Source organism: Streptomyces sp. NPDC005017, from assembly GCF_042873115.1.
In the GTDB taxonomy this organism is placed as follows: Bacteria; Actinomycetota; Actinomycetes; order Streptomycetales; family Streptomycetaceae; genus Streptomyces.
The window spans coordinates 1-56,291 of record NZ_JBIALD010000035.1 but is presented as its reverse complement, the minus strand read 5'-3'; the positions used below and the strand labels follow the sequence as shown (position 1 = coordinate 56,291).

General features: G+C 71.9%; 54 protein-coding genes (1 of these 54 running past the window's edge). 35 read left to right on the top strand and 19 right to left on the bottom strand.

Annotated elements, in window-relative coordinates; translation table 11 throughout:
• The 5 genes from ACFYR0_RS34640 to ACFYR0_RS34620 form a co-directional block, all read left to right on the top strand.
• Positions 1-223, top strand: the 3' portion of a protein-coding gene (locus tag ACFYR0_RS34640; RefSeq protein WP_389337263.1) for an ABC transporter permease. Its footprint begins 824 nt before the window's first position; 223 of the gene's 1,047 nt are visible here — the last part of the coding sequence; the start codon falls outside the window, past its left edge; the stop codon is at positions 221-223.
• A 102-nt stretch (positions 224-325) separates the two neighbouring features.
• Complete coding sequence (locus ACFYR0_RS34635) at positions 326-2,116, top strand: ABC transporter substrate-binding protein (protein WP_389337260.1); 1,791 nt, start codon at positions 326-328, stop codon at positions 2,114-2,116.
• A gap of 99 nt (positions 2,117-2,215) precedes the next feature.
• On the top strand, positions 2,216-3,193 hold the full coding sequence (locus tag ACFYR0_RS34630) for an ABC transporter permease (protein WP_389337257.1): 978 nt from the start codon (positions 2,216-2,218) through the stop codon (positions 3,191-3,193).
• 15 nt (positions 3,194-3,208) lie between these two features.
• Positions 3,209-4,270, top strand: coding sequence for an ABC transporter ATP-binding protein (locus ACFYR0_RS34625; RefSeq protein ID WP_389337254.1), 1,062 nt, complete (start codon positions 3,209-3,211; stop codon positions 4,268-4,270).
• Positions 4,271-4,283: 13 nt separating this feature from the next.
• Entirely contained in the window at positions 4,284-5,411 is a 1,128-nt protein-coding gene (locus tag ACFYR0_RS34620; protein ID WP_389337251.1) for an ABC transporter ATP-binding protein, read from the top strand.
• A 388-nt stretch (positions 5,412-5,799) separates the two neighbouring features.
• Here the strand turns inward: ACFYR0_RS34620 and ACFYR0_RS34615 are convergent, their stop codons facing one another.
• Positions 5,800-6,540, bottom strand: coding sequence for a class I SAM-dependent methyltransferase (locus ACFYR0_RS34615; protein ID WP_389337248.1), 741 nt, complete (start codon positions 6,538-6,540; stop codon positions 5,800-5,802).
• A 215-nt stretch (positions 6,541-6,755) separates the two neighbouring features.
• Between ACFYR0_RS34615 and ACFYR0_RS34610 the strand changes: the two genes are divergently transcribed.
• From ACFYR0_RS34610 to ACFYR0_RS34590, 5 genes are read left to right on the top strand one after another with little or no spacing between them, the layout of a single operon-like run.
• Positions 6,756-8,390 (top strand): ABC transporter substrate-binding protein, encoded by a 1,635-nt coding sequence (locus tag ACFYR0_RS34610; RefSeq protein ID WP_389337245.1) that lies wholly within the window; start codon positions 6,756-6,758, stop codon positions 8,388-8,390.
• 6 nt (positions 8,391-8,396) lie between these two features.
• A complete protein-coding gene (locus ACFYR0_RS34605; RefSeq protein ID WP_389337242.1) occupies positions 8,397-9,320 on the top strand; it encodes an ABC transporter permease in 924 nt (307 codons plus the stop codon).
• Positions 9,313-10,290 carry an ABC transporter permease gene (locus ACFYR0_RS34600; RefSeq protein WP_389337239.1) on the top strand — a complete coding sequence of 326 codons (978 nt, stop codon included), beginning with the start codon at positions 9,313-9,315 and terminating at the stop codon, positions 10,288-10,290. Before ACFYR0_RS34605 ends, ACFYR0_RS34600 begins: the two co-directional genes overlap by 8 nt.
• A gap of 7 nt (positions 10,291-10,297) precedes the next feature.
• On the top strand, positions 10,298-11,272 hold the full coding sequence (locus ACFYR0_RS34595) for an ABC transporter ATP-binding protein (protein ID WP_389337235.1): 975 nt from the start codon (positions 10,298-10,300) through the stop codon (positions 11,270-11,272).
• Complete coding sequence (locus tag ACFYR0_RS34590; RefSeq protein WP_389337232.1) at positions 11,265-12,413, top strand: ABC transporter ATP-binding protein; 1,149 nt, start codon at positions 11,265-11,267, stop codon at positions 12,411-12,413. The genes ACFYR0_RS34595 and ACFYR0_RS34590 overlap by 8 nt, the downstream gene beginning before the upstream one ends.
• 386 nt (positions 12,414-12,799) lie before the next feature.
• Here ACFYR0_RS34590 and ACFYR0_RS34585 read toward each other — a convergent pair whose 3' ends face one another.
• Positions 12,800-14,920, bottom strand: a complete 2,121-nt coding sequence (locus ACFYR0_RS34585; RefSeq protein WP_389337228.1) for a prolyl oligopeptidase family serine peptidase — start codon at positions 14,918-14,920, stop codon at positions 12,800-12,802.
• A 179-nt stretch (positions 14,921-15,099) separates the two neighbouring features.
• Between ACFYR0_RS34585 and ACFYR0_RS34580 the strand changes: the two genes are divergently transcribed.
• From ACFYR0_RS34580 to ACFYR0_RS34565, 4 genes are all read left to right on the top strand, one after another.
• Positions 15,100-15,294 (top strand): hypothetical protein, encoded by a 195-nt coding sequence (locus tag ACFYR0_RS34580; RefSeq protein ID WP_389337225.1) that lies wholly within the window; start codon positions 15,100-15,102, stop codon positions 15,292-15,294.
• Positions 15,295-15,325: 31 nt separating this feature from the next.
• Positions 15,326-16,183: an N-acetyl-1-D-myo-inositol-2-amino-2-deoxy-alpha-D-glucopyranoside deacetylase gene (mshB, locus tag ACFYR0_RS34575; protein WP_389337222.1), complete on the top strand. Its 858-nt coding sequence runs from the start codon at positions 15,326-15,328 to the stop codon at positions 16,181-16,183.
• Complete coding sequence (locus tag ACFYR0_RS34570) at positions 16,180-16,590, top strand: DUF6113 family protein (protein ID WP_389337219.1); 411 nt, start codon at positions 16,180-16,182, stop codon at positions 16,588-16,590. The genes mshB and ACFYR0_RS34570 overlap by 4 nt, the downstream gene beginning before the upstream one ends.
• Positions 16,591-16,788: 198 nt before the next feature.
• Positions 16,789-18,996: a hypothetical protein gene (locus ACFYR0_RS34565; protein ID WP_389337216.1), complete on the top strand. Its 2,208-nt coding sequence runs from the start codon at positions 16,789-16,791 to the stop codon at positions 18,994-18,996.
• Positions 18,997-19,344: 348 nt separating this feature from the next.
• Here ACFYR0_RS34565 and ACFYR0_RS34560 read toward each other — a convergent pair whose 3' ends face one another.
• Together ACFYR0_RS34560 and ACFYR0_RS34555 are read right to left on the bottom strand one after the other, a co-directional pair.
• Positions 19,345-20,196, bottom strand: coding sequence for a tetratricopeptide repeat protein (locus ACFYR0_RS34560; protein WP_389337213.1), 852 nt, complete (start codon positions 20,194-20,196; stop codon positions 19,345-19,347).
• Positions 20,197-20,318: 122 nt separating this feature from the next.
• Positions 20,319-21,359 (bottom strand): GNAT family N-acetyltransferase, encoded by a 1,041-nt coding sequence (locus ACFYR0_RS34555; protein ID WP_389337210.1) that lies wholly within the window; start codon positions 21,357-21,359, stop codon positions 20,319-20,321.
• Between the two features lie 110 nt (positions 21,360-21,469).
• Between ACFYR0_RS34555 and fdxA the strand changes: the two genes are divergently transcribed.
• Entirely contained in the window at positions 21,470-21,790 is a 321-nt protein-coding gene (fdxA, locus tag ACFYR0_RS34550; RefSeq protein ID WP_010474859.1) for a ferredoxin, read from the top strand.
• A gap of 145 nt (positions 21,791-21,935) precedes the next feature.
• A complete protein-coding gene (locus tag ACFYR0_RS34545; protein ID WP_389337207.1) occupies positions 21,936-23,033 on the top strand; it encodes a bifunctional succinyldiaminopimelate transaminase/glutamate-prephenate aminotransferase in 1,098 nt (365 codons plus the stop codon).
• A 72-nt stretch (positions 23,034-23,105) separates the two neighbouring features.
• Here ACFYR0_RS34545 and ACFYR0_RS34540 read toward each other — a convergent pair whose 3' ends face one another.
• Together ACFYR0_RS34540 and ACFYR0_RS34535 are read right to left on the bottom strand one after the other, a co-directional pair.
• Positions 23,106-23,540 (bottom strand): ATP-binding protein, encoded by a 435-nt coding sequence (locus ACFYR0_RS34540; RefSeq protein WP_389337204.1) that lies wholly within the window; start codon positions 23,538-23,540, stop codon positions 23,106-23,108.
• A 306-nt stretch (positions 23,541-23,846) separates the two neighbouring features.
• On the bottom strand, positions 23,847-24,758 hold the full coding sequence (locus ACFYR0_RS34535) for a heavy metal transporter (RefSeq protein WP_389337201.1): 912 nt from the start codon (positions 24,756-24,758) through the stop codon (positions 23,847-23,849).
• A 99-nt stretch (positions 24,759-24,857) separates the two neighbouring features.
• On the opposite strand from ACFYR0_RS34535, the gene dapE reads away from it, so the two are divergent.
• Together dapE and ACFYR0_RS34525 are read left to right on the top strand one after the other, a co-directional pair.
• Positions 24,858-25,937, top strand: coding sequence for a succinyl-diaminopimelate desuccinylase (gene dapE, locus ACFYR0_RS34530; RefSeq protein WP_389337198.1), 1,080 nt, complete (start codon positions 24,858-24,860; stop codon positions 25,935-25,937).
• Positions 25,938-26,083: 146 nt separating this feature from the next.
• Positions 26,084-26,860, top strand: coding sequence for a TIGR00730 family Rossman fold protein (locus tag ACFYR0_RS34525; protein ID WP_389337195.1), 777 nt, complete (start codon positions 26,084-26,086; stop codon positions 26,858-26,860).
• Positions 26,861-26,866: 6 nt separating this feature from the next.
• Here the strand turns inward: ACFYR0_RS34525 and folP are convergent, their stop codons facing one another.
• On the bottom strand, positions 26,867-27,727 hold the full coding sequence (gene folP, locus ACFYR0_RS34520; protein WP_389337192.1) for a dihydropteroate synthase: 861 nt from the start codon (positions 27,725-27,727) through the stop codon (positions 26,867-26,869).
• Between the two features lie 117 nt (positions 27,728-27,844).
• Here folP and ACFYR0_RS34515 point away from each other — a divergent pair, with 117 nt between their 5' ends.
• Both ACFYR0_RS34515 and ACFYR0_RS34510 read left to right on the top strand, forming a co-directional pair.
• A complete protein-coding gene (locus tag ACFYR0_RS34515) occupies positions 27,845-28,201 on the top strand; it encodes a DivIVA domain-containing protein (RefSeq protein ID WP_389337190.1) in 357 nt (118 codons plus the stop codon).
• Complete coding sequence (locus ACFYR0_RS34510; RefSeq protein WP_389337187.1) at positions 28,198-28,785, top strand: DNA-3-methyladenine glycosylase I; 588 nt, start codon at positions 28,198-28,200, stop codon at positions 28,783-28,785. The genes ACFYR0_RS34515 and ACFYR0_RS34510 overlap by 4 nt, the downstream gene beginning before the upstream one ends.
• A 218-nt stretch (positions 28,786-29,003) precedes the next feature.
• On the opposite strand, the gene ACFYR0_RS34505 is transcribed toward ACFYR0_RS34510, so the two are convergent.
• Entirely contained in the window at positions 29,004-29,807 is an 804-nt protein-coding gene (locus ACFYR0_RS34505) for an enoyl-CoA hydratase/isomerase family protein (RefSeq protein ID WP_389337185.1), read from the bottom strand.
• Positions 29,808-30,194: 387 nt separating this feature from the next.
• Here ACFYR0_RS34505 and ACFYR0_RS34500 point away from each other — a divergent pair, with 387 nt between their 5' ends.
• Positions 30,195-30,362 (top strand): DUF3117 domain-containing protein, encoded by a 168-nt coding sequence (locus ACFYR0_RS34500; protein ID WP_003966491.1) that lies wholly within the window; start codon positions 30,195-30,197, stop codon positions 30,360-30,362.
• A 186-nt stretch (positions 30,363-30,548) separates the two neighbouring features.
• Here the strand turns inward: ACFYR0_RS34500 and ACFYR0_RS34495 are convergent, their stop codons facing one another.
• On the bottom strand, positions 30,549-31,301 hold the full coding sequence (locus tag ACFYR0_RS34495) for an O-methyltransferase (protein WP_389337318.1): 753 nt from the start codon (positions 31,299-31,301) through the stop codon (positions 30,549-30,551).
• A 180-nt stretch (positions 31,302-31,481) separates the two neighbouring features.
• Between ACFYR0_RS34495 and sigE the strand changes: the two genes are divergently transcribed.
• From sigE to ACFYR0_RS34470, 5 genes are all read left to right on the top strand, one after another.
• Positions 31,482-32,183 (top strand): RNA polymerase sigma factor SigE, encoded by a 702-nt coding sequence (sigE, locus tag ACFYR0_RS34490; protein WP_386379004.1) that lies wholly within the window; start codon positions 31,482-31,484, stop codon positions 32,181-32,183.
• A complete protein-coding gene (locus ACFYR0_RS34485) occupies positions 32,180-33,142 on the top strand; it encodes an anti-sigma factor family protein (RefSeq protein WP_389337182.1) in 963 nt (320 codons plus the stop codon). Before sigE ends, ACFYR0_RS34485 begins: the two co-directional genes overlap by 4 nt.
• A gap of 141 nt (positions 33,143-33,283) precedes the next feature.
• Entirely contained in the window at positions 33,284-35,203 is a 1,920-nt protein-coding gene (locus tag ACFYR0_RS34480) for a trypsin-like peptidase domain-containing protein (protein WP_389337314.1), read from the top strand.
• Between the two features lie 184 nt (positions 35,204-35,387).
• Positions 35,388-35,834, top strand: coding sequence for a sec-independent translocase (locus ACFYR0_RS34475; protein ID WP_389337179.1), 447 nt, complete (start codon positions 35,388-35,390; stop codon positions 35,832-35,834).
• Positions 35,835-36,028: 194 nt separating this feature from the next.
• Positions 36,029-36,682, top strand: a complete 654-nt coding sequence (locus tag ACFYR0_RS34470) for a hypothetical protein (protein WP_389337176.1) — start codon at positions 36,029-36,031, stop codon at positions 36,680-36,682.
• 360 nt (positions 36,683-37,042) lie between these two features.
• Here the strand turns inward: ACFYR0_RS34470 and ACFYR0_RS34465 are convergent, their stop codons facing one another.
• Positions 37,043-38,176, bottom strand: a complete 1,134-nt coding sequence (locus ACFYR0_RS34465) for an Mrp/NBP35 family ATP-binding protein (protein WP_389337173.1) — start codon at positions 38,174-38,176, stop codon at positions 37,043-37,045.
• Positions 38,177-38,378: 202 nt separating this feature from the next.
• On the opposite strand from ACFYR0_RS34465, the gene ACFYR0_RS34460 reads away from it, so the two are divergent.
• Entirely contained in the window at positions 38,379-39,161 is a 783-nt protein-coding gene (locus ACFYR0_RS34460; RefSeq protein WP_389337170.1) for a hypothetical protein, read from the top strand.
• Between the two features lie 25 nt (positions 39,162-39,186).
• Here the strand turns inward: ACFYR0_RS34460 and ACFYR0_RS34455 are convergent, their stop codons facing one another.
• Together ACFYR0_RS34455 and ACFYR0_RS34450 are read right to left on the bottom strand one after the other, a co-directional pair.
• On the bottom strand, positions 39,187-39,705 hold the full coding sequence (locus ACFYR0_RS34455) for a hypothetical protein (protein ID WP_389337167.1): 519 nt from the start codon (positions 39,703-39,705) through the stop codon (positions 39,187-39,189).
• A gap of 23 nt (positions 39,706-39,728) precedes the next feature.
• Positions 39,729-40,844 (bottom strand): magnesium and cobalt transport protein CorA, encoded by a 1,116-nt coding sequence (locus ACFYR0_RS34450; protein ID WP_389337164.1) that lies wholly within the window; start codon positions 40,842-40,844, stop codon positions 39,729-39,731.
• 455 nt (positions 40,845-41,299) lie between these two features.
• Here ACFYR0_RS34450 and ACFYR0_RS34445 point away from each other — a divergent pair, with 455 nt between their 5' ends.
• The 4 genes from ACFYR0_RS34445 (at position 41,300) to ACFYR0_RS34430 (ending at position 44,541) form a co-directional block, all read left to right on the top strand.
• Positions 41,300-41,884, top strand: coding sequence for a suppressor of fused domain protein (locus ACFYR0_RS34445; RefSeq protein ID WP_389337161.1), 585 nt, complete (start codon positions 41,300-41,302; stop codon positions 41,882-41,884).
• Positions 41,885-42,031: 147 nt separating this feature from the next.
• Positions 42,032-42,673, top strand: coding sequence for a DUF6758 family protein (locus ACFYR0_RS34440; protein WP_389337159.1), 642 nt, complete (start codon positions 42,032-42,034; stop codon positions 42,671-42,673).
• Positions 42,674-43,020: 347 nt separating this feature from the next.
• A complete protein-coding gene (locus ACFYR0_RS34435) occupies positions 43,021-43,878 on the top strand; it encodes a PHP domain-containing protein (protein WP_389337156.1) in 858 nt (285 codons plus the stop codon).
• A gap of 57 nt (positions 43,879-43,935) precedes the next feature.
• On the top strand, positions 43,936-44,541 hold the full coding sequence (locus ACFYR0_RS34430; RefSeq protein WP_389337153.1) for a MarC family protein: 606 nt from the start codon (positions 43,936-43,938) through the stop codon (positions 44,539-44,541).
• Between the two features lie 78 nt (positions 44,542-44,619).
• On the opposite strand, the gene ACFYR0_RS34425 is transcribed toward ACFYR0_RS34430, so the two are convergent.
• The gene (locus ACFYR0_RS34425; RefSeq protein WP_386378911.1) at positions 44,620-44,772 is read right to left on the bottom strand and encodes a hypothetical protein; all 153 of its coding nucleotides are present in this window, start codon (positions 44,770-44,772) and stop codon (positions 44,620-44,622) included.
• Positions 44,773-44,957: 185 nt separating this feature from the next.
• Between ACFYR0_RS34425 and ACFYR0_RS34420 the strand changes: the two genes are divergently transcribed.
• Positions 44,958-45,869 carry an NYN domain-containing protein gene (locus ACFYR0_RS34420; protein WP_389337311.1) on the top strand — a complete coding sequence of 304 codons (912 nt, stop codon included), beginning with the start codon at positions 44,958-44,960 and terminating at the stop codon, positions 45,867-45,869.
• 47 nt (positions 45,870-45,916) lie between these two features.
• Here ACFYR0_RS34420 and ACFYR0_RS34415 read toward each other — a convergent pair whose 3' ends face one another.
• Both ACFYR0_RS34415 and ACFYR0_RS34410 read right to left on the bottom strand, forming a co-directional pair.
• Entirely contained in the window at positions 45,917-46,786 is an 870-nt protein-coding gene (locus ACFYR0_RS34415) for an alpha/beta fold hydrolase (RefSeq protein ID WP_389337150.1), read from the bottom strand.
• Positions 46,787-46,881: 95 nt separating this feature from the next.
• On the bottom strand, positions 46,882-49,482 hold the full coding sequence (locus ACFYR0_RS34410) for a DEAD/DEAH box helicase (protein WP_389337308.1): 2,601 nt from the start codon (positions 49,480-49,482) through the stop codon (positions 46,882-46,884).
• A gap of 530 nt (positions 49,483-50,012) precedes the next feature.
• Between ACFYR0_RS34410 and ACFYR0_RS34405 the strand changes: the two genes are divergently transcribed.
• On the top strand, positions 50,013-50,768 hold the full coding sequence (locus ACFYR0_RS34405) for a ferritin-like fold-containing protein (RefSeq protein ID WP_389337147.1): 756 nt from the start codon (positions 50,013-50,015) through the stop codon (positions 50,766-50,768).
• Positions 50,769-50,859: 91 nt separating this feature from the next.
• Here the strand turns inward: ACFYR0_RS34405 and ACFYR0_RS34400 are convergent, their stop codons facing one another.
• The 4 genes from ACFYR0_RS34400 to ACFYR0_RS34385 form a co-directional block, all read right to left on the bottom strand.
• Positions 50,860-51,129 (bottom strand): hypothetical protein, encoded by a 270-nt coding sequence (locus ACFYR0_RS34400; RefSeq protein ID WP_389337144.1) that lies wholly within the window; start codon positions 51,127-51,129, stop codon positions 50,860-50,862.
• A gap of 296 nt (positions 51,130-51,425) precedes the next feature.
• Positions 51,426-51,653: a DUF3107 domain-containing protein gene (locus ACFYR0_RS34395; protein ID WP_356686285.1), complete on the bottom strand. Its 228-nt coding sequence runs from the start codon at positions 51,651-51,653 to the stop codon at positions 51,426-51,428.
• Between the two features lie 268 nt (positions 51,654-51,921).
• Entirely contained in the window at positions 51,922-52,563 is a 642-nt protein-coding gene (locus tag ACFYR0_RS34390; protein WP_386378907.1) for a TetR/AcrR family transcriptional regulator, read from the bottom strand.
• A gap of 196 nt (positions 52,564-52,759) precedes the next feature.
• Positions 52,760-52,984: a hypothetical protein gene (locus ACFYR0_RS34385; protein WP_389337141.1), complete on the bottom strand. Its 225-nt coding sequence runs from the start codon at positions 52,982-52,984 to the stop codon at positions 52,760-52,762.
• Between the two features lie 208 nt (positions 52,985-53,192).
• Between ACFYR0_RS34385 and ACFYR0_RS34380 the strand changes: the two genes are divergently transcribed.
• Both ACFYR0_RS34380 and ACFYR0_RS34375 read left to right on the top strand, forming a co-directional pair.
• Positions 53,193-54,317, top strand: coding sequence for an alpha/beta fold hydrolase (locus ACFYR0_RS34380; protein ID WP_389337138.1), 1,125 nt, complete (start codon positions 53,193-53,195; stop codon positions 54,315-54,317).
• Between the two features lie 631 nt (positions 54,318-54,948).
• Complete coding sequence (locus tag ACFYR0_RS34375) at positions 54,949-56,067, top strand: DUF3152 domain-containing protein (protein WP_389337135.1); 1,119 nt, start codon at positions 54,949-54,951, stop codon at positions 56,065-56,067.
• Positions 56,068-56,291: the final 224 nt, after the last annotated feature.

The following is a 56,291-nucleotide window of genomic DNA, read 5'->3' as shown; positions in this document are numbered from 1 at the left end:
GCCCAGCACGATCCTCACCATCGCGTTCCTGTCCTTCGCGGGCGTCGGCTTCGTCGAGCCGACCCCGGACTGGGGACGGCTGTTCGCCGCCGGCGCCCGCTACACGGAACAGGACCCCGCGTTCATGTTCTTCCCGGGTGTGGCGCTGGTGATCTTCATCCTGGCCTTCAATCTCCTCGGAGACTCGGTCCGGGATGCCTTCGACCCCAAGTCCGGGCGGTAAAGCGTCCTTTGGTGGGGGGTGGCTGCCGCCCCCGCGTCGGCCTACCAGCCGCGTCAGGCAGTACTCATGGAACACAACCGACAGGTAGGTGCATTCACCGCTATGAAGCTCACCTCGCGCAGAGCGCGTGCCATAGTCGTCGCCATCGCGGCCGGCTCCCTCGCGCTCACCGGCTGCTCGGAGAACAAGGGCTCGAGCTCCAACAAGGACTCCAAGAAGGACCAGAAGGAGGCGGCCAGCCAGTCCAACGCGGTCGTCTACGCGGACGCCACGGCCTCCACCGGTCCGGCCGCGGAGGTCCCGGGTGCCAAGCCCGGCGGCACGATCATCGCCTACCAGGAGGCGGGCCTGTCCCACCTCGACCCGGGCCAGATCTACGTCTCCGACGCCGGCCAGGTCGCCAACCTGCTCTTCCGCGGGCTGACGAACTTCAAGGAGGACGGCAAGGGCAACGTCTCGGTCGTCGGTGACCTCGCCACCGACGCCGGCAAGTCCTCCGACGGCGGCAAGACCTGGACCTACACGCTGAAGGACGGCGTCAAGGACCAGAACGGCAACGAGATCACCTCGGCCGACATCCGTCACACCGTCGAGCGCACCTACGCGAAGTTCATCTTCGACGGCCCGACGTACCTGCAGAACTGGCTGAGCGGCGCCGACTACCGTGCCGCGCTGCCCGACGGCGGCTTCGGCAAGAAGCACCTGCCGGACACCGTCCTGGAGACCCCGGACGAGAAGACGGTCGTCTTCCACTTCGACAAGGCGCGCCCCGACCTGCCGCAGACCCTGGCGATGCCGGGCTACTCCGTCGTCCCGGAGAAGACCGACACCAAGGAGCGGTACGACAAGGCCCCGGTCGCGACCGGCCCGTACAAGATCTCCGAGTACAAGATCGGCAAGGCCCTCAAGCTCGTCAAGAACGAGAACTGGGACGCCAAGACCGACGCCGTGCGCCACCAGTACGTGGACGGCTGGGACTTCCAGTTCGGTGTCACCGAGTCGACCCAGACCAAGCGTCTGATCTCCGACCAGGGCGACGCCAAGAGCGCGATCCAGTTCACCGGCTCGGTCGACTCCACCCAGATCCAGGACGTCATCTCCAACCCGGCGGTCAACAAGCGCACGATCAAGGGCTACCAGCCCTACGTCATGCAGCTGACCTTCAACCTGGACCGGGTCAAGAACAAGACCGTCCGTGACGCCGTCGCCTACGCGATGAACTCCAAGTCCCTCATCGCCGGCGAGGGTGGCGCCTACGGTGGCGACGTGGCCCCGAACCTGTTCGCCCCGACGCTGCCGGGCTACGAGGCCACGTACGACCCCTTCGGCCGTCTGAAGACGCCGCAGGGCAACATCGCCAAGGCCCAGGAGCTCCTGAAGGGTGTTCCGGCCGCCGAGAAGAAGCTCGTCTTCGCCTACTCGAACTCCGAGGCCGGCCAGAAGCGCAAGGTCGCCGTCGAGGACGCCCTGAAGAAGGTCGGCATCGACGTCGTCGCCAAGGAGATCGACGCGGCGAGCTACTACGAGCAGATCGGCAAGCTCGACAACCCGTACGACGTCTACATCACGGGCTGGGGCCAGGACTGGCCGTCCGCCGGTACGGTCGTCACCCCGATCTACGACGGTGACCAGGTCGCCGACGGTTCCTCGAACTACGCGCACATCAAGGACCCGAAGGTCCAGGAGCTGATCAACAAGGCCCTGACCCAGGAGCCGACCGAGGCCGCCAAGACCTGGGAAGAGGCGCACCACTACATCATGGAGAAGGTCAACCCGGCCGCTCCGCTGTGGTACACCAAGCAGTTCCAGCTGTTCGGTTCGAACGTCGGCGGTGCCCGCTACAGCACCGAGTCGAGCTACATCGACGTGACCCAGCTGTTCCTGAAGTCGTAACTCTCTACGGCTGATCGCGGGAGTGCGCACCAGGCGGAGCGCACTCCCGCGGATCCGTGAACCCGTCCACCGTCTGTCGCAGAGAGCAGCCACCCCGCCATGCTTCAGTTCATCATCCGGCGCTTCGTCGGTGCCGTCGTCACCTTGTTCCTCATCGGTGCCGCCACCTTCTTCCTCTTCGTCGCCGCGCCATCCGACTACGCCTCCCTGGCCTGTGGCAAGGACTGCTCCCCGGCAAGACTCGAGGACATCCGCGAGGCCCTCGGCCTCAATCTGCCGATCGCGCAGCAGTTCTGGGACTTCATGTCCGGCATCGTGACGGGCCGCGACTTCCCCACCGGCCACTGTGAGGCGCCCTGCCTCGGCCAGTCGTTCTACTCCGGCGACATGGTCTGGGACACCATCAAGGACCGCTTCCCGCTGACCCTGTCGCTGACCGTCGGCGCGATCCTGGTCTTCCTGACCATCGGTATCGGCGCGGGCATGATCTCCGCGTACAAGCGCGGATCGGCGCTCGACAAGATCGCCACCGGCACCTCCATGGTGCTCAGCTCGTTCCAGATCTACTTCCTCGGCCCGATCGTGATGCTGATCTTCGTGTACAGCACCGGCTGGGCGGAGTTCCCCAAGTACGTCCCCTTCACGGAGGACCCGTTCGGCTGGCTGGCCGGCCTGTGGATCCCCATGCTCGTGATGGCGACCATCTTCACCGCGCAGTACACGCGTATGGCGCGCGCCTCGCTCATCGAGCAGCTCGCCGAGGAGCACGTGCGCACCGCCCGCGCGAAGGGCATGTCGAGCAAGTACGTATTCTTCCGTTACGCCTGGCGCGGCTCGCTCATCCCGATCGTCACCGTGCTCGGCATCGACATCAGCGCCCTGCTCGGCGGTGGCGTGGTCACCGAGCTGACCTTCTCGCTCCAGGGAATCGGCCAGCTCGCCGTACAGGGTGCCGTCACCAAGGACCTCCCGCTCACCATGGGCGTGATGCTCGTCGGAGCCTTCTTCATCCTGCTCCTGAACATCCTCACCGACATCGCGTACGCCTGGATCGACCCGCGCGTCCGGCTCTCCTAGGAAGAACCAACCACCGTGACCACACTGACCAAGACCGAGGACGCCCCGGCCCCGACCGGGCCCGAGAGCTTCCTCTCGGTCCGTGACCTGCGGGTGCAGTTCTCCACCGAGGACGGCATCGTCAAGGCGGTCGACGGCCTGTCCTTCGACATCGCGCGCGGCAAGACCCTGGGTATCGTCGGCGAGTCCGGCTCCGGCAAGTCCGTCACCAACCTGACGATCCTCGGCCTGCATAACCCCCGCACCACCACCGTCGACGGCGAGATCGTCCTCGACGGCAAGGAGCTCGTCACCGCCACCGACCGCGAGCTGGAGAAGCTCCGCGGCAACAAGATGGCGATGATCTTCCAGGACCCGCTGACCGCGATGTCCCCGTACTACACGGTGGGCCGGCAGCTGTCCGAGCCGTACATGAAGCACATGGGCGCCTCCAAGAAGGAGGCCAAGGACCGCGCCATCCAGATGCTGGAGAAGGTCGGCATCCCGCAGCCCAAGGTGCGCTTCGACGACTACCCGCACCAGTTCTCCGGCGGTATGCGCCAGCGCGCCATGATCGCCATGGCCCTGATGTGCGACCCCGAGCTGCTGATCGCCGACGAGCCGACCACCGCGCTCGACGTGACCGTGCAGGCCCAGATCCTGGACCTGCTCAAGGACCTCCAGCAGGAGTTCGGCTCCGCGATCATCTTCATCACCCACGACCTGGGCGTCATCGCCAACATGGCCGACGACCTGCTCGTGATGTACGCCGGCCGCGCGGTGGAGCGCGGCAGCGTCAAGGAGGTGCTCGGCACGCCGAAGCACCCCTACACCTGGGGCCTGCTCAGCTCGATGCCGCGTCTCGACGGCGACATCAACACCGAGCTGACGCCGATCCCGGGCACCCCGCCGTCCCTGCTCAACCCGCCGTCCGGCTGCCGCTTCAACCCCCGCTGCGGCTTCACGGACAAGGTCGCGGGCGGTCTGTGCACCACGACCCGGCCTGCGCTGGCCGACGGCCGTGCCGCCGCGTGTCACCTGACGGCCGAGCAGAAGCAGGCCATCTTCATCGACGAGATCCAGCCCCGGCTGCGCTAGGGAGAGACGAATCATGAGCGAGAACCTCACCCTCCCCGCACAGCAGGGCCCCAAGGACGCCACCGTCCCGGAGACGCTTCTCGAGGTCAAGGGCCTCACGAAGCACTTCCCGATCTACGGTGGCTTCCCGATCAAGCGCAGGGTCGGCGCGGTCCAGGCCGTCGACGGTGTCGACCTCAGCGTCGGCGTCGGCGAGAGCCTCGGCCTGGTCGGCGAGTCCGGCTGCGGCAAGTCGACCACGGGCCGGCTGATCACCCGTCTGCTGGAGCCGACGGCCGGCCAGATCACCTACGCCGGGCGGGACATCACCCACGCCTCGCGCCGGCAGATCGCGCCGGTGCGGTCCGAGATCCAGATGATCTTCCAGGACCCGTACTCCTCGCTGAACCCGCGGCAAACCGTCGGCACGATCATCAAGTCGCCGATGGAGGTCAACGGGATCAACCCCGCGGGCGGCCGTGAGAACAAGGTCCGTGAGCTGCTGGAGCTGGTCGGTCTCAACCCCGAGCACTACAACCGCTTCCCGCACGAGTTCTCCGGCGGTCAGCGCCAGCGCATCGGCGTCGCCCGCGCGCTCGCCCTGAACCCGAAGCTGATCGTCGCCGACGAGCCGGTCTCCGCGCTCGACGTGTCGATCCAGGCGCAGGTCGTCAACCTGCTGAAGAAGGTGCAGGACGAGCTCGGCATCGCGTTCGTCTTCATCGCCCACGACCTGGCGATCGTGCGGCACTTCTCGCACCGCGTCGCGGTGATGTACCTCGGCAAGGTGGTCGAGGTCGGCGACCGGGACTCGATCTACAACCAGCCGCGTCACCCGTACACCCACGCGCTGCTCTCCGCGGTGCCCGAGGTGGACGTGTCGGACGACGCGGAGCAGCGCGAGCGCATCCGTCTCTCCGGTGACGTGCCCTCGCCGATCCACCCGCCGTCCGGCTGCCGCTTCCGCACCCGCTGCTGGAAGGCGCAGGACAAGTGCGCCACTGAGGAGCCCCCGCTGGTCCAGCTCTCCGGCAACCGCGCCGGCCACCTCACGGCCTGCCACTTCCCGGAGGACCCGACCACGGCCTCCCAGGGCGAGGACATCGTCCTCGACCCGGCCCTCAAGGCCCTCGAGTCGGACTCCGACACCGACTCCAAGTAACACCCCCGCCGCCGCGCCACCATCCCCTCGGTGGCGCGGCGCCGCGCTTTCCACCGCCCTGCTTCCAGGCCGCGGGGAACACCGCCCTGCCTGTCAGGGCCGCGGGGAACTGCGCGACAAGCCACGACGGCGCCGCACGTCCAAGGGGCACGGGGAACGCCGCCCTGTCTGTCAGGGGCGCGGGGAACTGCGCACCCAGCCACGACGCCGCCGTGCATGTCAGGGGCACGCGGGGACCGCCCTGCTTCTAGGGGCGCGGGGAACTGCGCGACAAGCCACGACGGCGCCGCACGTCCGAGGGGCGCGGGGAACTGCGCAAAAACGCACCACGGCGCCGCAGCGAGACACTCAGGCACTCAGAGCCACCGGCCCTCGGCAAGAGCTGCCCTCACAGCACCTCCGCCACCGTCACGATCTCCCGGCTGGACCCAGGCACGAACACCCCCCGCCCCCAGTCCCCGTACCGCGCCACAACCCGAAACCCCGCCGCCCCCAACAACGCGTCCACCCCCTCCACGGCAAGGAACCGCAACGTACTCCGGCTGACACGGGCCCGCTCCCACCGCGCCCCCACGAACGTCTCCGTGAACGTCACCCGGTCCCCGCGCACCGGCCCCACGACCTCGTGCCGCACCTCGACCGCCGACCCGTCCGCCCCGGCGACCCCGTGCACCCGCTCCGGCGTCCACTCCTCCCACGCCCGCGCCGCCGGATTACGCGTCTCGAAGACGAACCGTCCCCGAGGCGCCAGAGCCTGCCGCACCCCCGCGAGCACCCGCCGCACGTCCTCGTCCCCGAGCAGTTCCTGAAAGGCGTGCCCGGTCATCACGGCCAGTTCGAACTCCGCACGCCACCGGCTCGACTCGAAGTCGCCCAGCACCCACTCCACGTCCGGCGCGGCGCCACGCGCCTGCACCAGCATCGCCGCCGCCGGGTCGAGCCCGGTCAGCCGGCCCGTGTGCCCCGCCGCGCGGGCCCCGCGCAGCAGCCTCCCGGTCCCGCAGCCGACGTCCAGCACGGCCGGCGCGGTCATCACCAGGTCCAGGTAGAAGTCGTCGCAGGGCCCCCACGGATTCAGGGCGTCGTACAGCCGTGCGAGCTCCAGATCGGCGAAGGAACGATCAACCATCCGGGCAGTCTGCCTGCTGTCCCGCCAGTCAGTACAGAAATCCCGGGTTATCGCCCGGTGAACGACGCGTGTATGGCATCGGGGGGAGCCGCGTCGCCCAAAGAGCCCCTTGCGTGTGCGCTTTGTATAATTTCGTCCGATATTGGCCGATGACGGGTCAGTGCTTCGGTGCTGGCGGCACAGCGCACAACTGCGCATTCACGAGGAGGCACTCCATGCGCGGAGCCACGCACGTCAAGTGGACAGCATGCGCCGCGGCGGTAGTCCTCGCGGCGACGGCCTGCGGAGGAGACGGGGACGGCGGTGGCAGCGCCGACTCCGGCGCGGTGCTCAGCGCGTCCTGGGGCGACCCGCAGAACCCGCTGGAGCCGGCCAACACCAACGAGGTGCAGGGCGGCAAGGTGCTCGACATGATCTTCCGCAGCCTGAAGCGGTACAACCCCGAGACGGGCGCGGCCGAGGACATGCTCGCCGAGAAGATCGACACCACCGACTCGCAGACCTTCACCATCACCGTCAAGAGCGGCTGGACCTTCTCCAACGGTGAGAAGGTCACCGCCGAGTCCTTCGTCGACGCCTGGAACTACGGCGCCAGCCTGAAGAACAACCAGAAGAACGCCTACTTCTTCGGCTACATCGAGGGCTACGACAAGGTCCACCCCGAGGACGGCAGCGCGCAGAGCGCCGACACCCTGTCCGGCCTGAAGGTGGTCAACCCGCAGACCTTCACGGTCAAGCTGACCCAGAAGTTCTCCACCTTCCCCGACACCCTCGGCTACCCCGCCTTCGCCCCCCTGCCGCAGTCCTTCTTCGACGACCACGACGCCTGGCTGAGCAAGCCCGTAGGGAACGGGCCCTACGCGATCGACTCGTACCAGAAGGGCTCGCAGATGTCCCTTCGCAAGTGGGACGACTACCCGGGCGACGACAAGGCGCAGAACGGCGGCGTGGACCTGAAGGTCTACACGGACAACAACACCGCCTACACCGATCTGCTCGCGGGCAACCTGGACCTGGTCGACGACGTGCCGGCCGCCCAGCTCGCCAACGTCCAGAACGACCTGGGCGACCGCTATCTCAACACCCCGGCCGGCATCATCCAGACCCTCGCCTTCCCGTTCTACGACCCGAAGTGGAACACCTCGGGCTCGCAGAAGGTCCGTACCGGACTGTCCATGGCGATCAACCGGGACCAGATCACCAAGACGATCTTCCAGAACACCCGCACCCCCGCCACCGACTGGACCTCCCCCGTCCTCGGCAAGGACGGCGGCTTCCAGGACGGCCTGTGCGGGGACGCCTGCAAGTACAACCCGACGGAGGCGAAGAAGCTCATCCAGGAGGGCGGCGGACTGCCCGGCGGCCAGGTGAAGATCACCTACAACGCCGACACCGGCTCCCACAAGCAGTGGGTGGACGCGGTCTGCAACTCCATCAACAACGCCCTCGGCAACACCAAGGCGTGCGTGGGCAACCCGGTCGGCACCTTCGCCGACTTCCGCAGCCAGATCACCGACCAGAAGATGAGCGGACCGTTCCGGGCCGGCTGGCAGATGGACTACCCGCTGATCCAGAACTTCCTCCAGCCGCTCTACTACACCAACGCCTCGTCCAACGACGGCAAGTGGAGCAACAAGGAGTTCGACAGCCTCGTCGACCAGGCCAACGCCGAGACCGACCAGGGCAAGGCCGTCCAGACCTTCCAGCAGGCGGAGGCGGTCGTCCGCGACAACATGGCCGCCATCCCGCTCTGGTACCAGAACGGCTCGGCCGGCTTCTCGGAGCGGCTCTCGAACGTCAAACTCAACCCGTTCTCCGTGCCGGTCTACGACGAGATCAAGGTGAGCTGACCCGTCATGGGGCGCTATGTCCTGAGGCGGCTGCTCCAGATGATCCCGGTGTTCATCGGGGCCACGCTGCTGATCTTCGTGATGGTGAACGTGATGGGCGACCCCATCGCGGGCCTGTGCGGTGAGCGGCAGTGCGACCCCGCCACCGCGGCACAGCTGGAGAAGGAGTTCGGTCTCGACAAGCCCCTGTGGCAGCAATACCTGACCTACATGGGCAACATCTTCACCGGCGACTTCGGCACCGCGTTCAACGGCCAGGAGGTCACCGAGCTGATGGCGTCGGCGTTCCCCGTCACCATCCGGCTCACCGTCGTCGCGATCCTCTTCGAGATCGTCATCGGCATCTCCCTCGGCGTGATCACCGGCCTGCGCCGGGGGCGGCCCGTCGACACCGCGGTCCTGGTCGGCACGCTCGTCGTCATCTCCGTCCCCACCTTCGTCACCGGTCTGCTGCTCCAGCTGCTGCTCGGCGTCGAGTGGGGCTGGATCAGCCCGTCCGTCTCCTCCGAGGCCCCCTTCGACGAGCTGATCGTGCCCGGCCTCGTCCTGGCGTCCGTCTCACTGGCGTACGTCACCCGGCTCACCCGCACCTCGATCGCGGAGAACCGGCGCTCCGACTACGTCCGCACCGCCGTCGCCAAGGGCCTGCCCCGGCGCCGGGTCACGGTCCGGCACCTGCTGCGCAACTCCCTGATCCCGGTGATCACCTTCATCGGCGCCGACATCGGCGCCCTGATGGGCGGCGCGATCGTCACCGAGCGCATCTTCAACATCCACGGCGTCGGCTACCAGCTCTACCAGGGCATCGTCCGGCAGAACACCCAGACCGTCGTCGGCTTCGTGACGATCCTCGTCCTGGTCTTCCTGATCGCCAATCTGCTGGTCGACCTCCTGTACGCCGTACTCGACCCGAGGATCCGCTATGCCTGAGCAGTACGACGGCGGCCGGGCCATCTCCGGCGCGGGGGCGGGAGGTGGCATGGACCTCGCCGCACAAGAGGCCGAGACCCTGGAGAGGACCCCCGGCGGCCCCCTGGGCACCGGCCCCGCCGGGAAGCCCCGCAGCCTGTGGTCCGACGCCTGGCACGACCTGCGCCGCAACCCGGTCTTCATCATCGCCGGCCTGGTCATCCTCTTCCTGGTCTTCATCTCGCTGTGGCCGGGCGCCATCACCTGGATGAGCCCGCTCCAGTGCGACCTCGCCAAGGCGCAGCAGGGCTCCCAGCCCGGCCACCCCTTCGGCTTCGACGGCCAGGGCTGCGACGTCTACACCCGCACCGTCTACGGCGCCCGTACGTCCGTCTCGGTCGGCGTCCTGGCCACGCTCGGCGTCGCGATCCTCGGCTCGGTGCTCGGCGGCCTGGCGGGCTTCTTCGGCGGGGGCTGGGACTCGGTCCTGTCCCGTGTCACCGACATCTTCTTCGCCATCCCGGTCGTCCTCGGCGGTCTGGTGCTGCTGTCGGTCGTCACCAGCAACACCATCTGGCCGGTCATCGGCTTCATGGTGCTGCTGGGCTGGCCGCAGATCTCCCGTATCGCCCGCGGCTCGGTGATCACCGCCAAGCAGAACGACTACGTCCAGGCCGCCCGCGCCCTCGGCGCCTCCAGCTCCCGGATGCTGCTGCGGCACATCACACCCAACGCGGTGGCGCCGGTCATCGTCGTGGCGACCATCGCGCTGGGCACCTACATCTCGCTGGAGGCGACGCTGTCCTACCTCGGCGTCGGTCTGAAGCCGCCGAGCGTGTCCTGGGGCATCGACATCTCCGCCGCCTCGCCCTACGTCCGCAACGCCCCGCACGCGCTGCTGTGGCCCTCCGGCGCGCTGGCCGTCACCGTCCTGGCCTTCATCATGCTCGGCGACGCGGTGCGCGACGCCCTCGACCCGAAGCTGAGGTGACGGCGTCATGCTGCTGGAACTGCGCGACCTGCACGTGGAGTTCAAGACCCGGGACGGTATCGCCAAGGCCGTCAACGGCGTCACCTACTCCGTCGACGCCGGTGAGACCCTCGCCGTGCTCGGCGAGTCCGGCTCCGGCAAGTCCGTCACCGCCCAGGCCGTCATGGGCATCCTCGACGTGCCGCCGGGCAGGATCGCCGGCGGCGAGATCCTCTTCCAGGGCAGGGACCTGCTGAAGCTGAAGGAGGAGGAGCGGCGGAAGATCCGCGGCGCGGAGATGGCGATGATCTTCCAGGACGCGCTGTCCTCCCTGAACCCCGTGCTCTCCGTGGGCGACCAGCTCGGCGAGATGTTCGTGGTGCACCGGGGCATGTCGCGCAAGGATGCGCGGGCCAAGGCCGTGGAGCTGATGGACCGGGTGCGCATCCCGGCCGCCAAGGAGCGGGTCCGCCAGTACCCCCACCAGTTCTCCGGCGGTATGCGCCAGCGCATCATGATCGCCATGGCGCTGGCCCTGGAGCCCGCCCTGATCATCGCCGACGAGCCGACCACCGCCCTCGACGTCACCGTGCAGGCCCAGGTGATGGACCTGCTCGCCGAGCTCCGGCGCGAGCTCAACATGGGACTCATCCTGATCACCCACGACCTCGGGGTCGTCGCGGACGTGGCCGACCGCATCGCGGTGATGTACGCGGGCCGGATCGTCGAACAGGCGCCCGTCCACGACATCTACAAGGCCCCCGCCCACCCCTACACCAGGGGCCTGCTCGACTCCATCCCGCGCCTGGACCAGAAGGGCCAGGAGCTGTACGCCATCAAGGGCCTGCCGCCCAACCTGCTGAACATCCCGCCCGGCTGCGCCTTCAACCCGCGCTGCCCGATGGCCCAGGACGTGTGCCGCACCGACGTACCCCCGCTGTACGAGGTGAACGAGGAACGGGAGAGCGCGTGCCACTTCTGGAGGGAGTGCATCGATGGCTGAGCCGATCATCGAGGTGAGCGGGCTCGTCAAGCACTACCCGCTCACCCGGGGCATCCTCTTCAAGAAGCAGATCGGCGCGGTCAAGGCCGTAGACGGGGTGGACTTCACCCTGCACAGGGGCGAGACCCTGGGCATCGTGGGGGAGTCGGGCTGCGGCAAGTCCACCGTCGCCAAGATGCTGGTCCACCTGGAGAAGCCGACCGCGGGCGAGATCCGCTACAAGGGCGAGGACATCTCCAGACTGTCCGGCAAGGCCCTCAAGGCGGTCCGGCGCAACATCCAGATGGTCTTCCAGGACCCGTACACCTCCCTCAACCCCCGTATGACGGTGGGCGACATCATCGGGGAGCCGTACGAGATCCACCCCGAGGTGGCGCCGAAGGGCGACCGGCGCAAGCGGGTGCAGGACCTGCTGGACGTGGTCGGCCTGAACCCCGAGTACATCAACCGCTATCCGCACCAGTTCTCCGGCGGCCAGCGCCAGCGCATCGGCATCGCGCGCGGCCTCGCGCTGCGCCCCGAGGTGATCGTCGCCGACGAGCCGGTCTCCGCGCTGGACGTCTCCGTCCAGGCCCAGGTCATCAACCTGCTGGACCGGCTCCAGGCGGAGTTCGAGCTCAGCTACGTCTTCATCGCGCACGACCTGTCGATCGTCCGGCACATCTCCGACCGGGTCGGGGTGATGTACCTGGGCCGCATCGTCGAGATCGGCCGGGACGCCGAGATCTACGACCACCCCACCCACCCCTACACACAGGCCCTGCTCTCCGCGGTCCCGGTGCCCAACCCGGAGGCCCGCGAGCACCGGGAGCGGATCATCCTCGCCGGAGACGTGCCGTCCCCGACGAACATCCCCTCGGGCTGCCGCTTCCGCACCCGCTGCTTCAAGGCCCGGCCCCGCTGCGCCGAGGAGGTCCCCCTCCTGGCGGTCCCGCCCCACCTGACCGCCCCCGGCGGCCCGGCCGCCCACGACTCGGCCTGCCTGTTCGCGGAGGAGAAACAGGTGGTACCCCCGGAGGAGCCGGGAAGAGGGCCGGCGCGGCCGGAGAAGGACCAGGTGAGGCCGCCGGAGAGGCGAGGGAGTGGCGTGGACGGTCAGCCGCCGCCGGACGGCGGGCTGAACCGGCCGCCGGGCGCCTGAAGTCCGGTGTGCCCCTCGTGCTGGTGTATGTCGACGGATGCGCAGGCACGGACAGTTATGATCCGTAGCGCCCGATGTGCACCCTTTCCACGGCAGCTCGACCGGCTGCCGGACACGAGACAGGGCCCCTGCGCGAAACGGCTTCCCGACCAGCGCGCCGAGGGCCCCGCTTCCAGGAACCCCGGAAGGTGATACGGACGGGACCGTACCGCGGAGCCTCTCTTCCCTGGTGAAGACCAGGCATTTGCACACAAAACTCGTTAACAGCCAGGCAACTTCGACGAAGCCGTTCCGATATACGGACGCGCGAGGCTGAGCAGCGTACGGCCGTGCGGGTGCCGTAAAGCGGGCCGGGGTGCACCATGTCACCCCGGCCCGTCGGCGTGTCAGGCCAGGCCGAGGGAGCGCTTGAGGAAGTCGACCTGGAGGAGCAGCAGGTTCTCGGCGACCTGTTCCTGCGGGGTCATATGGGTCACCCCGGACAGCGGCAGCACCTCGTGCGGCCGGCCGGCCGAGAGCAGGGCCGAGGACAGCCGCAGGGCGTGGGCGACGACCACGTTGTCGTCGGCGAGCCCGTGCACGATCATCAGCGGCCGGTGCGGCTCGGCCGGGGCGGACAGGCCCTCGTCGGTGACGAGGGAGTTGGCGGCGTAGACCGCCGGTTCGGCGGCGGGGTCGCCGAGGTAGCGCTCGGTGTAGTGGGTGTCGTAGAGCCGCCAGTCGGTCACCGGGGCCCCGGCGATGCCCGCGTGGAAGACGTCGGGGCGGCGCAGCACGGCCAGCGCCGCGAGCCAGCCGCCGTACGACCAGCCACGGACCGCCACCCGGGACAGGTCCAGCGGATGGGAGCCCGCCAGGGCGTGCAGGGCCTCCACCTGGTCGTCCAGGGAGGCCGTGAAGGCGTGGTGGACACCCTTCTCCCAGGCGGGCGAACGGCCGGGCGTGCCCCGCCCGTCGGCGACGAGCACCGCGAAGCCCTGGTCGGCGAACCACTGCGAGGTCAGATGCGCGTTGTGCGCGGCGACCACCCGGGATCCGTGCGGACCGCCGTAGGGGTCGAGGAGGACCGGCAGGGGAGTGACCCCGTCGTGGTCCGTGGGCATGAGCAGGGCGCACGGGATGCGCCGTGCGCCCCCCTGGGTGAGGGCCATGCGCGGGGACAAACCGGGGTCTTCGGCGTACGAGGTGACGGTCGCGCACTGCTTCCCGTCCCGCAGCACCCGCACCTGGGAGCCCGGCCGGTCCGGCGTCGCCGACACCAGCACGGTCACGCCCCCGGAGCGCACGGCCGAGTGCACGCCGGGTTCCTCGGAGACGCGCTCCACGCCGAGCTCGTTGACCCGGTAGACATGGACCTCGCCGATCTCCGGGTTCACCGCGCCCTCCCCGGCCGAGGCCGAGACCAGCACGTCGTCGGCCCCCACGTCGAGGACCGCCCGGACGTGCAACTGCGCCCCGGTGAGCGGACGTTCGCCGACCGCCAGCACCCGCGCGCCGCCCTCGTCGGCGATCCGCACGAGCTGGCCGGAGGGCGACCAGCCGGGCACCCCGGCGAAAAGATCAAGCCAAATCGAGTCCTCGTCGGCGTGCACCATCCGGGTCGCTCCGGTGTCCGGGTCCACGGCCAGATACAGCTGGCTGCGCTGATCCCTGGCCTGTACCAGGAGCAACGGCGCACCGGCATCTGACCAGTGCACATGCGCGAGATAGGGGTACCGGGCCCGGTCCCAGGCGACCTCCGTGCGGGCCCCGTCGAGGCCGAACACGAACAGCCGGACCTCCGCGTTGGCTGTCCCGGCCGCCGGGTACGGCACGTGTTGTGGGTCACGTTCCGGCTGGGCCGGGTCGGAGATCCACCAGCGCCGCACCGGCGTGTCGTCCACCCGGGCGACCAGCAGCCGGTCCGACTCGGGGGACCACCAGAAACCGCGCGAACGCCCCATTTCCTCCGCCGCGACGAACTCGGCGAGCCCGTACGACACGCCGTCCGCCTCGGCGGCCGCCAGCACCCGGTCGTCCTCACCCTCCGCGCCCACGACCCGCAGGTCACCGCCCGCGACATAGGCGACCAGACGCCCGTCGGGGGCGGGCCGGGGGTCGATCACCGGCCCGGCGGCGGGCAGTTCACGCGTCGTGCCGGCCCGCAGCTCGGCCGCGAACAGCCGGCCCGACAGCGTGAAGGCGGCCAACTCCAGCGTCCTGTCGGTGGCGTAGCCGACGATCCCGGCCCCGCCCTCCCGGCTGCGCTCGCGCCGCGCCCGCTCCTCGGGCGACAGCCGCTCCTCGTCGCCGCCCAGCAGGGCACGGGGGTCGGCGGCGAGATGCTCCCGGCCGTCCGCCAGGTCCAGCACCCACAGGGAGTTGGCCCGGTCGGTGCCGGAGGCCGACCGCAGGAACGCGACCCGGGAACCGTCGGGCGCCACGGTGAAGGAACGCGGCGCGCCGAGCGTGAACCGCTGGGTGCGGGCGTGCCGTCGGGGGAAGGAGTCAGCAGGCTCGGTCGTCATGCCCCGACCCTATTGGCGATGATTGGCCATGCGCTCCCTTGCGCACCTGTGCGCCCAGCGATGCGCACACACTCATAGCTATGATCACTAACGCTGTGTGGGTATGAACCTGCTGGCTCCTGTACGGGTTTACGCGTTGGCCCGCTCTGTCGACTGCTTCTGACTGGAGGTGAACCGCCGTGGCACTCTCGATTTCGGCGGTGGTGCTGCTGGCGATCATCGTCTTCATCCTGATCAAGAAGTCGGGACTGAAGGCCGGGCACGCAGTCCTCTGCATGCTCCTGGGCTTCTACCTGGCCTCCTCGACGATCGCCCCCACGATCAGCGAGCTGACGACCAACGTCGCCAGCATGATCGGGAGCATCAAGTTCTGAGCCTCCGCCACCCGCCTCGTAGGGTGGCCCCATGACGGAACTGCCCGAGCGTCGTCTGCTGCTGGTGCACGCGCACCCGGACGACGAGTCGATCAACAACGGCGCGACCATGGCCGCGTACGCCGCCCGGGGTGTGCGGGTGACCCTGGTGACCTGCACGCTGGGCGAGCTGGGCGAGGTCATTCCGGCGGATCTGCGGCATTTGAGCGGAGACGCCCTCGGGGAGTACCGGCTCCAGGAGCTCCGGGCCGCCATGGCGGCGCTCGGCGTCACCGACTTCCGCCAGCTCGGCGGGGCCGGGCGGTACCGCGACTCCGGGATGATGGGGCTGCCCGACAACGACCACCCGGCCGCCTTCTGGCGCGCCGACGTGGACGAGGCCGCCGGGCGGCTGCTGGACGTCCTCCGCGAGGTGCGCCCGCAGGTCCTCGTCACCTACGACCCCGACGGCGGCTACGGCCACCCCGACCACATCCAGGCCCACCGCGTCGCCATGCGGGCGGTCGAACTGGCCGCGGCCGAAGGCCTGTCCGTCGAGCGCGTCTACTGGAACCGAGTGCCCCGCGATGTCGCCGACGCGGCGTTCGCCCGGCTCCAGGGCGATCTGCCCGGACTGCCCTGGGAGAAGAGCGCCGCCGTCACCGACGTACCGGGCGTGGTCGGCGCGGAGCGGGTGACCGCGCGGGTCGACGGCTCCGGCCACGTCGCCGCCAAGGCCGCCGCCATGCGCGCGCACGCGACCCAGATCGAGGTCGCCGAGCCCTACTTCGCGCTCTCCAACGAGCTCGCCCAGCCGCTGTTCGCCGACGAGTACTACGAGTTGGTGCGCGGCGGGCGGGCCGAGGGCGACGACCAGGACCTGTTCGCCGGGATCGGGGAGACGCCGTGAACGACCGCCACTCCACGCTCGCGCAGCCGCTGCGCATGCCCTCCGCCGCGCGGATCGCCCTCCATGTGCTGCTCTTCGCGCTCGGCGCGGTGGTCGGCGTGGCCGGGTCGCTGGTGCAGGCCGGCTGGTTCCCCGGCGGGCTGCTCCTCGCGCTCGCGGGCGCGGCCGGGCTGTTCCTCGGCGCGTCCCGGGCCACCGGGAGCCGCGGCGCCGCCGTGGCGAGCGGCGCCGGGTGGATGATCGCCGTCGTGCTGCTCACCGCCAGCCGCCCGGAAGGGGACTTCATGTTCGCCGCGGGCGGCGGCTCCTACCTCTTCCTGCTCGGCGGCATGGCCGTGGCTGTGATCTGCGCCACCCTTGTCCAGGGGCGGCAACCGGGCGGCCCCGCCGCCCGACTTGGGAAGTGACGTACCGCTTCGCCGTCGTGCGCGCGTGTCGGTCCCGTGTGGGTTTCCCCTGCGGTCGCGGGATACGCGTCACAGGCGGCCAGTATGGTGGTGCGCGCCGCCGATCGTCCCCCAGCGCTCGACTTGGCTCGGGCGGGGGGAAGCCCCCAAGCAGAGTGAGGTCGCAACGGGCGGCGGAGCCAACCGGGAGAACCTGCCTTGAGCCGTGAAACTGACAGTCCGTCCTCTGGGTCCAGCGGGCGCGGCGGAGCCGCGTACCCCTCGGGCACGCCGCCGTACGGCACCCCCGTGGTCGCCGACGCAGGCGCGGACGCGGGCCGTTCGCCCGCGCCGGAGGAACGCAAGACCGAGACCACGCTGACCACCCGTATCCGGATCAACATCCCCGGATCCCGGCCCATCCCGCCGGTCGTGGTGCGCAAGCCCGTCGGAGAGACCGGTGGCGCCGCCGCCGCGAAGGAGCCCGAGGCTCCCGCGAAGCCGGCCGCCCGTCCCGCTCCCGCCCCGGCCGCCGAGGCTCCCTCCGAGCCCGCGCCGGGCGCGGAGGAGAAGACGAGCGACTGGTTCGCGCCGCGCAAGTCCGGCGGCGGCAAGCCGGGCCAGGGCGGCACCCCCGCCAACGGCACCCCCACGCCCGCCGCCCCTTCGCCCACGCCTCCCGCGGCCCCGGCCGCCCCCGCGCGTCCCGCCGCGGGCCGCCCCGGCGGTGTGGTCGGCTCGGTGAGCATGCCGACCGGCGCCCGCCCCGGCGCCACCAACGGCGCCGGCCTGCCCGGCGCGACCGGCGGCCCGGTGGCCCCCGGGCACGGCGGCGGCACGGGCTCCTTCGACGTCACCGAGGCCCTGGCGGCCGGCGCCGCCCGCCCCGGCGCCGAGGAGCCGCGCCGCGACGACCTGCCGTACTTCGCGGAGAACGCGCAGAACGGCCGCGCCCCCGAGCAGGGGAACGCCCCGCGTGGGCCCCAGGGCGCCCGCCCCGGCCACGGCGGCCCCGACGCACCCGGCGGCCCGCAGGGCCCCGGCGGCGCGAGCGGCTTCAACGGCGGCCCGGGCGGTCCCGGCGGACCGGGCGGCCCCCAGGGCCCCGCGGATCCCACCGGCGGCCCGGTGACCGGCGACGGCCCGGTCGTCCCGCCGGTCCACGGCGCCCCGGGCGCCCCGCGGCCGGGCCACACGGCCCCGCACGGCACCCCCGGCGCGGCCTACCCCGGCCCCGGCGGCGGCCTCAGCGACGACACCGCGATCCTCACCCCGCAGAAGCCGGCCCCCGAGCCGCCCGGCGGCTTCCCCGGCCCTGCCGACAACGTCTCCGGCCACACCGTCACCAGCGGCATCCCCGTCGTACCCCCGGCCGCGCAGAACTTCGCCGGCCCGGCCACCGACGCCCCCCTGGGTCACACCCCGCCGAAGCTGCCCGAGCCGGTGCGCAGCGCGCCCGCCGCGGCGCCCGCCCGCCCGAAGAAGAAGGGCCGCAACAAGCTGGTCCTGCTCGGCGGCGGCGTGATCGCCCTCACCGGCGTCGCCTACGGAGCCGGGCTGCTGATGAACCACTCCGACGTCCCCAAGGGCACCACCGTGCTCGGCGTGGACATCGGCGGCGGCACCCGCGACGACGCCGTCCAGAAGCTCGACGAGGCCTTCGGCGAGCGGATCGTCAACCCTCTCAAGCTCTCGGTCGGCGACGGCACGGTCGCGCTGCGGCCGGACCAGGCGGGCCTTCAGTTCGACACCCAGGCCACCGTCCGCGAGGCCGCGACCAGCGACTACAACCCGATCTCGGTGATCGGCTCGCTGTTCGGCAACGAGCGTTCGGTCGAGCCGGTCATGCCGGTCGACGAGGAGAAGCTCCAGTCCGCCCTGGAGGCGGCCGCCGGCGGCTCCGGCTCGGTCACCGAGGGCACGATCAGCTTCGCGTCCGGCAAGGCCGTCGCCGTCTACGGCAAGCCCGGCCAGGGCATCGCCGTCGACCAGGCCGGCCAGGCCGTCGAGGACGCCTTCCGCGCCCAGGTGGAGACCGGGGCGGCCACGCCCGTGAAGGTCCCGACGACCACACGGCAGCCGACCGTCAGCGACGCCGAGGTCGACCGCATGATGAAGGAGTTCGCGGAGCCCGCTCTCTCCGACCTCGTCACCATCAAGGTCGACGACGCGCGCAAGATCGACTTCGGCCCCGTCTCGCTGCCGAAGATCCTCGGCGTGAAGGCCGTCGACGGCAAGCTCGTCGACACCTACGACCTCGACGCCCTGAAGGACGCCTACGGCAGCACCTTCGACGGCGTCCAGATCGAAACGGCCACCGGCAAGCGCGACCTCCTCCCCCAGGACGTCGTCAACGCCCTCCGCACGGCCCTACGAGGCAAGACCGAGGCCGAACGCACAGGAATCATCGAAACGAACCCCACCTAAGAGCAGGAAAAAGGGGCGCCCACCCCACGGGCGCCCCGCACGTTCTTGGAGGCCAGACCCCGATCCCCCTCAGGGGCGCGGGGAACGGCGCAACCCCACCCACGCCCAGCAGGTTCAAGGGCGCCATGGCCCGAACCCCCCTGGGGCGCGGGGAACTACGCAAAACCCCACGCCCGGCAACGTCTCAGGGCCAGACCCCGAACCCCCTCAGGGGCGCGGGGAACTGCGCAAAACCCACCCCCGGCCGGCACGGATCAACGCACCGCCCCCACCCCTGGGGGGCGCGGGGAACTGCGCAAAACCCCACCACCACCCCGCACAACCCACCCCGCCGCCGCACGGCACCCCTCAGTTCAGCAACGCCCTCGCCGACAACGCCTCCCCCCGCACCCGCTCCGCCAGCACGTCGTCCACGACGGACACCAGCTCGGCATACGTCTCCATCTCCTCCGCCCCCGCCACGAACTCCCCCCGCTTCACCAGCACCTGTCCCCGCTCGTACCGCAGCCGCGCCGGATGCGAGGGCAGCAGCAGCGCCAACTCCACCGCCCACAGCGCCACGTCGGACCGCTCCGGCCGCGCCGCGGCCCAGACCCGGATGTTGTTGAGGATGCGGGAGACGACCTCCAGGGGCGTGCTGGGCACCAGCATGGACGGCTCCAGCGGAGCCCCCGTCGCCCCCACGACCAGCAGCTCCGCGTCCGGCCCCGTGAGCACCCGTCCCCCGTCGAACGGATCCACGAGCACCTGCGCCCCCGTCGGGCCGAGGCCGACCACGAAGTGCCCCGGCAGCGCCACCCCGTACACCGGCGCCCCGGCCCGCCGCGCCACCTCGATCCACACCACGGACAGCAGGATCGGCAGCCCCCGGCGCCGCCGCAGGACGTCGTGCAGCAGGGACGACTCCAGCCGCTGGTAGTCCGAGGGCGTCCCGTGGAACCCGAGCCGCTCGCCGAGCAGCTCCCGCAGGGCCACCGCCCAGGCGTGCGGCGACCCCGGCCGGTACGGCAGCCGTCCCGCGAGCTCGTCCAGTTCGACCTGCACCGCGTCCATGCCCGTCTCGTCCAGCGTCCGGTCGGCCTGCGCGGCGACCAGCAGGCACAGCAGCGCCAGATCCGGCCGCTCGGAACGGGCCTCCTCGGTGAACCGGTCGCGCAGCTCGGCGGAACGCTCGGGGGTAGGCGGTATGGGGGGACGCATATCTGGCTGGTGCCCTCTCAGGGTGATCGTTAGGGCCGGTACGGCACATTGCCGCCGCCGCGCGACGCGCACGGCCGGCCCACGGGCGAACCACGAGAACCGGGCCGGAAGGCCGGGGAGACCTACCGGCCCGCTCCGGCCGCCCCGGGCGCGCGGTAGTGGTGGTAGGCGTGGTGCGAGGCGAAGCCCATACCGGCGTACAGGGCCCGGGCCGGGACGTTGTCGGTCTCGACTTGGAGCCACGCGGCGGAGGCGCCCTCGTCGAGCGCCCGCAGGGCCAGCGCGGCCATCACGGCCCGGCCCAGCCCCTCGCGCCGCCGCGCGGGGTCGACCTCGACCGCCGCGAACCCGGCCCAGCGCCCGTCCACCACCAGCCGCCCGATCGCGGCGGGTACGCCGCCCTCGCCCGGCACGGACGCGAACCACACGGAGGGCCCGCCGCCCAGCACCCGCAGGGCCACCTCGCTCAGCCCCCTGCGCCGGTAGCGCGCGAGCCAGGTCTCGTCGGCGGTCCGCGCCAGCGACACACCGCCGGGCTCGCCCACGTCCGCCAGGGGTGCCAGGGACCCGATCCACAGCTCGGCGCTGACCTCGCGCACCCAGCCCCGCTCCGCCAGCTCCGCGCTCAGCAGCTCCTGGGTGCCCTCGGCGCCGGTGGCGGTCTGCACATAGGCGGGCAGGCCGCGGTCGCCGTACCAGCGCCGTACGGCAGCGAGGGCGTCGTCCAGCGGCAGGCCCGGATCACCGAGCGGCAGCACCGAGTTGGCGCGGCGGGTGAATCCGGCGGCGGCGCGCAGCTCCCACGCGCCGAGCCGCTCGCTCTCCACCGGCCGCCACGCCCGCGAGGAGACCCGGGCGAGTTCCTCGTAGGAGGCGGCGGGGCCGCGCCGGCGGGCCGGGGCGGCGGGCACGACCTTGCCCGCGACCAGCGAGGACGCCTCGATCCGGACACGCTCGCCGTCCCGCTTTGTGATCACGAGCACACCGTCGTCCCATGATGTGAGAACACCCACCGTGTCGGTGAATTTCTCTGCCGAGTCGCCAGCGTCCCTCAACCGCCGTACAGAGACGCGTTTGCCCACGTCAGCAGCGGTGACACGGACCTCAAGGCGGCCTGTCGCGGAGATTTCCACAGGTCGGTTCACCCCTCCTGTTCGGATCATGCCCAAGAACGGAGATACTAGGGGCGGGCATCGACGACGCCGCGCTCCCGCGCGCCAGGCGGCGGAGCCTGAAGAGGCCCGCCAGCGCCCTATCGAGGAGGAACGACAGCGTGACCTACGTCATCGCGCAGCCTTGTGTCGACGTGAAGGACAAGGCGTGCATCGAGGAGTGCCCGGTCGACTGCATCTACGAGGGCCAGCGGTCCTTGTACATCCACCCGGACGAATGCGTCGACTGTGGTGCCTGTGAGCCGGTCTGCCCGGTCGAGGCGATCTTCTACGAGGACGACACTCCGGAGGAGTGGAAGGACTACTACAAGGCGAACGTCGAGTTCTTCGACGAGCTGGGCTCCCCGGGCGGCGCCAGCAAGCTGGGTCTGATCGAGCGCGACCACCCCTTCATCGCCGCGCTCCCGCCGCAGAACGGCTGACGACGGCCCGTCCCACCGGCCTGGCCTCGGTCCCGTACGGCCTGATCAGCGTCCTGATCGCCGTACGGGACCTAGGCGTTTGCCGACCGGGCGACCCGGCCGCGGCAGGCGTCCCCGGCGTAGCTAGAAAGTGAGCCAAGCACCCGTGTCCGCTCTCTCCGACCGCCTTCCCGCCTTCCCCTGGGACAAGCTGGAGCCGTACAAGAAGACGGCCGCCGCGCACCCGGACGGCATCGTCGACCTGTCGGTCGGCACCCCGGTCGACCCGGTCCCCGAGCTGATCCAGAAGGCGCTGATCGGCGCGGCCGACTCCCCGGGCTATCCGACGGTCTGGGGCACGCCCGAACTGCGGGATGCGCTCACCGGCTGGGTGACGCGCCGGCTGGGCGCCCGTGACGTCACGCACCGCCATGTGCTGCCGATCGTCGGCTCCAAGGAACTGGTGGCCTGGCTGCCCACCCAGCTCGGCCTCGGCCCCGGCGACAGGGTCGCGTATCCCCGCCTCGCCTACCCGACGTACGAGGTCGGCGCCCGGCTGGCGCGCGCGGAGTACGAGGTCTACGACGACCCGACCGAGCTGGACCCGGCCGGGCTGAAGCTGCTCTGGCTCAACTCGCCGTCCAACCCGACCGGCAGGGTCCTCTCCAAGGAGGAGCTGACTCGGATCGTCGCCTGGGCCCGCGAGCACGGCGTGCTGGTCTTCTCCGACGAGTGCTATCTGGAGCTGGGCTGGGAGGCCGACCCGGTCTCGGTGCTGCACCCGGACGTCAACGGCGGCTCGTACGACGGCCTGGTGTCGGTGCACTCGCTGTCCAAGCGCTCCAACCTGGCGGGCTACCGGGCCGCGTTCCTGGCCGGTGACCCCGCCGTGCTCGGCCCGCTGCTGGAGATCCGCAAGCACGGCGGCATGATGACGTCCGCGCCGACCCAGGCGGCCGTGGTGGCCGCGCTCGGCGACGACGCGCATGTGGCGGAGCAGCGCGAGCGCTACGCCGCCCGCCGCGCGGCCCTGCGCGAGGCCCTGCTCGCGCACGGCTTCCGGATCGAGCACAGCGAGGCCAGCCTCTATCTGTGGGCGACCCGCGACGAGTCCTGCTGGGACACCGTCGCCCACCTCGCCGAGCGCGGGATCCTGGTCGCTCCCGGCGACTTCTACGGCACCGCGGGCGGGCGGTTCGTCCGCGTGGCGATGACGGCGACGGACGAGCGGGTGGCGGCGGCCGTGAAGCGGCTCACCGCCTGACCGGTCCGGCACACACGGCCGCGGGGCCCTGGGAGTCGTTCCCCGGGCCCCGCGGCCGTCCCTGCTCCGGGCTCAGCCCAGCGGCAGGGAGCCGGTGGGCAGGCCGCCGCCCGGGGTGAGGGAGCCGGTGGGCAGGCCGCCCCCGGTGGCGCCGCCGGCCGCGTCGCCGACGAGGTCCCCGCCGACACCGGCCGCCTGCCCGGCGGTCTTCTGCACGGCGGGCGTGGCCTTCTTCGCGGCCTTGCCGCCGGTCTTGCCCACGCCCGGGACGGACTTCTCGACCGCCTGGCCGCCCGCCGTGCCCGCGAGGCCGGTGACGCCGCGCGCCGCGCCGTCGGCGGTGGTGCCGAGGTTCGCCGCGTCCGGGGTGGCGAGGCCGGTCAGGTTCGGGGTCTGGGGCAGTTCGGGGGCCGCGCTCGCGGAGCCGGCCGCACCGACCCCGGCAGCCGCCCCCGCGGCGACGAGCAGCGCGGCACGGGCGATCCGGCGGGAGAGGGGGAGGGTCATGATGCTCCTTCGAGGGGAGAGAACGGAGGACGTGTCCGGCCGCGCCAGGCTGTCGACGGGGCCCGGACACCGTGACTACCGCTCGAAGTCCGCCGAGGTTGCGGAGAGATAACGCAAAGAGTTGGTAATGCGTCGCATTATCTGTTGTGGATAAAAACGGGCAAAGGGGCTCCGTGTCGGAGGTTTGCGGAATCCTTACAGCCCTTGTTTCCCAAGGTTTCCGCGTTCACGAGAGTGACGTCGCGAAAACCTGCGCACATCGCGGCGCCCGGAGTGCCGTACGACCCCTGCGGGTGAGCGGTCGCACTAGTGCACGGTGACGATCCGTACGGCGTCCGAGGCGGCCGCGGCCGGACGCCACTCGCTGCCGGTCGTGCCCGCCGTCCACTCCCGGCCGCCGTACGACACCCGTTCGATGCGCAGGGCCGAGGCGTTGGCCACCGCCCAGTGCGCGATCTGCCAGCCGTGCTCGCGGCCCCCGACCGGCACGGACACGGTCCGCCCGCCGGTCCTGGCCGCTCCGGCGGCGCCCGACGCGCCGTGCGCGCCCACCTCCGCGCCCGCCGCGGCCATCGCGTCGCGCCCGAAGTCCCGCACCAGCGCCGAACGCACCGCGTCCGGGCCCGTGCCGTCAGCGTCGCCCGCACGGCCGTCACAGGTCAGCGTGGCCGCCGCCCGCCCGGTCAGCGCCGCCGCCAGCAGCGTGGCGTCCGGCTCGTGCTTGGCGTACGCCAGCGGATAGCCGCTGCGCTGCACCCGCTGGGCGGCGTCGGTCAGCGCCAGCCCCTCGTAACCGGGCACCTTCACCAGGTGCTCGTAGAACTCGCCCGCCGCGTACGCCGGGTCCATGATCTGCCGCGGAGTGCCCCAGCCCTGCGAGGGCCGCTGCTGGAACAGGCCCAGCGAGTCGCGGTCGCCGTGCCGGATGTTGCGCAGCGCCGACTCCTGGAGGGCGGTGGCCAGCGCGATCGTCACCGCCCGCTCCGGCAGCCCGCGGTTCACGCCCACGGCCGTGATCGTCGCCGCGTTCACCGCCTGCTCCGGCGTGAACTCGTAACGCGTGCCGTCCCCGCGGGCCGAGACGACCCGGCAGTCCGGCGTACCGGCCCCGCCGCTGACGTACTGCACGACGAGGTAGCCCGCGAGCGCGAGCAGCACGAGCAGCGCCGCGCCGGAACGGCCGCGACGCCCGGAAGTGGTGGGGAACCGCTCGGACACGCCGTCCAAGGTAGCGGAGCCCGTTCGAACCGCGGCGTGCCGGTCGGACAGAGGTTCGGCCCCGGCGTGCCGCGGCCGGGGAGCGTTAGGGTCGAGGCCATGGCCGATACCCCGCTTGACCTCACGCTGGACGCCGCCCTGCTGACCGCGCAGCTCGTGGACCTCCCCTCCGAGAGCGGCACCGAGAAGCCCCTCGCGGACGCCGTCGAGACCGCCCTGCGCGCCCTGCCGCACCTCACCGTCGACCGCCACGGCAACAACGTCGTCGCCCGCACGAACCTCGGCCGCGCCGAGCGTGTGATCCTGGCCGGGCACATCGACACGGTGCCCATCGCGGACAACGTCCCCTCGCGCCTGGACGAGGACGGCGTGCTGTGGGGCTGCGGCACCTGCGACATGAAGGCGGGCGTGGCCGTCCAGCTGCGTATCGCGGCCACCGTCCCGGCCCCCAACCGCGACCTGACCTTCGTCTTCTACGACAACGAGGAGGTCGCCGCCGACCTCAACGGCCTCAAGCACGTCGCCGAAGCGCACCCCGACTGGCTGGCCGGCGACTTCGCGGTGCTGCTGGAGCCGTCCGACGGCGAGGTCGAGGGCGGCTGCCAGGGCACCCTGCGGGTGCTGCTGCGGACCAAGGGCGAGCGGGCCCACTCCGCGCGCAGCTGGATGGGCTCCAACGCCATCCACGCCGCCGCCCCGATCCTGGCCCGCCTCGCCGCGTACGAGCCGCGCCACCCGGTCATCGACGGGCTGGAGTACCGCGAGGGACTGAACGCCGTGCGCGTCGAGGGCGGGGTGGCGGGGAACGTCATCCCCGACGAGTGCGTGGTCGCCGTGAACTTCCGCTACGCGCCCGACCGCACCCCCGAGGAGGCCGTCGCGCACGTGCGGGAGGTCTTCGCGGACTGCGGTGTCGAGGAGTTCGTCGTCGACGACCACAGCGGCGCCGCCCTGCCCGGCCTGTCCCACCCGGCCGCCGTCGAGTTCATCAAGGCCGTCGGCGGCACCCCGCAGCCCAAGTACGGCTGGACGGACGTGTCCCGCTTCAGCGCCCTCGGCGTCCCGGCCGTGAACTACGGCCCCGGCAACCCCCACCTGGCCCACAAGCGCGACGAACGCGTCGAGACGGCGAAGATCCTCGCGGGCGAGGAACGCCTGCGGAACTGGCTCACCTCCTGACCGCGTCCCCGTGGCCGGAGGGCCTCCGGGACGCCCCCGGCCCGGCCGCCGAGGACTCCGGCTCCACGGCAGACACGCGGACGTCCCCCGCGCGTAACCCGCGTAGATCTACGCTGAGGTGGAAAGACCGAGCGGAGGGAGCGCACATGGCTACCGGAAACCCCGAGGGGAAGAAGCAGCCGCCGGAGGAACAGCGTCTGGGTCCGGTCCTCCGGCGGCGCGGTCAGGTCACGGCCAGCACCACCGACCAGCGGCTGCTGGACGCGGGCGGCCCCTCGGACTGGGTGCACACCGACCCCTGGCGGGTCCTGCGCATCCAGTCGGAGTTCATCGAGGGCTTCGGCACACTCGCCGAACTCCCTGCCGCGATCAGCGTGTTCGGCTCCGCCCGCACCCGCCCGGACTCCCCGGAGTACGAGGCCGGGGTCCGTCTCGGCCGCGGTCTGGTCGAGGCCGGCTGGGCCGTCATCACCGGCGGCGGCCCGGGCGCGATGGAGGCCGCGAACAAGGGGGCCTGCGAGGCCGACGGCATCTCCGTCGGCCTGGGCATCGAACTGCCCTTCGAACAGGGGCTGAACCCCTACGTCGACATCGGCCTGAACTTCCGGTACTTCTTCGTCCGCAAGATGATGTTCGTGAAGTACGCCCAGGGCTTCGTGGTCCTGCCCGGCGGCCTCGGCACCCTCGACGAACTCTTCGAGGCCCTCACCCTCGTCCAGACCCAGAAGGTCACCCGCTTCCCGATCGTGCTGTTCGGCAGCGCGTACTGGGGCGGCCTGGTCGACTGGCTGCGCGACACGGTGATCGCCGGGGGCAAGGCCGCCGAGAAGGACCTGCTGCTGTTCCACGTCACGGACGACGTGGACGAGGCGGTCGCCCTGGTGTCCAAGGAAGCCGGACGGGACCGGCTGCCCCCTGCCTGACGACCCTCAGGCCAGGCCTCTGCGGGCCACCGCCGGCTGCCGGTGGCCCGCGATGGCCGCGACCATGTCCAGCACCTGACGGGTCTCCGCCACCTCGTGCACCCGGTACACCTGCGCGCCCAGCCACGCGGACACCGCGGTCGTCGCGAGGGTGCCCAGCACCCGCTCCTTGACCGGGCGGTCCAGGGACTCGCCGACGAAGTCCTTGTTCGACAGCGACACCAGCACGGGCCACCCGGTCCCCACCATCTCCGGCAGCCGCCGGGTGGCCTCCAGGCTGTGCCGGGTGTTCTTGCCGAAGTCGTGCCCGGGGTCGATCAGCACCGACTCGCGCGGCACCCCGAGGGCCACCGCCCGTTCGGCCAGGCCCACCGTCACCCGCAGGATGTCCGCCATGACGTCGTCGTACGTCACCCGGTGCGGACGGGTCCGCGGCCGCGCGCCGCCCGCGTGGGTGCACACCAGGCCCACCCCGTACCGGGCGGCGACCTCCGCGAGCCCCGGGTCGACCCCGCCCCAGGCGTCGTTCAGCAGGTCGGCGCCCGCCTCGCACACGGCCTCGCCTACCTCGTGCCGCCAGGTGTCCACGCTGATCACCACGTCCGGGAAGCGCCTGCGCACCTCCGCGACGAAGCCGACCGTGCGCCGCGCCTCCTCCTCGGCGGAGACCTCCTCGCCGGGGCCCGCCTTGACGCCGCCGATGTCGATGATCGCGGCCCCGTCGGCCACGGCCTGCTCCACGCGTGCGAGGGCGGGCTCGTCCCGGAAGGTGGCCCCCCGGTCGTAGAAGGAGTCCGGGGTCCGGTTCACGATCGCCATGATCACCGGCTCGCGCGGGTCGAACTCCCGCCTGCCCAGCCTGAGCATCCCCTGTGACCTCTCCTCGTTCGCACTGGTCTTCGGCCGTCTGTGACCCTAACCGTCAGCGTCGCATGGCACGATCGGACCCTGACACATTCGGCGCCGATCCTGGGGACGTCAGCGATGGTTATGTTCTTGTTCCTGGTTCTCGCGCTCGCCATCGTGGTCGCGGCGGTCACCCTCGCCGTGGTCGGCGGCGGCGAGGGCGGCGGACCCCTGCCCGAGGCGCCGCCCGAGCGCCTGCGGGACCCGTTGCCGTCCGGCCGTCCGGTGGGGCGCGCCGACGTGGACGCGCTGCGCTTCCCGCTGGCCGCCCGCGGCTACCGGATGTCCGACGTGGACGACGCCCTGAACCGCCTCGGCGCGGAACTCGCCGAGCGCGACGCCCGCATCGCCGACCTGGAGTCCGCCCTGGCCGGCGCCCGCGCGGCCGGCCCGGTGCGGATGGACAAGCCGGGCCCGGAGGAGGACCAGCGGTGAGCGACGGCACGGCCATCCCGGGCCCGGACGGCGCCCTGCGCTGCCCCTGGGCCCTGTCCACCGAGGACTACGTCACCTACCACGACGAGGAGTGGGGCCGCCCCGTCCACGGCGACGACGCCCTGTTCGAACGCCTCAGCCTGGAGGCCTTCCAGTCCGGACTGTCCTGGATCACGATCCTGCGCCGCCGCCCCGGCTTCCGTGCCGCGTTCGCCGGCTTCCGGATCGCCGAGGTCGCCGCCTTCACCGACGCCGACCGCGAACGCCTCCTGGCCGACGCCGGCATCATCCGCAACCGCGCCAAGATCGACGCGACCATGGCCAACGCCAAGGTCCTCGCGGACTGGGCCCCGGGCGACCTGGACACCCTGATCTGGTCCCACGCCCCGGACCCCACCGCCCGCCCGGCCCCCAGCACCCTCGCCGACGTCCCCGCGGTCACCCCGGAGTCCACCGCCCTCTCCAAGTCCCTCAAAAAGCAGGGCCTCCGCTTCGTGGGCCCCACCACGGCCTACGCCCTGATGCAGGCATGCGGCCTGGTCGACGACCACCTGAAGGCCTGCGCGAGCAGAACGACGCCCTAGACAGGGCGAGCAACGCCTTTTTTGGGGGCGCGGGGAACGGCGCGACAAGCCACGACGGACCCGCACTCAAGAACGGCGCTCGGGGCGCGGAACTGCACCGACGTGCGGCTCCACCGCGTGGACGCGATCGACAACGCCCCTTTTGGGGGCGCGGGGAACTGCGCAAAACCACAGCCACCCCGCACCCCGCCAGCCCTGCCAGGGCCGAAGCCGACCCCCTACCGCCCCAAGTACTTCGGCTTCTCCTTGTTCACGAACGCCTGCACCGCGATCGCGTGGTCCTCGGACGCCCCGGCCCGAGCCTGAAGCTCGTCCTCCTTCTCCAGCGTCTCGGAGAACGAGTGCGTGAGCCCGTACGCCACGGACTCCTTCAGCGCGGCGTACGCCACCGTCGGCCCCTCGGCCAGCATCCGCGCCACCGCCTCACCCTCGGAGCGCAGCGCGTCCGAGGAGACGACCCGGTTCGCGATCCCCAGCTCCAGCGCCTCCTGCGCGGAGACGTTCCGCGGGAAGAGCAGCAGGTCGGTGGCCCGGCCCGGCCCGATCACCCGCGGCAGCGTCCAGGAGATCCCGGAGTCCGCGGTGAGGGCGACGCCCGCGAAGGACGTGTTGAAGGAGGCCGTGTCGGCGACGACCCGGTAGTCCGCGGCCAGCGCGAACCCGAAGCCGGCCCCGGCGGCCACCCCGTTCACCGCCGCCACCACCGGCTTCGGCGCCTCCACCAGCGCCCGTGCGATCGGGTTGTAGTGCTCGCGCACGGTGGACATGACCTGCCCCCCGCCCGCCTCGCGCGCGGTGACGAGCAGCCCGATGTGCTCCTTGAGGTCCTGGCCCACACAGAAGGCCCGTTCCCCCGCGGCGGTCAGCAGGATCGCCCGAACGGCGGTGTCGGCGGCGGCTTCCTGCGCGGCGTCCCGCAGAGCGACCTTCGTCGCCACGTTCAGCGCGTTCATCGCCTCGGGGCGGTTCAGCGTGATCGTCGCCAGCCCGTCGCTCACCTCGTAGAGCACGGTGTCGGCCATGGGGCACCCCTCCGGTGTCGCGGCAAGGCGTACCGGCCGGTACGCCTTTGTGTCCGAAGGACAGCATGGCGGACCCGGCCCCGGGCGGAGGTGTGACCTGCGTCAAAGAAAAAGAGGCACTTCCGGGCCACCCCGTGGCCGTGCGGCCGCGCAGTATCGCAGCCACATCCCCGAATTGGGTGGTTTTGCTCGCGCGCGTTGCCCAAGCGATGCCGACTGATGTTGGTCATCGGGTCGTGAGATGCGGGATAATGGCTTGGAAGCAATGTGTTCGATGCCGGTGTCGCGTGTCCTGCGCAAAGGACCGCGCGTGCCCTCCCGAGGGGCGTGCCCCTTCAGCGGGCCGTCGGCTTTGACGATCAGCTGGTTTCAGGAAGGGGAACGAGCATGGCGGCCATGAAGCCGCGGACGGGCGACGGCCCGCTCGAGGTGACCAAGGAGGGGCGGGGCATCGTCATGCGCGTTCCGCTCGAAGGCGGCGGTCGGCTTGTCGTCGAGCTGACCCCTGACGAGGCCGACGCGCTCGGCGATGCCCTCAAGAAGGTTGTGGGCTGACGCGCAAGCGACCATACCCTTTCGGCCGCCCCGGTACCGCACAAGGTGCCGGGGCGCCCGTGTTCCCGGGCCCGGCGCGCGCGGATGGCCGGAAAGACGGCCCACACAGGCCGCTCCCGTGCCCCTCCCGGGCCGCCCGGCCGACCCGGTCCGGTCAGCGGCGGGACGGTCCGCGCGGGGACGGGTTCATCTCTTGACCGCGCACAGCAGCCCGTCGCCGACCGGCAGCAGCGAGGTCACCAGCTCCTGGCTCTCGCGCACGGCCCGCAGCAGCTCCCGCAGCCGGACCACCTCGGTGGGCTGGGGCCCGGAGTCGACCGTACGGCCGTTGGCGAAGACGCCCTCGAAGACCACCAGGCCGCCCGGACGCAGCAGGCGCAACGATTCAGCGAGGTACTCCAGGACCTCCTGGCGGTCGCCGTCGCAGAAGACGAGGTCGTAGCCGGCGTCGGCGAGACGGGGGAGGACGTCGAGCGCGCGGCCCGGGATGAAACGGGCCCGGTTGCTGGCGAAGCCGGAGGCGCGGAAGGCCTGGCGGGCGAACTGCTGGTGCTCGGGCTCCGGGTCGACCGTGGTCAGGACGCCGTCGGGGCGCATTCCGTGCAGCAGGTGGATGCCGGAGACCCCGGTACCGGTGCCGATCTCCGCGACCGCCTTGGCGTCCACGGAGGCGGCCAGCAACCCCAGAGCGGCGCCCGTGCCGGGCGTCACCGAGCGCAGCCCCGCCTCCCGGGCCCGCTCCCGGGCCCAGCGCAGTGCTTCGTCCTCGGCGACATAGGCGTCGGCGAACGCCCAGCTCGTCTGCCGGTTGCCGGTGATGTCCCTCTCCTGTCCCCTGGTTGCCTCGGCGTGACTGTATCCGTTGGTGACGGGAACCCGCAGATGGGACCAGGCGTTTAGAAGGGTGTGAACGCACACGGGGGGACACAGTTGGATCACGACGACGGGCGGGGTGACGAGCAAGTGCTGACGCAGCCGCATGAGCCGTACCAGCACAGATCAATTTCTCGTAAAACCGCTTATCCGGAGCTAACGGACGAGGTGGCTATGGTAGGGGCTCCACTGGACACCACCAGAGCCGACAGGGGAGGTGCGGCTGCGTCTGTGGATCGGGGAGGAGTGCTGCGGCGCTTTCTCGGATCGGCGGGCAGGCCGAAATCCGTGACCGACACAGCCGCTGACCCCAGCCACGCCGCTGGCCTCGACCGCACCGCGACCTTCTCCACCGACGCGGACGGGCAGGCGTGGACTCCGCCCACGTGGGAGGAGATCGTCAGCACGCACAGCGGCCGCGTCTACCGGCTCGCCTACCGCCTCACGGGCAATCAGCACGATGCCGAGGACCTGACGCAAGAGGTCTTCGTCCGTGTCTTCCGCTCCCTGTCGACCTACTCTCCGGGCACGTTCGAGGGCTGGCTGCACCGCATCACCACGAACCTGTTCCTGGACATGGTCCGCCGCAAGCAGCGCATCCGCTTCGACGCCCTGGGCGAGGACGCGGCCGAGCGGCTGGCCAGCCGTGAGCCGTCCCCGCAGCAGGTCTTCAACGACGCGCACTTCGACGCCGACGTCCAGCAGGCCCTGGACACCCTCGCGCCCGAGTTCCGCGCCGCCGTCGTCCTGTGCGACATCGAGGGGCTGTCCTACGAGGAGATCGCCGCGACCCTGGGCGTCAAGCTCGGCACGGTGCGCTCCCGTATCCACCGCGGCCGGTCCCAGCTGCGCAAGGCGCTCGCCCACCGGTCGCCGGAGGCGCGTGCCGAGCGCCGCTCCTTCGCCTCCCGTATCCCCGCACTGGGGGGAGGGGGCGCGACAGCGTGAGCGGATCCTGGCCGAAACCTGCGGAGGAACACCTCGCAGAGCAGCATCTGGGAGACCGGCTGGCCGCCCTTGTCGACGGCGAGCTCGGTCATGACACGCGTGAGCGTGTGCTGGCGCATCTGGCGACCTGTCCGAAGTGCAAGGCCGAGGTCGACGCCCAGCGCCGGCTGAAGAACGTCTTCGCGGAGGCCGCCCCGCCGCCCCCGTCCGAGAGCTTCCTGGCCCGTCTCCAGGGGCTGCCCGGGGGAGGTGACTCCGACGGCGGTCCGCTGTCGCCCGGGGGAGGCTTCGCCGGACTCGGCGGCAGGCCCGCCGGGGTGTTCGGGGTGAGGCGCGACGAGCGCTTCGAGTTCGGCTACGTCCCCGCGGACTCCCGCGCCGCCGCGGTCCTGCCGTCCGGCCCGGCCGCCGCTCGGGGCTTCCGTATCCATGACGTCGGCCGGCCCGACGCCGACCGCTCCTCCCGCGGCCGTCGCTTCGCCTTCGCGGCCGCCGGCGCGGTGTCCCTCGCCGCGATCGCGCTCGGCGGGGTGACCACGGGCGTGCCCGCCGACTCCGCCGAGGCCCGTGGCTCCGGCACGGGCAAGGGCTCCAACGTCACCCCGGCCCGCACCGGCGGCACGGGCGCCACCACCCCCGAGAACCAGCGCCGTCGCTCGGGCGGCCCGATGCTCGCCCAGGGGCAGGCCGGTCGGCAGTCGGTAGAGGACGCCGCGGTCGCCACGACCCGGACGTCGGCGCCGCTGCTGCCGGGCACGACCGGCGCCCACGAGCCGGACGCGCAGCACCCCATCACCACCCCCGTGGTGGCGGGCGCGGCCGTGATGTCCCCGCTCATACGTCCCTTCACCGCGACGCCGGTGCTCGGCCTGAGCGACTGGTCCACGGTTCATGGCAACGAGGTGCCCGGCCTGTTCAAGACGCCGGCGCCCGGCGAGTCCTCCGCCCAGGACCGCTGACCGTCCCCTGCGCGTCCGCGCGTGAACCTGGTTGAATCCAGGGGCCGTGCCCGCGGCAGGCGACCGGGCGCGGCGGCGGAGATCGACGAGTCCGCGGCCGTCGCCTGCGTTCACGACGCCGCGGCCGGCTGTGGGGAGAGCATGAACGAGGGCAAGCCCACGCAGGACCCTTCGGTCCGCCCGACCGCCCTGCCGGACGGTGACTTCGAACTGGAGCGCCCCGGACAGCCGGAGTCGCCGACGGCCGGAGCCGGACACGAGGAGGCCGTGAACGCCGAGGACGCCTCGGCGTTCACGGCCGGAGCCTCCGCGTCCGGGACCCTTGACGCGGGTGCTCCGGGTGCCGGTGCTCCCGAGGGCGAGGCGTCGGGTGGCGAGGCGTCGGGTGCGGCCGAGCGCGGTTCCGCCGATGACGTCGTGCCCGGGGACACCGCGCAGTCCCACGACGGCGACTTCGAGCTGCGACGCCCCGAGGAGTGCCCGGCACCCGTGGCGGACGCCGTGCCCGCGTTCCCCGAGGACGCCACGGCTTCCGGGGCGGGCATCCCGGAGGCCCCGGCGCCGCTCCCGCAGAGCACCGAGCGGCTCAAGCCCCTGCACGACCCCGACCCGTACAGCACACCGCCCTACGGCGAACCCGGCCCCTGGGCGCCCGCGCCGCCCGTGCAGCACCCGGCGACCACCCCGCCGCACGGAACGGCGATACCCGCGCCGCCGGTCGGTCACGGCGGCGAGATACCCGCACCGACCGGCGCCCCCGGTCCCGCCCCACACGCCCCGTTCCCGGGTGCACCCCTGGCCGGGCCGCCCGGCGGCGCCCCCATGCCCCACCCCACCCCCGCACCCCCGCCCGCGGCGACCGGCGGCGACCCCTGGGGGCGTTACGACCCCTGGGCCGCCGCGCCCCTCCAGCAGACCGGGGAAGCGGTGGCGACCGCGGCGCAGCAAAAGCGGCGGGGCCGCAAGGCGCTGGTGCTCGGAGCGGTGCTGATCGCGCTGGTGTCCGGCATCGGCGGCGGCATCGTGGGGACGTATCTGGAGCGCAACGGCGGCGTGGGCGGCGTGGAACTGCCGCAGGCCGGTGCGGAACCCGCCGGGCGGGACCCGGACAGCGTCGCCGGGATCGCCGCGCGGACCCTGCCCAGCGTGGTGACGCTGCATGTGCGCGGAAGCGAGCAGTCGGGCACCGGCACCGGCTTCGTGCTCGACGACCGCGGTCACATCCTGACCAACAACCACGTCGTCGAGCCCGCGGGCAAGAACGGCAGGATCACCGTGACCTTCCACAGCGGCGACACCGCCGAGGCCGAACTCGTCGGCGGCGACTCCGGCTACGACCTCGCCGTCGTCAAGGTCGACGGCGTCCGCGGACTCAAGCCCGCCCCCCTCGGCAACTCCGACAACGTCCGGGTCGGCGACCCGGTCGTGGCCATCGGCGCCCCCTTCGACCTGGCCGGCACCGTCACCTCCGGCATCATCAGCGCCAAGCAGCGCCCGATCACCGCGGGCGGCGAGAAGGGCGACGGCAGCGACATCTCCTACGTCGACGCCCTCCAGACCGATGCGCCCATCAACCCCGGCAACTCCGGCGGGCCGCTGCTCGACTCCCGTGGCCGGGTCATCGGCATCAACTCCGCGATCCGCTCCGCCGAGAGCGGCTCCGACTCCGGCGAGGGCCAGGCCGGTTCGATCGGCCTCGGCTTCGCGATCCCCGTCAACCAGGGCAAGCGCGTCGCCGAGGAACTGATCAACACCGGCAGGGCCCGGCACCCGGTGATCGGCATCACCCTCGACATGGACTACACGGGAGACGGAGCCCGGGTCGGCACGAGGACGAGCGACGGACGCGCCCCGGTCACGGTCGGCGGCCCCGGCGCACGGGCCGGGATCAAGGCCGGTGACGTCATCACCGAGGTCGACGGCCAGCGGGTCCACTCCGGTGAGGAACTGATCGTCAAGACCCGGGCCCACCGCCCCGGCGACCGCCTCGAGCTCACGGTCGAGCGCGACGGCGAGGAACGCACGGTCTCCCTCGTGCTCGGCTCCTCGGACGACAGCTGACCCCGGCGCGGCGACTCACAGAAGACTGCTGCGAACCTCACAGGTCGGGCGCGGAGCCCGGCGCGCACGGCAAACATCTGGAAAACCGGTCGTATACACGCGCCCGGAGGTCACGGCACGGTACCGGTCGGACAGAATCGACGGGTACCGTGGATCCGGCCCGGGACATGGCAAGGAGCTTCAGGTGTTCAATGACATAGGACCGCTCGAGCTGCTGACGCTCATCGTGCTCGCCGTGCTCGTGTTCGGTCCTGACAAGCTCCCGAAGGTCATCCAGGACATCACGCGCACGATCCGCAAGATCCGCGAGTTCTCCGAGAGCGCCAAGCGCGACATCCGCGACGAACTCGGCCCGGAGTTCAAGGACTTCGAGTTCGAGGACCTCAACCCCAAGACGTTCATCCGCAAACAGCTGGACAACGACGACCTGGGGCTGAAGGAGATCCGTAACGGCTTCGACTTCAAGAAGGAGATGGCCGACGTCTCGGACGCCGTCCACAGCCGTGACAGCGACTCCTCGGCGGGCTCCCCGGGCGGTGCGCCCGGCTCCTCCGGCGGCAGCGTCGACATGTCGAAGAAGCCTGACACCGACCGCGACGACCGCCCGCCCTTCGACGCCGACGCCACCTGATCCGCGAGCCCCGGCCTCCCGTCGCGAGGCCGTTCCACGCCGCCGGGAACGGCGGTAACAGGCCGCACATCCTGCGCTTTCCCGGCTGCTCCCGATGGTGTCGATATGCTGCCGTGTCGTTGTGCGGACCGTAGGCGTACGCCCGAAGGGGGGCGGGCCGCCCGGTCCGACTAGAGCGAGGAGGCGGCGGGCACATGGAGACGACGAGTCAGGCGGTCGCGCAGGCGCCGGCCGCGGAGGGCGCACAGCAGGTTCCCTCCGCACGGCGCACGGTCGACGGCTACCTGCGCGCGCCCTTCCCTTGGTACGGCCTCGACGAGGCGTTCACCGGGCCGCGCTGGCTGATGCAGGTCGGGACGGCGGCGGACGGCGCCGTGGAGCACGGGTCGATCGGGCACGGCGACGAGCCCTCGGTACGGGCGGACTCCGAGGACCGGGAGAAGTTCGCGGTCGTGGTGACCGTCGCGGCGAACCCCTCACGGCGCAGCGCGGACGGTACGGGGCTGCTGGAGGCCACGTCGGTGTCCTCGGCGGCCTGGCTGGCCGGGGTGGGACTGCTGTCCTTCACCTGGCCCGGCCAGATGGACCACTCGCTGCGCGACGACTGGCTGGAGCAGCAGACGGAGACGGCGTGGGCGCTGGCCGACGACCTGGACGGGGGCGAGTGGTCCACGTTGTCGCTGCCGGTGGACGGGGTGCCGACGCCGTTCCACTACCGCGAGTCGGAGTTCGGCTGGGTGCTGGCCGGGTCTACGCGGGAGGGTGTGCATGTGGGGGCGTACGGCAGGGGTATGAGCGCGTACGGGTTGGGGTTCGCCGTGATCAAGGACGTCGCCGCGTACGCGTGACGGTTGTCCTGCGCGTGCCTGCGCGTGAGAAAGGGGCGCCTGTCGTAGGCGCCCCTTTTCGCTGGGCCTGCTGTGCGTCTGTCACGGGGTTGCTGTGCATGGGCCGGCTCTCGCGCCGTCGTGGCTGGTCGCGCAGTTCCCCGCGCCCCTAGAGACCTGCGCCGTTCCCCGCGCCCCCAAGAAGCTGCGCCGTCCCCGCGCCCCTTGAGAGGTCTGCGCCGTTCCCCGCGCCCCTGAAAGATTGCGCAGTTCCCCGCGCCCCCAAAAAACACTGTGTGGTTCCCCGGGCCCCTCAAAGACCTTGTGGCGTTCCCCGCGCCCCCGACGGCCCTTGTGGGGCCGGGGGCGGGGGTACGGGGGTCAGAACTTGTTCTTCGGGGTGATGCCCAGGGAGAGGCCCGAGAGGCCTCGCTGGCGGCCGCCGAGTTTGCCGGCGATGGCGCGGAGCGCGGAGCCCGCGGGGGAGTCCGGGTCGGTCAGGACGACCGGCTTGCCCTCGTCGCCGCCCTCGCGCAGGCGGACGTCGATCGGGATGGAGCCGAGGACCGGGACGGTCGCGCCCGTCGTACGGGTCAGGCCGTCGGCGACGACCTGACCGCCGCCGGTGCCGAAGACGTCGACCATCTCGTCGCAGTGCGGGCAGGGCAGCCCGGACATGTTCTCGACGACGCCGACGATCTTCTGGTGGGTCTGGACGGCGATGGAGCCCGCGCGCTCGGCGACCTCGGCGGCGGCCTGCTGCGGGGTCGTCACGACGAGGATCTCGGCGTTCGGCACGAGCTGGGCGACCGAGATCGCGATGTCACCGGTGCCCGGCGGCAGGTCGAGCAGCAGGACGTCCAGGTCGCCCCAGTACACGTCCGCCAGGAACTGCTGGAGGGCGCGGTGGAGCATCGGGCCGCGCCAGACGACCGGGGCGTTGCCCGGGGTGAACATGCCGATCGAGATGACCTTCACGCCGTTCGCGGACGGCGGCATGATCATGTTCTCGACCTGGGTGGGACGGCCGTCGGCGCCCAGCATGCGCGGCACGGAGTGGCCGTAGATGTCGGCGTCGACGACACCGACCTTGAGGCCGTCGGCGGCCATCGCGGCGGCCAGGTTCACCGTCACGGAGGACTTGCCGACGCCGCCCTTGCCGGAGGCGACCGCGTACACCCGGGTCAGCGATCCGGGCTTGGCGAAGGGGACCTCGCGCTCGGTGCCACCGCCGCGCAGCGCGGCGGCCAGTTCCTTGCGCTGCTCGTCGCTCATCACGTCGAGCGTGACGTCGACACCGGTGACGCCCTCGACCGCGGAGACGGCGTCGGTGACGCGCTGCGTGATCGTGTCGCGCATCGGACAGCCGGAGACCGTCAGGTACACGGTGACCGCGACCGCTCCATCGGCGCCGATCTCCACCGACTTGACCATCCCGAGTTCCGTGATGGGCCGGTTGATCTCGGGGTCGTTGACTGTCGCCAGTGCCTCGCGCACCGCGTCTTCCGTAACCATAAGGTCGATGGTACGGCGCGGTGGCCCCGCCCCGTGAAGGGCCGTACGCGGTCGTTTACATCACTCCGGGTGCGGGCCCGCGACGGGAATACGCCGGGACGCAGGGGCGGGGAGCGGTCCCCGGGACTGGCCTTCGAGCGGAACATCACCTCCCGGTACTCTGCGGTAGGCCGCTGAAGACCCCTCGAAAGGCACCGCACCTGTGACTGCGATTCCCCCGGGCCGTGTCCGCCGCAGGATCGCGCGGATCGGCGCGGTGTGCGCGCTGGCCGTGACCGGCACGGCACTGGCCGGGTGCGGCAGCGAGGACCCGGACGCGGGCACCAACGGGGTGGGCAAGCTGCCTCCCGCCAAGATCCAGTCGGAGACCCGCGCGGCGGCCGGTTCCGTGGACGCGGTACGGCTGTCGGGCACGGTCGTCGCGGGCGGCCGCACCTACCAGCTGGACATGCGGCTGAAGGAGGACGGCGGCACCGGCTCGCTGACCGCGCAGGGCGCGACCTTCGAACTGCTGCGGATCGGCGACGAGCTGTTCCTCAAGGCGAACGCCGGGTTCTGGAACCACGAGGAGAGCAAGGGCGAGGACGGCAAGGGCGAGGAGGAGAAGGGCGACGGCGACTCGGCCGCGGCCGACAAGCTCGGCGGCAAGTACGTGAAGGTGCCGCAGGGCGACCCCTCCTACAAGCGGTTCAGCGGGTTCACCGACAAGGACGTCCTGCTGGACGGCCTGCTCACCCTGCACGGCTCGCTGGACACCGACGGCCGCCACGAGCAGGGCGGTGTGCGCACCGTCCGCATCACCGGCGACAAGGGCGCCGGCGGCACCCTGGACGTCTCGCTGGAGGGCAAGCCGTACCCGCTGCGCCTGGTGCGCGCCGGGGGCGCCGGCACGCTGAGCTTCTCGGACTGGGGCAAGGACTTCGCGCTGAAGCAGCCCCCGAAGGACGAGACCGTGGACTACGGGCAGCAGCTGCCCACGTCCTGACGTCCCGCCCGGTGCAGGGGCGTGGTCAGCCGCGCCGCTTGCGGCCCTTGAACAGCAGCCGGGGAAGGCCTGCCGGAACGGGCTGCCGGGTCGTCGCCGGGCTCGGCAGCGGGGCCCGGGCGAGGGAGCCGTCGGGCAGGGGCGCGGTGGCCCCGGTGGGCTCCAGCCGCAGCACCCGGCACTCACGCGCCCAGCGCTCGGTCATGGCCTCGCCGTCGGGGGCGTTCAGCCGCTTGCCCTTCAGCTCGGCGACCACCGCCTGCCACGCCTCGGAGCCGGGCGCGAGCTCGACCGTCCGGGCGGACCAGGCAACCAGCCGGCCGCCCTTGTCCTTGCTGCGCACGGTGACCTCGGCGGTGCCGCCGTCGGCCAGCCCCGGCAGCGGCTGTTCCCCGGGGCCGTCGCCGACCAGGCAGGCCGCGCCCTCGTGCCACACGTGCCAGAGCGCGCGGGCGGCCGGGGCGCCGTCGCCCCGCACCCAGATGAGCCCGGACTTCTTCGTGGCCTCCTCGACGAGGGCCCGGTCGAGCAGCTCGCTAGTCATGCGGTCACCCTATCGGGGCGCGGTCAGAGCCAGCCGTTGCGCTTCAGCGTGCGGTGGATGCCGAGGCAGATCACCGCGGTGATGCCGAGCACCATCGGGTAGCCGAAGCGCCAGCGCAGTTCCGGCATGTGCTCGAAGTTCATCCCGTACACACCACACACCATCGTCGGTACGGCGATGATCGCCGCCCACGAGGTGATCTTGCGCATGTCCTCGTTCTGCGCGACGGACGCCTGCGCAAGGTTGGCCTGGAGGATGGAGTTCAGGAGCTCGTCGAAGCCCATGACCTGCTCCTGCACCCGGGCGAGGTGGTCGGCGACGTCCCGGAAGTACTTCTGGATGTCCGGGTCGATCAGCCGCATCGGCCGCTCGCTCAGCAGCTGCATGGGCCGCAGCAGCGGGGAGACGGCCCGCTTGAACTCCAGCACCTCGCGCTTGAGCTGGTAGATCCGCCCGGCGTCGGTGCCGCGCGGGGTGCCCTTGCGGCCCGGCGAGAACACCTCGGTCTCGACCTCGTCGATGTCGTCCTGCACCGCGTCGGCGACCGCGATGTAGCCGTCCACGACATGGTCGGCGATGGCGTGCAGCACCGCCGAAGGGCCCTTGGCCAGCAGCTCCGGCTCGTCCTGGAGGCGGTGGCGCAGCGCGCGCAGCGAGCCCTGGCCGCCGTGCCGGACGGTGATGAAGAAGTCCCGGCCGGTGAAGCACATGACCTCGCCGGCCTCGACGATCTCGCTGGTGGCCGTCAGCTCGTCGTGCTCGACGTAGTGGATGGTCTTGAAGACGGTGAACAGCGAGTCGTCGTAGCGCTCCAGCTTGGGCCGCTGGTGGGCCTGCACGGCATCCTCGACGGCCAGCGGGTGCAGCCCGAACTCGCTCGCGATACCGGCGAATTCGGCCTCGGTGGGCTCGTGCAGACCGATCCAGACGAACCCGCCGTCCCGGCGCACCTGACGCAGCGCCTCGTGCGGGCTCAGCGGCTTGCCGAAGTCCAGCCGGGCGCCGTCGCGGTAGACGGCGCAGTCGACGACGGCCGAGGGCGTACCGGGGTCGCGCGTCGTGTCGTAGCCGGTGGTGTCCTTGCGCAGGGACGGGCGGGCGGGACGCACAGCGGAACGCAGGTCGCGGATCATCGACATGGCGGGCTCCTTCGCTACGAGCAGCGCAAGGCGGCCGACGACGGGTGGAACTGCCCGGAATGGGGACGTCCTGGCGCGGAGATGTTTGGCACGTCCACAAAGCGGGGAGCACCGCACCGTCGCGGTGGCTGGCTTCGCTGCCGGTCAGATCAGACAGATCAGGCGGAACGAAACGAAGTGCTCTTCCGTGGGAAACGCGCGGGAGCGGCGCCGGAAAGGCTTGAGCCGGGAGAAGACAGCTACTTCAGCGGCCGGAAGAGCGGGTGGTACTGCACGGTCGACTTCGGTCCATCGCAGCCCCACCTCCTCCGGTCGGTCCCTCGTAAGGGAGATCCATCGGCGTCGGGACTCGAACCGCGACGCTTCTGCGTGCTGCCCGACCGGCCAAGAGTATCAGCCGACTGAAGTGTCAAGGCGCCGCTTTGCCTTGTACTGACGAGTTCTATGCTCGCCGCATGGTTGATGTTCTTCCTCTGGTCGAGGCCAGGTTGCGCATGGCGCTGGGCGAACCGGACGCCCGGGCGGCGGTCACCTTCCTCGGCACCGACCGCATCGAGGTGCTCCGCTTCCCGGGGGACGGCATCGTCCGTTACGTCACCCTGGGGATGTCCGCGCAGCCCATGTCCGACCCCACGGCGATGGTCGCCGACCCGGTCAAAGGGCCGCGTGCCGAGCTGGTCCTGACCGTGCGCGCGGGCCGCGCGGACACCGACAAGGTGCTCCGCCCGCTCGCGGTGCTGGGCGCCTCCCCGCAGGTCGAGGGCCTGATCGTGGCGCCCGGCGCCTCGCTGGACGTCGGCGAGCCGCTCTGGCCCGGCGCGCCCTTCACCTCCGTACTGGTCGCCGAGCCGGGCGGTCTGGTGGAGGACCTGGAGCTGGACGAGCCGCTGGACCCGGTCCGCTTCCTGCCGCTGCTGCCGATGACTCCGAACGAGGCCGCCTGGAAGCGGGTGCACGGGGCGCAGGCCCTCCAGGAGCGCTGGCTCGAGCACGGCACCGATCTGCGCGACCCGGCGCGTGCCTCCGTGCCGCTGGGGTGAGCCATCTCACCGCCGTCACGCGCGCCGGGGCGTCCGGGTGCGTTGGGCCGGTTGGTGGACCCCCGCCCACCGAGTCCAGGTGATCGTCGGCCCCGGACGGGTGATCGTCCTTGACGGGAGGGTGTCCGGGTAGGACCGTGGAGCCCTATGAGGGGCGAACCCAGTTGCCCGAAGTGCGGTGGCCGGGTCAGGGCTCCCGGTCTCTTCGCCGATTCCTGGCAGTGCGACGTCCACGGCACGGTGCATCCGGTGCAGCCCGTGATCCCGCCGAGCGTCGAGGGCCTCGGCGTGGTGGTGCATCGCACGAAGGTGCCCGTGTGGATGCCGTGGCCGTTGCCGGTCGGCTGGCTGTTCACGGGCGTGGCGAGTGCCGGTGACGACCGCAGTGGTGGTCGTGCGACGGCGGTGGCCTGTTCCGGACCCGGTCCGCTCGGCGGGATGGGCGAGCTGATCCTGGTCGCCGAGGAGCTCGGCGTGGGGCTCGGCGCGCGGTACGCCGGCATCGACGGGCCCGATCCCGGCCCTCATCTGAACGTGGAGAAGCCGCCGCAGGCGAAGGTCCTGGCCGGCGGGCGGCCGACGCCGCTGTGGCATGTCGCCGGGACGCCCGACGACCGGGCCGTCTTCGCCGGTGAGGCGCTCGGGATGTGGGTCTGGGCCGTGGTGTGGCCCGAGCAGTCCGGGTTGCTGATGTACGAGGACATGGTGCTGGCGGATCTGCGGGACGCGGGGGCCGAGGTGGAGCTTGTTCCCTGCGGGGCGTTGTCGCCGCGCTTGCTTGAGCCGTGACGCCCGCTGAGGGTGGGGGTGTGCTGTTGTCGCCTGCGTGCGGGCCGTCGTGGGCTTGTCGCGCCCGTGCGGCGGAGCCGCAGATCGATACGGCCCCGCGCCCCTTGGGGCGTTGCCGCGTAGGGCGTCGGGTCGCCCGGGTGTACTTGCGCCCGTGCGGCGGAGTCGTAAATCGATACGGTCCCGCGCCCCTTCGGGTGTCAGGTTGTCCGGGTGTGCTTGCGCTGGTCTGGTGGCACCTGTGATGTAAAGGTCTCTCGGGCGGTTCGGGTGTGACATGGGCGCTCTCGGGGGCGGTTATCCTTGGGTGGCCCCCTTTCGTCCCGTGAGCGCTTGGAGTTCGTGTCGTGCGTATCGACCTGCACACCCACTCCACCGCTTCCGACGGTACGGACACCCCCGCCGAGCTGGTGCGTCGTGCCGGGGCCGCCGGGCTGGACGTCATCGGGCTGACCGACCACGACACCACCCGGGGCTACGCCGAGGCGATCGCCGCGCTCCCCGCCGGGCTCACGCTGGTCACCGGGGCCGAGCTGTCCTGCCGTATCGACGGCGTGGGCATGCACATGCTGGCCTACCTGTTCGACGCCGAGGAGCCCGCCCTGCTCGCCGAGCGGGAGCTGGTGCGGGACGACCGTGTGCCGCGGGCCAAGGGCATGATCGCCAAGCTGAACGAACTGGGCGTGCCGGTGACCTGGGAGCAGGTCGCGCGGATCGCCGGTGACGGCTCGGTCGGCCGGCCGCACATCGCCACCGCCCTGGTCGAGCTGGACGTCGTACCCACCGTGAGCGACGCCTTCACCCGGCAGTGGCTGGCCGACGGCGGGCGGGCGTACGTGGAGAAGCACGAGAGCGACCCGTTCGAGGCGATCCGGCTGGTCAAGGCGGCCGGCGGAGTCACCGTCCTCGCGCACCCGGCGGCCGTCAAGCGCGGGCGCACGGTCCCCGAGTCCGCCATCGCGGCGATGGCCGGGGCCGGGCTCGACGGGATCGAGGTCGACCACATGGACCACGACCCGGAGACCCGCGCCCGGCTGCGCGGGCTGGCCGGCGACCTCGGTCTGCTGGTCACCGGCTCCAGCGACTACCACGGCAGCCGCAAGACGGTCGCGCTCGGCGAGTTCACCACCGACCCCGAGATCTACGGGGAGATCACCCGGCGGGCCGCGGGCGCGTTCCCGGTTCCGGGCGCCGGCGGAGTCTGAGGGCCGGCCTCCCGCTCCCGCCCGTCCGCTTCACCTCACCAAGGTCTGCCTTCACCCATGTTCGACGTCGCTGTCTTCGGCTCGCTCTTTTTGACCCTTTTCGTCATCATGGATCCCCCTGGGATCACCCCGATCTTCCTCGGTCTGACCGCCGGCCGGCCCGCGAAGGTGCAGAGGCGGATGGCCTTCCAGGCCGTCTGTGTCGCGGGCGGGGTGATCGCCGTCTTCGGGCTCCTCGGCCACCAGATCCTCGACTACCTCCATGTCTCCGTCCCCGCCCTGATGATCGCGGGCGGGCTGCTGCTCCTGCTGATCGCCCTCGACCTGCTCACCGGCAAGACCGACGAGCCGAAGGCGACCAAGGACGTCAACGTCGCGCTCGTGCCGCTCGGCATGCCGCTGCTGGCCGGTCCCGGCGCGATCGTGTCCGTGATCCTGGCCGTGCAGAAGGCCGACGGCGTGGCCGCGCAGGTGTCGGTGTGGACGGCGATCGTCGCCATCCACGTCGTGCTGTGGCTGGTGATGCGCTACTCGCTGCTGATCATCCGGGTGATCAAGGACGGCGGCGTCGTGCTCGTCACCCGGCTCGCGGGCATGATGCTCTCCGCCATCGCCGTGCAGCAGATCATCAACGGCGTCACCCAGGTCGTCCAGGGCGGCTGACCCGCCGCGCGCACGAACGGAGCCCCGTACGGTCTGATCGCCGTACGGGGCTCCGGAGCTGTCGGTCGTGATCCGCTGTTACAAGGCCGTGGTGTCGGCCGGGCGGATCCACAGGCGCTGTCCGATGGCGGCGGCCTGCTGAACGATCCTGTTGACGGAGGCGGCGTCCACGACGGTGCTGTCCACGGGTGTGCCGTCGACGTCGTCCAGTCGCATGATTTCGAAGCGCAAGGCTTCTCCCTTCGTCTGGTCATCCTCCTGCGGAGAATTACTGCGTACGCAGGGAGTCAACGGCATGCGTGTGACGAACATTCCCTACGCTAAGGAAATTTTTCGAACAACTAAATACTAGCGAGTGAGGGGTTCGCGCGGGACCGACCGGGGCCGGTTGTGTTCGCAGCGTGACGACCGGGACAATGGAGGCGATGAACGACGACCTCGCCGCCCTGGCAGCCCGCATCGACAGCACCAACGACCTCCTCCGTCGCATGCTGGCCGAGGTGGCGAAGACCCCCTCGACCCACGCGATCTTCGTCGACGCGGGATACCTCTACGCGGCCGCGGGGCGGCTGATCGCCGGGACCGAGGACCGGCGGGCCTTCGACCTCGACGCCGAGGGGCTGATCGAGGCGCTCATCGACCGCGCCCGGAACGTCTTCGCGGACAGCAGACTGCTGCGGGTCTACTGGTACGACGGCGCCCGGCGGCGCATCCACACCGCCGAGCAGCAGTCCATCGCCGAACTGCCCGACGTCAAGGTCCGCCTCGGCAACCTCAACGCCAACAACCAGCAGAAGGGCGTCGACTCCCTCATCAGGACCGACCTGGAGTCCCTGGCCCGGCACCGCGCCATCAGCGACGCGGCCCTCCTCGGCGGCGACGAGGACCTGGTCTCCGCCGTCGAGGCGGCCCAGGGCTACGGGGCCCGGGTGCACCTGTGGGGCATCGAGGCACCGGACGGCCGCAACCAGGCCGAGCCGTTGCTGTGGGAGGTCGACAGCCAGCGCACGCTCGACGTCGAGTTCTTCAAGCCGTACGTCAGCCGCCGCACCTCCCCGGTCTACGACCCCGGCGCCGCGCCCGCGGGCCGGCCCAGCCGGGAGGACGTGCGCTTCGTCGGCGCCCAGATCGCCGCGAAGTGGCTGGCCGAGCGCGGCCGGGACACGCTGATCGAGCTGCTGCCCGGACACCCGTATCTGCCCGGCTCGGTCGACCAGGATCTGCTGGTGGAGGCGGAGGGCGTGCTCCAGTACTCCCTGCGCGGCCAGGCCGACCTGCGGCGCGCGCTGCGCGACGGCTTCTGGGAGCACCTGCGGACGCTGTACTAGCGCCCTTCCGGCGGAGGGCCGTCAGAAGGGCCCTGGCACCGGATCGCTTACCGCTCGCCGTCCCAGAAGGCGGCCAGGGCCTCGGCCGTCGGCAGGGGGCGGTCCACGTTCGGGGAGTGGTCGGCGCCGACGACGACCGTGCGGCGCGCGGCGAGCCGTACGGCCATCTCGTCCAGCAGCGGCACCGGCCAGGTGTCGTCGGCGTCGCCGGACAGGACGTGGAACGGCAGCGGGAGAGCGGCGAGTTCGTCGACGCGGTCCGGCTCTGTGCACAACTGCCTGCCCGTGGCGAGCAGTTGCGCGGGAGTGTGGCCGAGCCAGCGGCGGCGCAGATGGTCCGTGGAGCCGGTTCCGACGGCGGGGTCGCCGACGTCCTCGGGCGCGCCCATCGCCTGGATCGCCTCCCAGACCTCGGCCATCGTCATCACCGCGAGCGCGCCGTGCAGCAGCCGTACGCGTTCCTGCTGCGAGGGCGAGATCCGCGCCGGGCCCGAGGCCATCAGGGTGAGCGAGGCGAAGGGGGAGTGGTCGAGCAGCACGGCCGCGCGGGCGATCTGGCCGCCGAGGGAGTGCCCGAGCAGATGCAGGGGATCACCGCCGTCCAGCGCGGCCGCCTGTGCGAGCACGTCCAGGGCCAGCTCCCGCTGGGCGTAGGCCGACTCGTCGTCGGGGCCGCCGGACTCGAACTGTCCCCGGCCGTCCACCGCGACCGTGCGGTAACCGCAGGCCGCGAGCGGCTCGTGCAGCAGGTGGAAGTCCTCCTTGCTGCCCGTGAAGCCGGGCAGCAGCAGCACGACACCCTTCGGGGCGACACCGGGGGCCGCGTCGTGGTCGACCACTGCGAAGTCGCCGCGGGCCGTGCGGAGACGGTAGGCGCGGGCACCGGGGGGAGGGTTCAGCGTCGGGGGGTTGCTCACGGGGTGAGGGTAGTCGCCGTCGTCGGCGCATATGCCGACGGGCCGGTCCCCGCGTGTGCGGGGACCGGCCCGTCGGGCGTTCTGCCGGCTGTCGATCAGCCCTCGGCGGGCTCGGCCGCCTTGCGGGTGCGGCGCGCCCGCGGAGCGGCCTCGACCGTCTCCGTGGCCGCCGTCTCCGTGTCCGCGGCCGGCTTGGCGGCGGCGGTCTTGCGGGTGCGGCGCGGCTTGGCGGCGGGCGCGTCCGGCTCCTGCGTGGCCTGGGCCGGGATCCCGGCGGCGGGCGCCTCCGGCTCGGCGGCCTTGCGGGTGCGGCGGACCCTCGGCTTGGCCTCGGTGCCCTCGGCCGTCTCGACCGCCGCGGTGGCGGCGGTCTTGCGGGTGCGCTTCGGCTTGGCCTCGGCGGTGTCCGCGTCGATGGCGGCGTCGGTAGCCGTGGCGGCCGTCTTGCGGGTGCGCCGGGGCTTGGCCTCGACGGCCTCCGCGGTGTCGACGGCCGCGGTGGCAGCCGTGGTGGCGGCCGTCTTGCGGGTGCGGCGCGGCTTGGCCTCGACGGCCTCCACCGCGTCGGCCGTGGCCGCCGTCTCCGTGTCCGCGGCCGGCTTGGTGGCGGCGGTCTTGCGGGTGCGGCGCGGCTTGGCCTCCACGCCCTCGACCGTGTCGACGGCCTCGGTCGCGGTGGCGGCGGTCTTGCGGGTCCGCTTCGGCTTGGCCTCGACGGCGTCCGTGTCGGTCGCCGTGGCGGCCGTCTTGCGGGTGCGGCGCGGCTTCGCCTCGACGGCCTCCACCGTGTCCGCCACCGTCTCGGCGGGTGCGGTGGCGGCGGTCTTGCGGGTGCGGCGCGGCTTGGCGGCGGGCGCGTCCGGCTCCTGCGTGGCCTGGGCCGGGATCCCGGCGGCGGGCGCCTCCGGCTCAACGGCCTTGCGGGTGCGGCGGACCCTCGGCTTGGCCTCGGTCGCCTCGGCCGTGTCCACCGCCGTCTCGGCGGGTGCGGCGGCCGCGGTCCTGCGGGTGCGGCGCGCCCTGGTGACGGGCGCCTCCGGCTCGGTCACCTCGACCGGTGTCGCGACGGCAGGGGCCTCCACGACAGGGGTCGCCACGGCGGCCTCGGCCTCGGGAACGACCGTGGTCGCCTCGGCCGACCGGCGCGTACGGCGGCGGCGCGGCCTGCCGGCCTCGGCTTCCGGCGCGTCCAGCACGGCCGGACCCTCCGCGGCGGCCACGGCGGACTCCGCCTCGACCGGAGCGGCGGCGGCCGCGGCCACCGACGGAGCGGCGGCACCGCCACGGGTACGGCGACGACGGCGCGGGGTGCGCGCGGTCACGCCCTCGGCGGCGGACTCGGCCGTCTCGGCGACCGGCGTACCGGCCGCGGCCTCGCCCTCCACCCTGGCCCCGCCGCGGGTACGACGGCGGTTGCGCGGCGTACGCGCCGAACGCTCACGGTCGTCGGAGCGGGACTCGTCCCGGCCGCCACGGCCACCACGACCGCGCGGACCGCGGCCGCCGGGCTCGCCCAGGTCCTCCAGCACCTCCGCGTCCAGCCCGGCGCGCGTGCGCTCCGAACGCGGCAGGACACCCTTGGTGCCCGCCGGGATGCCGAGGTCCTCGAAGAGGTGCGGGGACGAGGAGTACGTCTCCACCGGGTCGTTGAAGTCCAGCTCCAGCGCCTTGTTGATCAGCTGCCAGCGCGGGATGTCGTCCCAGTCGACGAACGTGATCGCCGTACCCGACGCGCCCGCGCGGCCGGTGCGGCCGACGCGGTGCAGGTACGTCTTCTCGTCCTCGGGGGACTGGTAGTTGATGACATGGGTGACGTTCTCGACGTCGATGCCGCGCGCGGCGACGTCGGTGCAGACGAGGACGTCGACCTTGCCGTTGCGGAAGGCGCGCAGCGCCTGCTCGCGGGCGCCCTGGCCGAGGTCGCCGTGGACCGCGCCGGAGGCGAAGCCGCGGCGCTGGAGCTGCTCGGCGATGTCGGCGGCGGTGCGCTTGGTCCGGCAGAAGATCATCGCCAGCGCGCGGCCCTCGGCCTGCAGTATGCGGGCGACCATCTCCGGCTTGTCGAGGGAGTGCGCGCGGTACACGAACTGCTTGATGTTCGCGTGCGTGATGCCCTCGTCGCCCGGGTCGGTGGCGCGGATGTGCGTGGGCTGCGACATGTAGCGGCGGGCCAGTCCGATGACCGCGCCCGGCATGGTCGCCGAGAACAGCATGGTCTGGCGCTTGGCCGGGAGCATCGCGATGATCTTCTCGACGTCGGGCAGGAAGCCCAGGTCGAGCATCTCGTCGGCCTCGTCGAGGACGAGGGACTTCACACGGCTCAGGTCCAGCTTCCTCTGGCCCGCGAGGTCGAGCAGTCGGCCGGGGGTGCCGACGACGACGTCGACGCCCTTCTTCAGGGCCTCGACCTGGGGCTCGTAGGCCCGGCCGCCGTAGATCGCGGTGACGCGCACATTGCGCACCTTGCCCGCGGTCAGCAGGTCGTTCGTGACCTGCTGGCACAGCTCGCGCGTGGGGACGACGACGAGCGCCTGCGGGGCGTCGGTCAGGTCCTCGGGGCGGGCGCGGCCGGCCTCGACGTCGGCGGGGACGGTGACGCGCTCCACGAGCGGGAGGCCGAAGCCCAGCGTCTTGCCGGTGCCGGTCTTGGCCTGGCCGATGATGTCCGTGCCGGAGAGGGCGACGGGGAGCGTCATCTCCTGGATGGGGAAGGGGTTGACGATGCCGACGGCCTCCAGGGCCTCGGCGGTCTCGGGAAGGATTCCGAGCTCTCGGAACGTCGTAGTCAGGGTGCTGCCTCTTCTGTGTGCGCGGTGCGAGGCGAGCGCGGGGTCGTGTCCGACCGTGCCGGGGACGTCGGTCGCCACACGGGGCGGCCGTGGGGCACGGGACCATTCCGACGCTCTAGCGCTCGAACCGCTGAGGGTGTCCCCCTCCGATCGTCGTACGCAGAGTGCCGTACGGTCAGGGAGGGCTGTCGGGTCGGAGCCGATCGGGCCACCGACCGGGCATCCTCATACGTGCGGCCTGTCGGGATACGGCACTTCCGACGCGTTCGGACGTGCCTTCGTACCAGCAGGCGCATTACCACCATACCCCGGATTGGCGCACACGCGATGGCCGATTCGGTCACGTTGTCGTCGTCACACTTGCGGGCACGGTCCGGCCGGGTGTCCTGGCCACTATGACTGACCAGGGACTTCCCTCATGCGGAGAGCGGGCTATTGTGCGCTTCATGACGAGCTCTGACAAGCCTGAGAACGCCCCCGAAACCGCCGCCGAGCCCACCGGTGTCGCCGCCCAGGACTGGGCACAGGCCTCCGCCGACCCGCAGTACCGCGCCGCCGTCGTGGACCTGCTCGGCGCGCTCGCGTACGGCGAGCTCGCGGCGTTCGAGCGGCTGGCGGAGGACGCCAAGCTCGCGCCGACGCTGGCGGACAAGGCGGAGCTGGCGAAGATGGCCTCGGCGGAGTTCCACCACTTCGAGCGGCTGCGGGACCGGCTGACGGAGATCGGCGAGGAGCCGACGGACGCCATGCAGCCCTTCGTCGCCGCCCTGGACGGCTTCCACAGGCAGACGGCCCCGTCGGACTGGCTGGAGGGCCTGGTCAAGGCCTACGTCGGCGACTCGATCGCCAGTGACTTCTACCGGGAGGTCGCCGCCCGGCTCGACTCGGACACGCGCTCGCTGGTGCTGGCCGTGCTCGACGACACGGGGCACGCAGGCTTCGCCGTCGAGCGGGTGCGCGCGGCCATCGACGCCGACCCGCGCGTGGGCGGGCGGCTGGCACTGTGGGCGCGGCGGCTGATGGGCGAGGCGCTGTCGCAGTCGCAGCGCGTGGTCGCCGAGCGGGACGCGCTGTCCACGATGCTGGTGGGCGGGGTGGCCGACGGGTTCGACCTCGCGGAGGTCGGGCGGATGTTCTCGCGGATCACCGAGGCCCACACCAAGCGCATGGCCGCGCTGGGACTGGCCGCCTGACGGCTTCCGCCGCCGGGACATGACGAAGGGCGCGGTCTTCCGCGCCCTTCGGTGTACCCAGCTGTGGCTGTACCCGCTTCCGCCCGGTCCGTCAGACCGTCACTGATCGTCGGCGGAGTCGTCCGTCGGGGCGCAGCAGCAGGGACAGCGAGGCCGTCGAGACGATCAGGGCGCCGAGCAGGCTCAGGGGGACCGCGGCCGCGTCCAGCGCGGTGTGCGTGATGAAGTCACCGAACAGGGCACCGGCCACGCCGGTCGAGTAGACCAGGGGCCGGGCCGGCAGACGGTGGGACAGCCGGTTCGACGCGGCCCACGCCAAGGCGAGACCGAGCAGTGCGGAACCGAGCGCTTCCAAGATCATGAAGAGTCCCTCCCACGCGGCCGACCTGGTGCCTGCGGTCGTCGTGCGTCATACCCGTGACCTGCGGAATCCAATCCTCCCCTGTGTGCAGGATGTGAGCCGTTGGGGAAGGCGGGGCGTGGGCCGTTCGGGGATCACCGGGTGAGGGCGTCCCGACCTGCGGACACGGCGCGGGGCGGGCTGTCCGGGCATCGCCGGGGGAACGTCCCGCGGAACGTCCGGGGTGCACGACGAGGGGCCCGGCGACCGAAGTCACCGGGCCCCTCGTGGCGTCGTACGCCTTGCGGCGTGTGCTCCTAGAGCGCGCCGAAGCCCACCTTGCGCGGGGCCGCCTCGCCGAGCTCGACGTAGGCGAGACGGTCTGCCGGCACCAGAACCTTGCGGCCGTGCTCGTCCACGAGGCTCAGCAGCTGCGACTTCCCGGACAGCGCGTCGGCCACGATGGCCTCGACCTCCTCGGCCGTCTGACCGCTCTCCAGAACGATCTCGCGCGGCGCGTGCTGCACGCCGATCTTGACCTCCACGGCTATGTCCCTCCGAACGGTCAGTGAAGTGCGCGGCCATCCGCGCCGTACCCAGCACACATTAGCCCGGTGAGGGGACGGACACGGTCCGCGCGGCCACGCCAGGAGCGAACAGCCGCCGGGAACAGATCCCGGCGGCTGTTCTCCGTGTCTTCCTGGTGCACGGCTGCCCGGGACGGCGCGCGGGCCCGGCCGGGCGCCGTACGGCCGTCCGCGCCCGGGGTGCCCGACGTCCCCTCGGCGGAACCGCCCGGTGCCGTACGGCCCCTCAGTGCTGGTCGGTGCCGTGCAGCGGGAAGCCCGCGATACCGCGCCAGGCCAGCGAGGTCAGCAGCTGGACCGCCTCGTCGCGCGGGACACTGCGGTCGCTGTGCAGCCAGGAACGCGCGACCACCTGGGCCAGGCCCCCGAGGCCCGAGGCCAGCAGCATGGACTCGTCCCGCGACAGCCCGGTGTCCTCGGCGATGACGTCGCAGATCGCCTCGGCGCAGTCGTTGGTGACCTTGTCGACACGCTCGCGCACCGCGGGCTCGTTCGTCAGGTCCGACTCGAAGACCAGGCGGAAGGCGCCGCCGTCGTCCTCGACATAGGCGAAGTAGGCGTCCATGGTCGCCCGTACGCGCTGCTTGTTGTCGGTCGTCGACGCGAGGGCGCGCTGCACGGCCTGGATCAGGGACTCGCAGTGCTGGTCCAGCAGGGCGAGATAGAGGTCGAGCTTGCCCGGGAAGTGCTGGTAGAGCACCGGCTTGCTGACCCCGGCGCGCTCGGCGATGTCGTCCATCGCGGCGGCGTGGTAGCCCTGCGCCACGAAGACTTCCTGGGCGGCGCCCAGCAGTTGGTTCCGTCGGGCACGGCGCGGCAGGCGCGTGCCCCTCGGGCGTGCCGCCTCTGTCTGCTCGATGGCTGTCACGCCGCCTCCCAAGTTCGTCCACATGCGGTGAGCGCCGCGCGGCCATCGTACTTTTGGGTAACCGTGGTGTGCGCGGTGCGAACGCAGAATTTCACGTACCGGACGGCGGCGAAAGCCGTGCAGACGGTTTCGAACCGGTGCGTAGAGGGCAGAATGTCGCCTCTTTACCTGGTCAGGCCTCGGTGTCAACCGGGCGTCAGCGGTAGTCGTCCTCGTCGAGCGAGACGATCCGGGTCTGTTCGATGAGGTCGGCCTCGTCGGCCCGATCCCGGTCGGCGCCGGTCATCCTCTCGTCGTGCTCCGGAGCGACGTCGGCGTTCTGCTCGGCCGTGTCGGCCTCGGGCGCCTCGACGTCGAACTCCTCGCTCTCCCGTGTCTCCTCCACCTCGAACGTGTCGGGGTCGGTGGGATCGACGGTCATGATGGGCTCCCTTCCTGCGCACGCCTACGAACGGCCCCGGGAAAAGGCAGGGGTCACACGCGGGTGCCCTCTTTAAGAGCCTAGGAGACCTGCGATCCGGACGCTATGCGATGCGCGTCCGGGGCGTCACCGCGTGCGTGCGGGTGCTGTGACGGCCACCACAGGCGAACACATGAGTCAGTGCGTGATCGTCTCGTAACATTGCCGCATGTCTTCGACCGAGCTGCCTCCCGTGCCGACCGCCAGCGTGCTCCCGAAGACGGCGCCCGTCCGGGTCGCGGACGGCGAGCGGCTCAGGACGGTCGGGTTCCCGGGCATCACGCTGACCATCCGGTCGCGTCCGCCCGCGCGCGAGGGCCTCGAACCCGCCTTGTACGTCCACGGCCTCGGCGGTTCCTCGCAGAACTGGTCGGCGCTGATGGAGCTGCTGGAAGGTGTGGTCGACTGCGAGGCGCTCGATCTGCCGGGCTTCGGCGACTCCCCGCCGCCGGACGACGGCGACTACTCCGTCACCGGGCACGCCCGCGCGGTCATCCGCTACCTCGACGCCTGCGGGCGCGGACCCGTACACCTCTTCGGCAACTCCCTCGGCGGCGCGGTCTCCACCCGCGTCGCCGCCGTACGGCCCGACCTGGTGCGCACGCTCACCCTGGTCTCGCCCGCGCTGCCCGAGCTCCGCGTCCAGCGCAGCGCGGTGCCGACCGCGCTGCTGGCGCTGCCCGGAGTGGCGGGCCTGTTCACCCGGCTCACCAAGGAGTGGACGGCGGAACAACGGGTCCGCGGAGTCCTCGGGCTCTGTTACGGAGACCCCGGACGGGTGACACCGGACGGGCTGCGGTACGCGGTCGAGGAGATGGAACGGCGGCTCCGGCTGCCGTACTTCTGGGACGCGATGGCACGCTCCGCGCGCGGGATCGTCGACGCGTACACCCTCGGTGGCCAGCACGGACTGTGGCGTCAGGCGGAACGCGTCCTCGCCCCGACCCTGCTGGTCTACGGCGGGCGCGACCAGCTCGTCGGCTACCGGATGGCCCAAAAGGCCGCCCGTTCCTTCCGCGACTCGCGTCTGCTGACGCTTCCGGACGCCGGGCATGTGGCGATGATGGAGTACCCCGAGACGGTGTCCACCGCCTTCCGCGAACTGCTGGCGGACACCTGCGGGCGCACCGGTGCCGGGCTCGACGCCGACCCGGGTGACGCGACGGGGGAGGGCGGGCCCGTGCGTCCGTCCGGTACAACGGGTACGCCCGGACCTCCGGGCTCGTCCGGTACAACGGGTACGCCCGGTGCGCCGGGTACGACGGCGAGTACGACCGAGAACAAGAGGAGCTGAGGCGCGGGTGGGACGCCACAGCCGCCGGGGACCCGCGCCGAAGGGCGCCGGAGCCCGGCGGATCCTGGGGGGCTCGCGCTCCGCGGAGGACTCGGGCACGCCCCAAGGGGCGCCGTCCGCCGAAGCGTCGCGCGCCGCGGGTGATCCACGGCCGGCCTCGGGGGACCCGCGTGTTCCCGGGACGCCGTCGCCCGAGCAGGTACGGGCCTGGCGGTCGGCCGGCCGGCCGCCGGGTGCCACGCCCGGCCTCGGGGGACAGGGGCAAGGTCAGGGACAGGGCCACGGTCAGGGGTACGGGCCCGCGCAGGGAGCGCCCCGCTTCGACGGGACGCCCGCGCGAGGGGTGCCTCGGTACGCCGACGGCACGCCGACTCATGGGGTCCCGCGCTTCCCGGACGGCACGCCCGCGCACGGCGTGCCGCGCTTTCCCGACGGCACGCCCGCTCACGGCGTCGCGCGGTTCCCCGACGGGACGCCCGCGCGTGGCGTACCACGGTTCCCCGACGGCACCGCCGCCCATGGGGTCCCGCACTCTCCCCACGGCACTCCCGCGCAGGGGGTGCCGCGTCTTCCTGACGGCACTCCTGCGCGTGGCGTACCGCGGTTCCCCGACGGCACGCCCGCCCATGGCATGCCCCGCTTCGACGGCACGCCCGCGCACGGTATGCCCCGGGTGCGTGGCGGGCATCCCGAGCAGCGGGAATCCGGCGGTGGCTGGGGGGAGTTGAGGGGCCAGGCGGAGGGCACGACCGGTACCGCGCTGCCCCGGCAGCGGCAGGCGCCGCCCGGCGGGCCGCGGCAGGACTACGTCTCCGCGTTCGACGAGGGCGGGGACGTCCCGGGAGGCCGCGGGGCCTCCGCCGGTGAGGACCCGTACGCCTCCGTCACCCAGTGGGACGCACGGCCCCCCGCCGGGACGGACCACGGCGGGCAGCCGGTCCGCAAGGGCGGCAAGGGGAAGGCGTTCACCGGGATCGCGGCGGCCGCGGTGACCACCGTGCTGGCCGTGGTCGTGACCGGCCAGGTCACCGACCGGGGCGAGGACACCAGCGTGGGCGCCCAGTCGGCCCCCGGCACGGGCCGGGGCGTGCACGACGCCGCCTCGCGCGGCGAAGGACGCCCGACGCCCAGCACACCGCCGATCGTGCCGCTGACGTACGAGCAGAAGATGGGCGAGAAGTACGCGCTGGCACCGGGGCTCGACGGTTCGGGGAAGTTCGACGCCATCCCCGGCATCGACAAGGCGCCCGGCAAGGGGCAGAAGTTCACCTACCGCGTGGACGTCGAGCAGGGACTCGGGCTGGACGGCGAGCTGTTCGCCCAGGCCGTGTACAAGACGCTGAACGACGAACGCAGTTGGGCGCACGGCGGCGGCCGTACCTTCGAGCGCATCCACTCCGGCGAGCCCGACTTCGTGATCACCCTGGCTAGTCCCGGCACCACCGCGGACTGGTGCGCCAAGTCCGGCCTGGACACGACCGAGGACAACGTCTCCTGCGACTCCGCCTCCACCGAGCGCGTGATGATCAACGCCTACCGCTGGGCGCAGGGTTCGAAGACGTACGGCGACGAGATCCACGCCTACCGGCAGATGCTGATCAACCACGAGGTCGGCCACCGTCTCGGGTTCCACCACGTGACCTGCGACAAGGACGGCGACCTCGCGCCCGTCATGCAGCAGCAGACCAAGTTCCTGGACCACGACGGTGTGAGCTGCCGGCCCAACCCCTGGGCGTACCCCAAGAGTTGACCGGTCCGGGCGGCATGGTGACGATCCGTAGGCAAATGATCTCTTAGCGCGACGGAACGCCACCCGCCCGCGAAAGTTACGACCGTTCACCCCTTCTGGTGGCGGGGCGGGCCCCACCCCCCCCCCCCCCCCCCCGGGGCCCCCGCCCCGCCGCCCCCCCCCGCCCCCCCGGGCCCCCCCGGGCCGGGGTAGGGGGGGCGGGGGGGGGCGCGGGGGGGGCGGGG

Coding starts and splice junctions, on each gene's coding strand:
- ACFYR0_RS34605 (WP_389337242.1), top strand. CDS start 8,397: ATGGGGCGCTATGTCCTGAGGCGGCTGCTCCAGATGATCCCGGTGTTC.
- ACFYR0_RS34480 (WP_389337314.1), top strand. CDS start 33,284: ATGAACGAGGGCAAGCCCACGCAGGACCCTTCGGTCCGCCCGACCGCC.
- ACFYR0_RS34400 (WP_389337144.1), bottom strand. CDS start 51,129: ATGATCTTGGAAGCGCTCGGTTCCGCACTGCTCGGTCTCGCCTTGGCG.
- ACFYR0_RS34455 (WP_389337167.1), bottom strand. CDS start 39,705: ATGACTAGCGAGCTGCTCGACCGGGCCCTCGTCGAGGAGGCCACGAAG.
- ACFYR0_RS34595 (WP_389337235.1), top strand. CDS start 10,298: ATGCTGCTGGAACTGCGCGACCTGCACGTGGAGTTCAAGACCCGGGAC.
- ACFYR0_RS34445 (WP_389337161.1), top strand. CDS start 41,300: ATGGTTGATGTTCTTCCTCTGGTCGAGGCCAGGTTGCGCATGGCGCTG.
- ACFYR0_RS34630 (WP_389337257.1), top strand. CDS start 2,216: ATGCTTCAGTTCATCATCCGGCGCTTCGTCGGTGCCGTCGTCACCTTG.
- ACFYR0_RS34620 (WP_389337251.1), top strand. CDS start 4,284: ATGAGCGAGAACCTCACCCTCCCCGCACAGCAGGGCCCCAAGGACGCC.
- ACFYR0_RS34615 (WP_389337248.1), bottom strand. CDS start 6,540: ATGGTTGATCGTTCCTTCGCCGATCTGGAGCTCGCACGGCTGTACGAC.
- ACFYR0_RS34440 (WP_389337159.1), top strand. CDS start 42,032: ATGAGGGGCGAACCCAGTTGCCCGAAGTGCGGTGGCCGGGTCAGGGCT.
- ACFYR0_RS34505 (WP_389337185.1), bottom strand. CDS start 29,807: ATGGCCGACACCGTGCTCTACGAGGTGAGCGACGGGCTGGCGACGATC.
- ACFYR0_RS34385 (WP_389337141.1), bottom strand. CDS start 52,984: ATGACCGTCGATCCCACCGACCCCGACACGTTCGAGGTGGAGGAGACA.
- ACFYR0_RS34410 (WP_389337308.1), bottom strand. CDS start 49,482: ATGACGCTCCCCGTCGCCCTCTCCGGCACGGACATCATCGGCCAGGCC.
- ACFYR0_RS34525 (WP_389337195.1), top strand. CDS start 26,084: ATGGCTACCGGAAACCCCGAGGGGAAGAAGCAGCCGCCGGAGGAACAG.
- ACFYR0_RS34450 (WP_389337164.1), bottom strand. CDS start 40,844: ATGTCGATGATCCGCGACCTGCGTTCCGCTGTGCGTCCCGCCCGCCCG.
- ACFYR0_RS34380 (WP_389337138.1), top strand. CDS start 53,193: ATGTCTTCGACCGAGCTGCCTCCCGTGCCGACCGCCAGCGTGCTCCCG.
- ACFYR0_RS34540 (WP_389337204.1), bottom strand. CDS start 23,540: ATGACCCTCCCCCTCTCCCGCCGGATCGCCCGTGCCGCGCTGCTCGTC.
- ACFYR0_RS34590 (WP_389337232.1), top strand. CDS start 11,265: ATGGCTGAGCCGATCATCGAGGTGAGCGGGCTCGTCAAGCACTACCCG.
- ACFYR0_RS34635 (WP_389337260.1), top strand. CDS start 326: ATGAAGCTCACCTCGCGCAGAGCGCGTGCCATAGTCGTCGCCATCGCG.
- ACFYR0_RS34610 (WP_389337245.1), top strand. CDS start 6,756: ATGCGCGGAGCCACGCACGTCAAGTGGACAGCATGCGCCGCGGCGGTA.
- ACFYR0_RS34430 (WP_389337153.1), top strand. CDS start 43,936: ATGTTCGACGTCGCTGTCTTCGGCTCGCTCTTTTTGACCCTTTTCGTC.
- ACFYR0_RS34375 (WP_389337135.1), top strand. CDS start 54,949: ATGCCCCGCTTCGACGGCACGCCCGCGCACGGTATGCCCCGGGTGCGT.
- ACFYR0_RS34560 (WP_389337213.1), bottom strand. CDS start 20,196: ATGCGTCCCCCCATACCGCCTACCCCCGAGCGTTCCGCCGAGCTGCGC.
- ACFYR0_RS34600 (WP_389337239.1), top strand. CDS start 9,313: ATGCCTGAGCAGTACGACGGCGGCCGGGCCATCTCCGGCGCGGGGGCG.
- mshB (WP_389337222.1), top strand. CDS start 15,326: ATGACGGAACTGCCCGAGCGTCGTCTGCTGCTGGTGCACGCGCACCCG.
- ACFYR0_RS34500 (WP_003966491.1), top strand. CDS start 30,195: ATGGCGGCCATGAAGCCGCGGACGGGCGACGGCCCGCTCGAGGTGACC.
- folP (WP_389337192.1), bottom strand. CDS start 27,727: ATGCTCAGGCTGGGCAGGCGGGAGTTCGACCCGCGCGAGCCGGTGATC.
- ACFYR0_RS34470 (WP_389337176.1), top strand. CDS start 36,029: ATGGAGACGACGAGTCAGGCGGTCGCGCAGGCGCCGGCCGCGGAGGGC.
- ACFYR0_RS34585 (WP_389337228.1), bottom strand. CDS start 14,920: ATGACGACCGAGCCTGCTGACTCCTTCCCCCGACGGCACGCCCGCACC.
- ACFYR0_RS34555 (WP_389337210.1), bottom strand. CDS start 21,359: ATGATCCGAACAGGAGGGGTGAACCGACCTGTGGAAATCTCCGCGACA.
- ACFYR0_RS34465 (WP_389337173.1), bottom strand. CDS start 38,176: ATGGTTACGGAAGACGCGGTGCGCGAGGCACTGGCGACAGTCAACGAC.
- dapE (WP_389337198.1), top strand. CDS start 24,858: ATGGCCGATACCCCGCTTGACCTCACGCTGGACGCCGCCCTGCTGACC.
- ACFYR0_RS34420 (WP_389337311.1), top strand. CDS start 44,958: ATGGAGGCGATGAACGACGACCTCGCCGCCCTGGCAGCCCGCATCGAC.
- ACFYR0_RS34515 (WP_389337190.1), top strand. CDS start 27,845: ATGGTTATGTTCTTGTTCCTGGTTCTCGCGCTCGCCATCGTGGTCGCG.